This is a genomic window from Methanohalophilus euhalobius, from assembly GCF_900215215.1.
Taxonomy (GTDB): Archaea; Halobacteriota; Methanosarcinia; order Methanosarcinales; family Methanosarcinaceae; genus Methanohalophilus; species Methanohalophilus euhalobius.
In genome coordinates this window covers 1-57,671 of record NZ_OBDR01000011.1, presented here as the reverse complement: position 1 = coordinate 57,671, position 57,671 = coordinate 1, and the positions used below count along the sequence as shown (strand labels likewise).

Below are 57,671 nucleotides of genomic sequence, written 5' to 3'. Positions count from 1 at the left end.
GATAAAACCGTGCAGTTTGCAGACTTCTCCGCTGAAGGCACATGGCAGGATACCTATATCTCAGACAGAAGCGGACAACTGACCTTTGAAGTTGAGGCTGTAACCGATTTAAAACAGATAACCGATCAAGCCAAAACGTCGGTTGATGTCTATGAAAGGGACGTATCCGTTGCCCTGTCCACGGCAAAGGAATATTACAGACCTGATGAGCCGATCAACGCCACAGTCCGTGTCTCAAACAATGCACCAGCCACGTTTGAAAGCGAACTTGTATCTTCTATAGATGAAAATGAGATTGGAAAGCAAAATCTGAATATTGAATCTGGAGTTAGCCACAAATTCGAGATCCCGGTTTCCAATCTACCTGCAGGTAATCACACCCTGAATGTAAGTGTGGGAGATGATGTTGTTAGCAGGGATATCGTGGTGGAAAGTCCGCAAATTGAGGTCAGTATGAATGTACCGGAGGTTGTAAGCAGTAAACCTTTCACCGTGGAACTCTTTGCAAACAATCCGGGCAATGTATCGGCCAAGACGGGTGTCACTGTAACAAATCTCAGTATCGAGGAGGAGTTTGATTTAATCCTGGCGCCGGGTACTTCGAAGTATCTGGCATTGAATACAACGGTTTTGAGCAACACTACCGTTGTGGCCGAATTTACGGGAGATATCAATACCAGATTGACAGAAGACATTGAGTTCGGTGAACGGGCGCATATAGATACCCAATGCCAGGCCATCTACAGACCGGGTACGGTGGAGATACCGGTTAATGTCACCAATACCGGGCAATACAAAACCGATTTCAATGTCTCGTTTTCGGTAAATGATACGACACATCTGCACAAATCCTACATATTGGGTATAAACCAGAGTGTGGACGATGTCCTGGTCTTTGATCTGGCTGCAGGAGATTATAATTTGAGTGCAGATACAACGGGCCAGATCCCGGTTGAATTTGAAAAAGTTGCTTTCCAGGTGTGCCAGACCACAGGATTTGAACTTGGGAAGCCGGAGGTTGTCTCAGGTAATCTCAGTTTCATGGTAAATCTAAGCAATAAACAATCCCTGCTTCCCTTTAACGGGACTGTTGAGATAATTACGGATTTCTATGAATCCGCTGAGCAGGTCAATCTCTCTGCACTGGAAAACACCAGTATCGGGCACAATATATCCCTGCCGGAACTCACGCCCGGCAATTACACATTGCAGGCACAATTGCTTGAGAGCCAGGAAACAATCCAAGTTGTAAATTCGACTTTCACAATACAGGCACCTGAATTTACGGTTGCACCTTCTTTGAATAAACAAAACGTGCAGCCGGGTGAAATACTCAAATACAATTTCACGGTCTCGAATAAAGGATCTATTGGCGCAATGGCGGATATGTATCTGGATGTTCCGGGAATATATGAGGATACATTGACTTCCTGGATTGCCTCAGGGGACAGCCATAACTTCTCGTTTTCTTTCAAGGCACCGGATGATCTTGCAGAAGGTTATTATCCGTTGTACTACGGGCTTGCAGAAGACAACCTGACCGAAAGCAGGTTCTATCTGGAAGGGGCCAATGTGACGGTCAACTCCTGGCTGGATAAGAGAGCCTATCTGCCCGGAGAAAATGCAACCCTTACCATGCAGGTCAAGAATAATGGTAATTATCCCCTGGATCTCTATAGCAGGGTCAAGTATTTTGATCTTGATAATGTGCACGAGTTTACGGTGGATAAGAACAGTACCAATACCTTTACCGTGGATATCCCGATCCCTCAGACCGATAACAAGGTGTTTATCAGTGTCTATCTGGATGCACCTGAAGGTGACGAGGATTCAGGACGCTCGCTGTATATTAATTCGGATTACATCCATGACAGTAGGGATGTGAACGGGCTCAGGATTAGTACAGAGAGACAGGCGTATGAGGCAGGAGAGACTGTGGTGATGAATGTCAATGTGAGCCGTGCCGATAATCTGGCCTTGACAGGTCCAGGGCTGGATTACAATGGATATATTGCAGGCAATACCACGATTGATTTTGAGGTGCCCAATGTACTCTCTGGAGTGTATCGGTATGAGATTATGTATGGAGATGCGACCGGGCAATATCTGTTAGACATACACGGGTTTGACCTGATCGTGAAGGCTGCACAGGTTGGACCGGGACAAGGAGGTGAGTAAATCATGCAGATGATTTTTAACAGAGAAGGGGTTTTTAGAGCGGCGAGGCTGCTTCTATTAACCTCTTTTATTTTGATTTTTCTGACGCCTTCGTTTTCGCTGGCCTCAGATGATACCTATTTCTCGGGAGACAATATCACGGTTGATCTGGAGATTGATGCAAATCAGGAAACACCGGCACAGCTACAGCTGATGATCTATAATCCAGAAAATAAACTCATTGGAAATGCAACCCATGAGTTTGGGCTTGAAAAGGGAGAGAATCTGGTGAATTATACCATGCTGTTTGTTACTGATACGGATGGTTTGCATTATCTCAGGTATGATATTTTTGCAGATCTGGATGGAGGCTGGACCCTGGTTCAAAGCAGTACCCAGTATTTTGACGGACAGATCAATGATCCACCCCTGATTGAGATTATTTCTCCGACGGAAGATGGTGTGTATGCTCTGGATGAGGATATTCTGTTCTCGGCAAACGTGTCTGATCCGGAAAGTCATTCTTTCAGTGTTGCATGGATATCCAATGTCAGCGGAATTATTGGCAATGGTACATCCCTTTATGCCAGTCTTGATGAAGGTATGCATCTGATCAATGTAACAGCCGAGGATGAGAGGGGTGCTGCAAGTGATCGGAGTGTTCTCATACAGGTTGTAGAATCTGCAGATGACCAGGAGGATGGTGTGTCCGCAGGTACGGGAGGCGGAGGTACAGGTTCTGCTACAATAGTTACTGATACTTCGCTTACAGAGGATACTGTATCTGCAGGTGACGGGGATGGCACTGTATCTCCAGGTGATGAGGAGGATATCCCTGAGGATGAAAGCCCGGTTGGTCCTGAGCAGGAGGAAGAGGCAAGTTTTCTGCCCGGTTTTGGAGCCGTTCTTGTGGTGATTGGGCTTTTGTGTGCTGCGAGGTTTAAGGGGAAGTAATGTATGCCGGGAGGGAGAACTTCCGGTATGCTTTTATTTATTGGTGTTGGGTTTGGTGCTTCTGTTTCAAAAAGGATGAATTATATTTGGTGTATATATGTATTTCAGAACGTATCGGATATCAGAATTCGGCTAGCCAAGCAATTTTATACTATTGATGATATGTATGTCATAATAATTATATAGGATGCGTTCTATCCCTCAAATAATATTTCACAAGGTGATATATATTAACATAGTTTCATTTAATACAATAGCGGTGATTTTCTGACCACAGTGGCTGCTATCCTGCCGGCACTTGATGAGGAGATTGCCATTGGAAGTATGGTGCTCCTTGTGGCAGAATGGAGGCACTAATTATGCCAACCATAGCTGCAATGCCCGCTTACAATGAAGCCAAATCCATTCATGATATAGTAGTGGATTGTAAGAAATATGTGGATACTGTCCTTGTAATTGATGATGGAAGCAGTGACAATACAGCCGAAGTGGCAGAATCCGCCGGTGCATATGTTGTCCAGCATCCAAAAAACATGGGGTATGGTGCGGCAATAAAAAGTTGCTTTGAAACGGCACGTAGTCTCAATGCAAAACGAATGGTCATCATCGATTCGGATGGCCAGCATGACCCTGCTGAAATTCCCAAATTGCTCAAACCTCTTGAAAGAGGTGTTGATGTCGTGCTTGGATCCCGTTTCATAGATGGTACTTCAGAAGGGATTCCAGTCTACCGTAAAGTAGGAATGAAAGTTCTTGATCTTGCAACCAATACAGTGGGTGGCATGAATGTCACTGATTCCCAGTGTGGATTCAGGGCCTACGGTAAAAAAGCCATCCAGAACATAAGAATCAACAGCGATTCCATGTCTGCAGGCTCAGAGATCCTCATGGAGATTGCAGACAACAACCTTCGATATGAAGAGGTCCAGGTAAACTGCAGTTATGATGTAGAAGATTCATCGACCCAGAACCCGGTAAGTCACGGAGTTGGGGTTTTAATTGCTATCTTAAAAGACATGGAATTCAGAAGGCCCCTGTATTATTTCACTCTCCCTGGAGCACTTATGGCGGGAACGGGATTATTCATGGGCCTGAAATTCCTGCAGGAGTTCTACCATGGAGAACCTTTAAGTTTTGGGCCTACTTTGCTGATGATGTTACTGACCATCTTGGGGATGTTCATGACGTTTACTGGGATAATATTGCATGCGATTGCACGGATGATGAGAAGATTAGAGGTTGCATAAATTCATATTATATCTATAGGGTGTTAAACATGATAGGAATAATTCTTGGAACGCGGCCTGAAATCATTAAAATGTCCCCGATTATCAGGTATTGTGAAAAAAACAATATTGATCATTTTGTCTTACATACAGGTCAACATTATTCTTATGAGATGGATAAAATCTTTTTTGACATGCTAAATCTCCCACAACCCCTGTATAATCTGGATGTGGGTTCCGGCACCCATGCTGCTCAAACTGGAAAAATTATGGAAGGTATTGAAAATATCCTGTTAGAAGAAAAACCCGAAATGATTATTGTTCAAGGTGACACAAATACTGTTCTTGCAGGGAGTCTAACCGCCTCAAAACTAAACATAAAAGTGGGTCATGTAGAGGCTGGTCTTAGAAGTTTTGATAGAACAATGCCAGAAGAAATTAACCGTGTCGTTTCAGACCATATTGCTGATTATTTATTTGCACCTACTGAAATCTCAAAAAAACAATTGTTAAAGGAAAATATTGATGCAAATAAAGTCTTTGTTACAGGTAACACCATCGTAGATGCAGTGCAGCAAAATCTGAAAATTGCTTCTAAAAAAACAAACGTATTGGACGGATTTGGTTTATCTCCTAAAAATTATGTACTTGTAACAAGCCATCGAGCCGAAAACGTGGACAGCAAAAATCGATTGGCAAATATTCTCAGCGGTTTAAAATTAGTTAAAGAAGAATTTTCAGTTCCAATTGTATTTCCTATACATCCAAGAACTGAAAAGATGATACAGAAATTTGGCTTATCCATGGAAGGCATCAATACAATAAAGCCACAGGGTTTTCTTGAATTTTTACAGCTCGAAGCAAATGCAAAAATTGTACTTACCGACTCGGGTGGAATTCAAGAAGAAACATGTATTTTGGGAGTACCTTGTGTAACATTAAGAGAAAATACAGAGCGTCCAGAAACATTAAATGTGAAGTCTAATGTATTGGCAGGCGTGGATTCGTCTGAAATTCTTAGATGTACTACTGAAATGCTTTCGAGAAACAGTAACTGGGAAAATCCTTATGGTGATGGAAAAGCCGCTGAAAAAATCGTAAGTATATGTACATAATATTAATCAAATTGATTTATGAGGAATTAAAATGGAAACTCAGAATATTCTGGTAACTGGAGGGGCAGGATTCATTGGAACAAACCTTGTCAATGAATTGCAAAGCAGAGGACATAACGTACTTGCTGTTGATCTTTATAATACTAGACGCAATGATTACATTCGAGCAGATGTTCGTAATTATCGGCAACTTGAAAATGTATTTGAGAATAACAATTTTGATTATGTTTATCATTTAGCTGCAGAGTATGGTCGCTGGAACGGAGAAGATTATTATGAAAATCTCTGGCAGACCAATATGATTGGCACCAAGAACATACTCAGATTACAGGAAAAATTGGATTTCCGTATGATCTTCTATTCCAGTGCAGAGGTATATGGTGATTACAATGGAAAAATGTCTGAGGATGTAATGACAAATAATCCTATAAAAGATACCTATCAGATGAACGATTACGCCATCACCAAATGGGCAGGCGAATTAATGTGCATGAACTCTGCCAAGATGTTTGGTACAGAAACTGTGCGTGTCAGACCTGTTAACTGTTATGGACCACACGAGCATTATACACCTTACAGAGGATTTATCCCGAAATTCATTTATCATGCTCTTTTCAACAAGCCCTATACTGTGTATAAAGGTCACAAAAGAATTATCGATTTTGTAGAAGATTCCTGTAACACCTGGGCCAATATTGTTGATAACTTCATTCCTGGAGAGGCTTACAATGTTGCTGGAAGGCCTGAGTGGGAAAAGGATATCAAAACTTATTCAGATATAATCCTTGATGCAGTTGGGATAGATGATTCGATTGTAAATTATGAAGAAGCAGAACAATTTACGACCAAAGTAAAGACAATTGATTGCTCAAAAGCGATCAGAGACCTCAATCATGATCCAAAAGTATCTCCAGAAGAAGGAATTAAGAAAACAGTTGAATGGATGAAAGATTATTACAGGTTGGAGTGAATAGCATGCGTGATTATTCTGCAGATTACAAAGGAAGTACTATACTCGTTACAGGCGGGGCAGGAGCAGTTGGAGGAAATCTTTGCCGAAAACTTTCGGAAATGGGTGCTGAGAAAGTTATTATTCTAGATGATCTCTCATCATCCTATGAATGGAATATCCCAAAAGCAGATAACGTGAATTTTATAGAGGGAGATATTCTTGATGATGAAATGCTGAAAAGGGTATTCAAAGAACAGCCCGATTATGTATTCCACCTGGCAGCTCATTTTGCAAACCAGAATTCTGTTGACAATCCGGAAAAGGATCTCAATGTCAATGGGCTTGGAATCCTGAAAGTTCTCCAGTATGCCCAACTTGTGGATGTAGAAAGGTTTGTATATTCTTCCTCCGGTTGTGGGGTCTATGGACTAGAATCAAAGATGCCTTTTGAAGAGCATGATGTTTCCATAAATCTTCATACACCATATCAGGTCACCAAATTGCTTGGCGAATTATATACAAACTATTTCCAGAATCTGTACGATCTTCCAATTGTCAATGCCCGTTTCTTTAATTCTTATGGACCAGGAGAAGTGCCCGGAAGATACAGAAATGTAATTCCGAATTTCTTCTACTGGGCAATGAATGGAATACCTCTTCCAATTACCGGAGAAGGAGCCGAAACAAGAGACTGGACCTATGTGGGAGATATTGTGAATGGCTTAGTTGCTATGGGAGTAGAAGAAAAAGCAATAGGAGAAGCCTTCAACCTTGGTTCAGGAAAGGACCATCAAGTTATAGAAATGGCAAACATTGTCAATGACCTGACCGGCAATGAAGCCGGCATTATATATAAAGAGCGTAGAAATTGGGATGTTAAAACCAAATTACTTTCCTGTGTAGATAAAGCCAATAATACACTTGATTATGAACCACAGATGAAATTTAAAGATGGTCTTGAACATGTTCACAATTGGTTTGAAAATAACTGGGACAATATTCAAAAGAGTGCTGAATTTTAATGATTCACACTCTCATAAAACCATTAGTAGAAACTAAATATAAGTTATTTATAATTCAAGGTACGATATGATGAAAATTCTTATGGTTGTAGCGAACTTCGTTCCTGAAATTGGAAGCGCTGCTCATGTTTATTATGATCTTGCAAAGGCATTTGTAAAAAGAGGTCATGAAGTGGATGTCCTGACCTCTTATCCAAGAGAATATAATCTACATGAAAAAGATGTGGGTACCAGTTTCCCTATCAATGAATCTCTTGAAGGTATTAATGTTCATCGTTGCAAGCATCCCTCAAATAGAGATAATATAGTTGTAAGGGGTTTTGAGCATTTCTATATCCCATATTATTATTTCAATCACTATAAAAAAATGGAGAAAAAATTTGACGCTTGCCTAATGTACATTCCTCCTTTACCCTTATATTACTTGGCAAAAAAGATAAAAAAATATGATGGTACCCCTTCAGTTCTAAACTTCCAGGATTTTCATCCTCAAGAGCTTACTGATGTAGGAATTTTAAAAAATCCTCTGTTAATTAAAATAATGGAACATATAGAAAGAGCTGCTTATAAAAATGCAGATCATATTACTGTATTGTCAGAGGGAGGAGTTGATTATGTTGTAAACAGAGGGGGAGATCCTGATAAAATAACTCATATTTATAATGGTACTTTAGTTACAGATATTGATAACTATGCTATCAAAAAAGATTTTAAAATAAAGAAAGGAATAAAAGACAAATGTCTGATATCCTATGCAGGAATTTTATCTCCATTTCAAAAAATTGATGACATTCTTGATGTTGCAAAATTATTGGTTGATTATCGTGACATTATATTTTACATTGTAGGTGATGGAATGAGTAAAGAACATCTCAAAAATAGAATTGAAACAGAAAAAATCTACAATGTAGAATTATTACCTTTTCAGGAACGAGAAGAATATTTTAACATAATTAATTCTTCAGATGTATCCTTAATATTACTAGACGAAAGAATGAAAGCACCTTGCTTACCTGGAAAAACTATCAATTTAATGGCCAGTAAAAAGCCAGTAATTGCAATTGTCAATAAGGATACAGAATCTGCTAATATTATCAATGAATCTCAATGTGGCTGTGTTGTGGAACCCAACAATATAGATTATTTTAAAAATATAGTATTGTTTCTTAAGAAAAACAAAAGTATGCAAGAAAAATAGGGGAGAAATGGGAGAATATTTTTTGAAAAGAATATGAATCTTATGAATAATATTTTTTTCTATGAATATATATTAGAGAATCTATGCATCCATAATTAAATGTTTAAACATCCACCGTGTTGCTATGAGTATAAAATTATTAACACCTTTGATCTAAAAATATTTAGTGATAACATGAATATAATCATCGGAAGTTTGCAATATAGTCCAATCTATAAATCACATTGTTGTGCACTTGGCAAACAAAGTGAAAAACGCGGCCATTCAGTCACATACCTATTCAGTGAAGAGTATAAATGGATGCTACCCGAAGAAATAAAGAAAAAAGCCGTATTTGTTGGCAATTCAAAAAATATCATATCTACCATAATAGATGGATTAAATATTAAACATAAACAAAAGTTGAACAAAATCTTCCTAAAGGAAAAACCAGATTTTGTTTACATGCATAATTTCCATCCTTTCCTTAATTATAAAGTTGCGAAATTATCACAAAAGTATAAAGTTACTTTCATACAACACGTCCATGAACCTTATGTTGAAAATAAGCAGGCATACGAGGGTTTTAAGCCATACTGGCTATATTTATTTGAGTATGCTCAAGAAAAAGCACTGGAGAAAACTAATATTGCTGTGATGTCTTCAGTAAAAGCTATGCAACTTTTTAAAAAACGTTACCCAAAATTCCTAGGCGAAAAAAAATATATTCCTCTTATATACGAAGATTTAGGTAATGATTCCAACAGTATAGGCAATCGAAAATATATTACATTTATAGGACCGCCAGTAGCCGCCAAAGGTCCAGAAATATTTTTAAAAATCGCTGAATATTCACGACAACACAATTTAAAGCTAAACTTTATATTAATTTCACGTTTACAAATAACTGATTCTCGGTATTACAAATGGAAAAATTTGAAAGTATATCATAAAGAAAAGATTAGTGATGAAGAAATTGCCAATTATCTCCGACAAAGTATCATGACAATCACACCTTACAAGATTGCAACACAAAGTTCAGTAGTGCTAACTTCTTATATGTATGGCACACCTGTCCTATCAAGCAATATTGAAGGACTGTCAGAAACAGTTTCTCATCTAAAAACAGGATATCTTGTAGATAATAATTCAGATATAAAAGAGTGGATCAAAGGTGCCCTTTTCATAAAAGATAATTTAGACATGATGTCTAAAAATTGTAGAATTTATTTCAATAATGAATTTTCAGAAATAAATTGGCCAAAATATTTTAAGGAACTGTTGGGTTGAAGATATGAGTCAAAAATTAAGAATTTGTGAAATCGGTCCTGGAGACGAGAAAAAGATGAAGGATTCTATTGGAATCGATATCAGAAAAACAAAAGAAACCAACATTATTGGTGATGCCCATGACATGCCTTTCAAAAATGATTGTTTTGATTATGTTTGTAGCAGTCATGTAATTGAACATTTTTCACACTGTGAAGTTGATAACGTACTGAGCGAATGGACGAGAATACTAAAACCAGAAGGTACTTTAGAAATTCTCTGTCCAGACCTCCGGGCAAGGTCATTACTTTTTGCTTTAAAACCATCATGGGGAAATATACAAAATATCTATGGAGGACAAGACTACTCTGCAAATTATCATAAATCTGGGTTTTCATATAAATTACTAAAGAATCTTCTCGAAAAACAAGGAATTACACAAATAAAACGAATCAGAGATGGCTATAAAGGAATTCCATTTATTCCAAACTGCCTTCATGTAAAAGGTATAAAAAGAAACAATTATAGCTATAAATAATAAACCTATACAAGCAGGGGGAGTTATATGAAAATATTACAGATCGTTTCCACACCACCTTTCGCGTGGGCAACAGGAGGGTGTGCCAGAGTTGTATATGAATTATCAAAACAATTGGTAAAGCATGGCCATGAAGTTACTATGCTAACTACAGACTTATATGAACCTAACAATCGATATGTCGCAGGCAATAATCCTGAATATGTAGAAGGGATTCGGATTTTTAGATTTAAATATATTAGTGATAATTTAGCTTGGAAAAAAGGAATCTACATATCTCCAAAAATATCAACATATTTAAAAGAAAACTTAAATGAATACGACATTGTTCATTTGCAAGACCTCATTTCATTCCAAGCTGTTATGACAGCTAAATATTGCAAATATCATAAAATGCCATACATTCTTACAACACATGGGTCTGTTCCAAAGGTTTGCCAAAAAAAAGGCTTGATTGGAGCATATAATTTCTTTTTTAGCCATAAAATATTAAGGAATGCACAAAAAATTATTGCTCTTTCAGACGCAGAAATGTGCCAATATCAACACAGTCAAATCAATAAAAGTCAAATTATAAAAATCCCTAATGGTATTAATACTGAGATGTTTGAAACTTTGCCAGTAAAGGGAAAATTTCGATACAAATATAATATAAATAAGAAGTATATGATACTGTTTTTGGGCCGTATCCATAAAAGAAAAGGCATCGATTATTTGATACAATCGTTCTTTGAATTTGAAAAAGAAACAAATAATGCGGTTTTAGTAATAATAGGTAATGATGATGGATACATGACAGAAATGAAAATATTGGTAAATATGTTGGGTTTGAATAATAAAGTCGAAATAATTGGATATGTAAATGATGACGATAAAATATCAGCATATGTTGATGCAGATGTAGTAGTATACCCCGCTACATTAGAAATATTTGGTTTGGTGCCATTTGAAGCGATTTTGAGTGGAACACCAGTAATTGTGGCAGATGATTGTGGGTGTGGAGAATTAATAAGGGATGCTAATTGTGGATATTTAGTAAAATATGGAAATGTGAGAGAATTAAAAGAAAATATGAAAAATGCTATTGAAAACCCTGAAGAAGCACTAAAAATGGTTGAAAGAGGTAAAGCTTACATCGAAGATAACTTGACATGGAAGCAAATTGCGTCAAAAGTAGAAAAAGTTTATGAAAACAATAATTTCAATCAATTAAAGGTGTAAAAATGAAAATTCTTTTTTTGGCTCCAGGGCTTCTATATTCCCAAAAACGTCCATTTGAAAAATTTAAACAACTTGGAACAGAATCAGAAATATATGGAATTTCAAAAGAACTTGCAAAAATTGGACATGATGTTTATGTGATAGGACGTTTCAGAGAATTAAGCAAAACTGGACATGAAATAATTGAAGGAGTGAAGTTTATCGATATTAAAATGCCGCATCTCAAAGATGAAATCATATATGAAACTGGTTCATTATTATTATATTCAAAGCTAGCAATGAAAACTATTAAAAATATAAATCCAGATATCATTAATTTGAATGACCGCTTTTCTGCCTATTTCGTTTCTAAATTAAATATTCCAATGACCTTTGTAACACATAACCCTGATGCAATGGAATTTTACAAAGATTTCTCTCTAGAAAATAATTTTTTAAACAAATATTTCTTTCCATTTAAGAAGAAAATAGAGGAAGAAGTTCTTTCTAGATCAAACATGATTATTGCACTTAATAGTGATATTCAAAATTATTTGTATAAAAAAGGTTTCACAAATATATCATTAATCCCAAATGGAATAGATGCAAACAAATATAGAAATGAAGGAGATGATAACTATATTTTATTTGCTGGAAGATATAATAAAGTTAAAGGAATTGAATATTTACTTCAGTCTTTTTTGCGTATTCACCAAAATTTTAGTACCACCCTGTTACTTGTCGGATCTGGTACCGAAGAAGAAAGTATAAAAAAATTTACGACAACAAACAATATGGAGCATAAGGTTAAATTTGTATCTACATTAGACAAAATAGAATTAAGAGAATGTTTATCAAAATGTTCACTCTTTGTTTTACCATCATTATTCGAATGCATGCCTGTAACTTTATTAGAAGCAATGGCCTCTGGAAAAACAGTGATTGCAAGTGACATAGCTGGTCCAAATGATATTATAAAACATGGACATAATGGATTCTTATTTGAAAAACAAAATACAAATGAACTAAAAAAATTACTTGAACTTTGTCTATCAGATAAAAAATTAAGAGAAAAAATTGGTACAAATGCAAGGACAACAATAGAAGAAAAATATACATTTAAGCAAGTTGCACAACAATATATTGATAATTATGAACATATTTTTAAAATGAATGGAAACATTGCCCCTTAATATTAACGGTGATATTATGAAAATATTAATGCTTTGCCACAATGTTCCAAGTCCTTATAGAGGGGATACTCTCAGGCCATTTAATTTAATAAAATTCTTATCTAAAAAATATAATTATAAAATCACATTATTGTGTTTTAAAAAAAAAGGATCCCAGACTCGAGAATGTGAACATACGTTAAAGAAATATTGCCATGTAATTCCACCAGTTGAAATCAAAAATAGAAATGGTTTTATTAGCACAATAATGCATACAATAAAAAATACACTATGTTTACAGAATATTTTATCCGGCAATATTAGTTTTTTGAATTACTATTACTCAGCTAAAATTCAAGATGAAATAAATAAACTGTTAAAAACTGAGAATTTTGATGCTATATATACAGATGGCGGAATGGCTCATTATGTATATAATAATAAATTACCAAAAATTGTAGAACCATTAGACGCCATATCTGAAAATACTTATGAATTATTTTTGAATGAAAATAACAGATTGAAAAAGATGATGCATTGGATGCAATATATTAAAGCCAAAAATCGTGAAAGGCAATACCAACAAAAATTTAATTATTGTAATGTAGTTACCCAAAAAGATAAGAGAATATTGCAACCTCAATTTCAAATTTCAAATGTTGAAGTTGTCCCAAATGGAGTTGATCTTTCATATTTTAAACCTCTTGATATTCAAGAAGATTTTCCTTCTTTGATATTTATAGGAGTTATGAATACTTCAAAAAACATAAATTCAATGCATTATTTTTACAACAATGTTTATCCGCGGATACTAAAAATAAATCCTAATGTTAAATTGTATATTGTAGGTGCAAATCCTTCTAAAGAAATCTTACAACTATCTTCTAATAATATAATTGTGACAGGATATGTTGACGATATAAGAAAATATCTAGCAAAATCAACGATTGTAATAGTTCCTATGAAAGAAGGAACAGGTATCAAAAACAAAGTATTAGAAGCAATGGCAATGCGAAAACCAGTTGTCACAACATCTATTGGTGCAATGGGAATAGAAATTATCCCTAATGAAAACATAGTTATTGCAGATGAACCAGATAAATTCGCTACAAATATTATAGAACTTCTTGCAGATGAAAGATTAAGAAAAAATATAGCAAATAATGGTAGAAAACTTGTTGAAAGCAGATATTCATGGGAAATAGTGGCAGATGAAATAAATGCACAATATGAAAGGATAGTGCATTAAGATGAAAATTAAAAATTTTTTTCAGATAAATAACTGGGGGGTTCAGAAATTTTGTGGGGTAATTTTAGCAATTCAACTTGCTTTATTGGGTTCCATAGCATTAGATGAAATTGGTTTAAAGTTTCCAATCTTAAGGCAAATCATAGGTTTCATCTATCTAGCATTTATACCTGGCATTGTCGGTATGAGAATTTTCAAATTACACAAAATTGACATTGTTGAAATGTTTTCATACACTATTGGATTGAGTATTGCAATTCTGTTATTTACGGGATTGTTTATGAATACATTCTATCCTCTAATAGGAATTTCCGAACCAATTTCATTGATGCCTTTGATAATTACTATAAGCGGAATAGTATTGATATTATGTGCAACGATTTATCTGAGAGATAAAGACCATTCTGAATCACCTCTAATAGAATCAAAGGATGTGCCTGTAGTACCCGTATTGTTTTTAACTTTAGTCCCTTTTTTGTCCATATTTGGAACATATTTGATGAATTATTACAATAATAATATTATTTTAATATTGTTAATTTTTTTAGTTTCAGTGATCGTGGTATTAATAGGATTCAATCAGTTTATTCCAAATAGACTATACCCATTAACTGTTTTTGTGATATCTATCTCTCTTTTATACCATACTTCGTTGATTTCAATGTATATATCGGGATGGGACATCCAGTTAGAATATTATTTAGCTAATAATGTAATAAAAAGCATGTCATGGGATCCAACAATTTATTCTACAGTCAATGGTATGCTTTCCATAGTACTGCTTGCACCAATTTATTCAAATGTGTGCGATATAAGTCTAAAATGGGTATTCAAAATAGTTTATCCGTTTCTATTTTCTTTTGTTCCTCTTACTTTATATAGAATATTTCAAAAACAAACTAGCAATAAAATCGCTTTTCTATCCATATTTTTTTTCATGTCATTCTTTGCCTTTTATTTAGCACTTATTGAATTGGCAAGACAGCAAATAGCAGAAATATTTTTTGTTTTAATAGTACTATTAATAATTGACAAAAATATGTATCAAATAAAAAAATCAATTTTGTTCATAATTTTTTCTTTTTCACTTATCATTTCTCATTATGGTTTATCTTATATATTCATGATATCACTCGTGATAGTGTGGGTTTTATTATATCTTGTGCAATACAAAAATAAAAATACAATTAAAAATATATCACTAACTTTTATTTTACTATATGTTGTATTTGCTATATCATGGTACATGTATGTCACAAAATCTTCTGCATTCAATGTTGTTGTGTTATTAGGAAAACAAATTTTAAGTTCATTTATTACCGATTTTTTGAAACCAGAAACATCACAAGGAATGAACTATGTAATTATGAAAACCGTATCTCCACTACATGAAATAAATAAATATCTTCATTTATCAGCTCAACTCTCCATTGTAGTCGGCATATTTGCATCATGGTTTAAACTTATAAAAATAAAATTTAAAAAAGAATATATTTTCTTCTCTTTAGTTAACCTTATGATATTATTTGCGGCTATAGCAGTCCCATTTTTTTCAAGCTCATTAAATACTATAAGACTTTACCATATCGCACTTATTATCTTATCTCCGTATTGTATTGTTGGTGCTATCATTATTTACAATATTCCTAGAAATATTTTTCATCAATCATGGAATATACAATACAATCGAAATGTACTACCAGCTATATCCATTTTTCTTGCTATATTTTTATTATTTAACAGCGGACTTGTTTTTGAAGTTGCAAAAGATAACCCTGGATCTTTTTCACTAAATAGCTCTCTAGATGGGCCGCACTTCAATGAGCAAGAATTTTCAGGTGCTAAATGGTTATATGAAGTAAAAAATAATAATGTAATATATGCCGATTTATACAGAACTCTACTGTTGGATAGTTTTGATTGGAAATCATGTGAAAATATCCAAATGGATATAAGTGAAATTCCCGATGAATCTTACATATATTTTGGATCTTTAAATACCGTAGAAAATAAAATCACGATTTTAAAGAAAGAAGGTTCAAGTAGTATGTTGGAATACATTAGTTCAGAAGCCGTAATTAATAATCAAAATAAGATTTATGCAAATGGCAATTCAGAAGTACATAAATGACAATCGACATCCTTAAGTGGCATATTTTACACATAAATTAGAGAATTTTTTTGTCAATCTATTACGCATAAACATATAAAAAATACAATTATTAACCCAAGTTTGACAGTATCCACTCCTTGCTGAAGAAACCGTCTCCTCCTCCAACCTAAAAATTTCGCTTTTTTGTCAGGAGAACCCATTTGACAGTATCAAATAATTCACGTCAATTTCTACTATTTCATCCCTTTTTGTCTTAAAATCAGTGTATTTATGGCATCAAAGTTAGCGTAAATATACCTTTTTACCTTATTTTTCATGTAATCCACGGTAACTGTCAAATTCAATAGGCTATTTTTCATGAATTTTGTAGACTTAGACTTGAGTTCATCGAACTCATATCGCATCAGTGATATGAACAATTGTGCAATGAAACCAATAATCACCGCCCCATAAATACTAGCATCCGTCCACACCCGCAATGGTTTGATCTCGATCTCATTCTTAAGAGAATTAATGATTTTTCAACCGAATCCTTTTTTCTGTATGTAGAAAGAGCCTGTTTTAGTGTCAAATCCCTGCTTGATTTCAAACAGAAAAATCCTTCTCTGCCTGTAATCACCTTCTCTTCCAGCAGTTTGATACACTCCTTTTCATCCATCTCCATCAGTTTTGTCTGCAAGGAATAAGTCACATCAACAAGTGCATTATTGATCCTGAATCTCTTGGGCAGTTTCTTGTTCTTATCAATGGATTTCTGTATATCCTTTGCCTGTTGTATCTGTCTCATGACCTTCCTTGCTCTGGAATCAAGTTGTTCCTTCTGCAATTTCTTTGAAAAATAGAAGTAGTTGACACTACTTGGTTTCACTATCTTGAGCCCGTATATTCCATCCTTTGCATTGATCAGTTTAGGAAAAGATTCCCAGAACGTAGCTATTTTCTTATCATCACTTTTGTTCAGTTTCCTTGCAGTCAGATAATGCATCTCATCTTCTCTTATCAAGGAAGTGTTGTCTACACTATGAGCTCCTTTATCAAAAACTACAAGAGAACCTCTGTTCAGTCTTCTGTTAACTTGCTGATACGTTTTCTTGAAATGTTTCTGATCATTCAGGTTTCCTTTTTCAACTGTAATGCCCACAGGAACATTGATTGGTTTAGCAAGTTCACTTATACCCAGTGTGACCTGCTTCTTATCTGGCCTGTGGTCACGAATGTATCCGTATTGTTGCAGATTAGAAATCTGCAACTCCTGTTAAATCTTTGATTTAACACGATTACCCAGTGGTGATTTATCACCATGTAATACGATACTGGTCCAATCCATGTTGATATTGGTATGTTCAAAATCGTATCTTGCAAACAGTCTGTCCTGGATATCGGAAATAATCGTTTCACGATTATTTCCCATGGTTTCAAGAACCCTGTACAGAGTTCGTTCACTGAATTCAGGAAGAGTAAAAGTGTCAAGGACTTCCTCACGATTGATCCATTCATGAGCTTTACTTATGCTGAAATTATCCGTCAGTTTGTAACTTACAAGGGCTTTGAGCAGGTTGTTGATGTCAATACCATTCTTCTTGTGTTTACCAAAAACTAAAAGGCAGATCGAGGATTTCGTAAAGTTGGTTTACGGCAAGGACAGTTCCGATAGGAAAGCATATATTCTTGTTAGGAATAATCTCATATGTTCTTAGTTTTTGTTGCATTTTTACCGAATACAACAAGGCTAAGAACACTATTATTACTTTTGACTGTCAAAGTCGGGATTAATATCCTATGTATCTATATATCCACCTCACAAAATTATTTATATGAAGAATGGAGATGCTATATTTTATTTTTTATAGATTGCAGCATTAATATATCATTATTATCAAGAGATTGTGAAAACAAGATTAAAAATACATAAAAAAGCATAAACATACTAACAAACATAATCAGTACAAAAAAACTTGATGAAAACAAAAACTTACTTAAATAAAAACCAAGAACAAGCAAAATAGATATCATGGTAATTTTTAAATAATTTCTTGAATATGGATGTATTTTCAAAAATTTATACAAACTTATCGTCATGTATATCTCTATCAATATAAAAGATGATGCTGATGCTATAGCGGCACCGTTCATGCTCAGCATAGGAATCAAAATTAAATTTAAAATTATATTTAAAATAGCACTAATAAAAGAACATTTCATTAAAAAATTGGATTTACCGGTAGATAACAAAGTATAATAATTAAAACCAAAATATGAATTAGAAATAAAACCTATAGACAATATTTGTAAAGTTGTGCTAGCTTCAGTATACTGTGGACCAAAAAGTAAATTTAATACAAAATCAGGGAAAATGAAGACTATAAAGAAAAATGGAAGAGTTAACATGAACCCCCATTTAGTCAAAGTTGCGTTAATTATCCCAAGTTCTTTAACTTGGTTTTTACTATATAATTGAGATATAATTGGTACATAGAGAAAACTTAAAGAACTTATAATAATAGAAAGAAGGCTGGATATAGGATATGCTGCATTATAAGCACCAACAATATCTGGGTTTTTGAAGTAACCAAGCATTAGCGTATCAGTCCATGACATTATCGTTAATAATATACCAGCCACAAAAAGAGGAATTGAATATGAGACCAGGTCTTTTGTTATGTTATTAGCACTTATTTCATTCCATTTAATCATAAAAGGTGGTTTTTTAAGAAAATATATCGTTAATGTTAAACCAGTGATTACAATGGATATGACATAAGCACAAACCATCGCAACATAAGATCTGCCCAACAAAATAATTACAGTCAAAAAAAGAAGATACACAATTGGCCTCAAAAAATCACTAAAAAAAACTTTTGTTTTTGTTATATTAAAACTTCTATATATTGCTATAATAATACTTATTAAAACAGAAAAAGGAATTGACACTGATAAGATTTTTAATATCAGAGACGCGTCTGATGCATTAAATATATCTGTTGCTATAAAATTTGATGCCATAAAAAATATTACAGTGATAAAAATACTTGTAGTCAAACTAATTATTATAGATGAAAATATTGTAGCTTTAATGTTTTCGGGATCATTCTTACCTCTAAAGTGGGCAATATATTTTACAGATCCTTCTTGCAAACCTAGAGTAGATATAGTGGTTAGAATTAATACAACTGTAACTCCTAAAGTAAAAATTCCATATTCATATTGAGCTGTGTATCTTGCAAAAATAATTTTGCCCAAAAATCCCAAAAATAAACTAAAAAACGTACCAACCAATACAATACTAGAGCTTTTTGTTATTTTATTGAGTGACTTATTTATTAAATCAGACATAGAATCACAATAATTTCCTATTAGGTATCTACTTCAAAGAAATTATGCCATGCCAACATTTTTCCAACATTTCAACTACGACCATACACATCATCGAACCTGACAATATCATCCTCTGCCACATATTCTCCCAGCTGCACTTCAATGATCCCCAGGGGAATCTTGCTAGGATTACCCAGCCTGTGCCGCTCACCTGCACGGATAAAGGTACTTTCCCCGGGCCTGACAAAATAATCGTCGCCATTGACATGTACTTCAGCCATGCCTGTCACAACCACCCAGTGCTCACTTCTGTGATAATGCAACTGGAGACTGAGTTTTTGCTCCGGCATGACCACTATTTTCTTAATCACGTGATTGTTGGATGCTTCAAGGACTGTATAGGAGCCCCAGGGTCGATACACCGTCTGGCCGATTTTGGCACGGGAGTCATTCTTTTCCTTGAGCTGGTTTACAATCTGCTTGACCTTCTGGCTGCTCTCTTTAGGACTTATGAGCAGGGCATCCGGAGTATCCACGACAATCATGTCATTCACATCGATCAGGGAGATGAGTTTCCCGTTTCTGGAATGCACCAGATTCTGTTGGGAATCAAGGGGCAGGAGTTCACAGTCATATACCACGTTGTCGTCCGAATCCTTATCCAGTTCATCATAGAGAGCAGCAAAGTTGCCCAGGTCACTCCACTTGTATTGCAGGGGAACTACGGCCACTTTCTGCGATTTTTCCATGACACCGTAGTCCACGGATATGGAAGGCACCTCTGCATAAACCTGGTTTATATCTTCATTATGTTCAAATGACTCATAAATTTCAGGCGCACACTGTGCCAGTTCACTGAAAAAAGTTTCTGTATTGAAAAGGAACATGCCACTGTTCCAGAGACAGCCTTCCTCAATATACCGGCGAGCGGTTTCTTCATCAGGTTTTTCCCTGAATTCGGAGACTTTTTGTCCGATACCCAGATTCTCAGCAGGCTTAATGTAGCCATAACCTGTATTTGGAGAGGTCGGTTTGATGCCAAAAGTTAAAAGATAACCCCCCCGGGATGCCAGGGATTTTGCCTCTGAAATGGTTTGCATGGCCCGGGAATCCAGCACATGATCAGAAGAGAAAATGCCTGCATTGGATTCCCCGAACCTCTCCCGGATTTCTTTCATCCCGAAACAGATCGCAGGCAGGGTATTTTTGCCTTCAGGTTCAATCAACACATTCTCTTTAGGATAATCATAACCCAATTCCTGTATCTGGCCTATAACGTAGAATTTCTGGTCCTCATTGGTAACCACGAATATTTCCGATACATCAGATACCTCACTGCAGCGCAGGAAAGTCTGCTGGAAGAGGGAATATTCTCCAATTTTTAAGAACTGTTTCGGATAATGCTCTCTGCTGAGCGGCCAGAGACGGGTGCCGGAACCTCCTGCAAGAATGATGGACTTCATGTTGTTTCACCAAAATTATTGAGTGGGAATTAGGGAAATAGTTCCCTATATTTTGTTATATAATAAGAATCATTTGCAAATGTTATACACATAAATATTGGAATTATGTATCGGAACTAAGCATTCAAAGTAATTCTCGCACAGTTTGCCTGACACTTTCCCCAGAATTTATTTCGGGCTTCCAGCCCAGATTTTTAAGTTTCTCCACAGCAAGGCACATTTTCGGTACATCGCCTTTCCAGCCGCGGGAGCCTCCGGTATAATTGAATGTAACATCTGCCAGGCCCATTTCTTTTACCACGGCCTCACCTATCTCAGTGGCACTGATGGTATCCTCTGAACCAATATTGAAGATGTTCACGTTTTCAGAATCTACACCTTTTGCATTTTTCACCACGAAAAGAATGGCTTCTACACATTGCGTAACATGGAGATAGGATTTGGATTGTTGGCCATCTCCAAGGATCTCCAGTGTTTCAGGATTGGCTTTTAGTTTTCTGATAAAATCAAAGATTATACCGTGATTACTACGGCTTCCAATGATATTGGCAAAACGAAATAGCCAGCAGTTCATATCAAACGTATGGCAGTATGATGTGATCAGCGCCTCACTTGCAAGTTTGGATGCTCCGTAAAGGGAAATTGGGACAAGTGGCCCATAATCTTCGGGCGTGGGAATAACTTTTGCCTCCCCGTACACCGTGGATGTAGAGGTGAAAACAATATTCTCTACATTATTCTTACGCATAGCCTCCAGCAGATTATAGGTAGTAAGAATATTCTGGTCGAAGTGTACCTTTGTATTTTCCGCACCCAGCCGGACATCGGGATTGGCTGCCACGTGATAGACCAGATCAATATTGTTGCAGGCTTCATTGATAGCAGGTTCGTCAAGCAGATCGGCTTCCAGAAATGTGAAATTTGGTTTGTCGAGATGAGATTCTATGTATTCCTTGTTCCCTGAACTTAAATTGTCAATCACTGTGACTTCATAGCCTTCAGAGACTAGACTGTCTACCAGATGGCTGCCGATAAACCCCGCACCGCCTGTTATCAGTATCTTTTGTATCTGTTTCTCCGCCACTATTTGAGCCTCACAACAATGATGAATGCTGCTTATAATATTTTTTTATAGTATAAGATGTATTCGGAAGAGGTGTTATTGGACATAAAACGTTTGAATTAAAATATGCATCCTTAGTATATTATAATGCTTTTGTGGACTGCGGAGAAAAAATAGTGTTTCCGGTACATCCCAGGACGGCCAAATACATGAAGCAGTACGGCCTGTGGGAAAAAGCCAGTGCAAATCTGGTACTCACAACACCGGTGGGCTATCTGGACATGCTCAAACTCACGGGTAATGCAAAGAAGGTGCTGACCGACTCCGGTGGGTTGCAGAAGGAGGCCTGCATGCTGGGTCTGCCCTGCATTACCCTGCGGGAGAATACCGAGTGGGTGGAGACCGTGGAGGCCGGCTGGAATGTGCTGGTGGGTGCGGAGTATGGGGAGATTTTCAAGCAGATCAGGGAATTTGAAGGCGCCGCTGTGAAGACGGATGCATTTGGATGTGGAGATGCTTGTGAGAAGATTGTTAAAATTATCCCGATTATCCAATTATTTTCTATGGGAAGGAGAGATGATACTTGACATTAACAACAACGAATGAATGTCTTCTTAAATATCAAAAATTCATTGAAACCACGGAGTTCAACCCGAAGATCATACGATGTCTCTTTGTGAACGCCTATAATCAGTTCCTCGCAGGAACCATATTGGCTGAGAAGGGGCTGAACACCCCGTCATTTAACTGTCTGAGGATGGGACTGGAAAGCGAGTGGATTGGAATTATCCTCACAAGAAACCGTGAGATGGGGCTCTTCTGGGCTTTTGGTGTAGGAAACGATGCCACACAAAAACAACTGATCCAGCTGGAACGACCATTCGAGATCAGAAAGAACCTCGGGAATACGGAGAGAATCACCATCAAAGACCGAAACGAGATCTATGCGGCTCTCTCTGATAAAAGCCATACAAAGATGGGGAGTGTGACACGGTTTCTGATCCCACGAGATGCCCATCCCTCTGATGGATATGTAGACTGTATCCCGCCTGGTGGTATGCGGGAAGAAAAGGCTGTTGAGAATATCCTTCAGGGAGTCCGGGTGGTACTCTCGTTCGCTCTGGCGGAGATTGAGGACAGTCTCGGGTGTCACCTTCTGGAGAACAGGTGGACATGGAACCGTAATGAATTGAGATATATCTCTGGCGGGGGATATGCAGATTCCCATGGGGAATTTGAACCCCATATTACATCAAAAGGGCATCCTGGTAGAGACTCGATGCAGCTCATGTCCCTCCTGAGTGCAATCCGCCATGGAAAAATCTGATTTCGGACAAATTGCAATAAAAACCAATTTATTTATAGCCTAACGACATATTTGAGTATACCAAAGCAATGAGGAAATTACATGTCAAACACAAGCAAACTACCAACTGTTCATTCTATCTTTGATGGACAAATCGGTGCACCAACATGTAAAGACTTCGCGGATTTGCCACGGGATGAACAATCTAAACGCCTTGAAGAAATGGCACGGAAGGCAACAACCCGTGCAGCAAAGGATGCTCTCGAAAATGGCAGGTCTATTACATTCCAACAGGGTAATGCTATTGTCAGGAAACATCCGGATGGTAGGATTGAAGTACTAAAAACACTTGAAAATGCATTTGTAACCCCTAAAAAACGTGTTTATAAGATATGAAACGGATTCGAATAATCGCGGGTCCAAATGGATCAGGCAAATCTACCCTGGTCAAACAATTTACTGAAGGTAAGCCCTGGTTACTAAATAAACAATTGCATGTTGATCCTGACAAACTTAATATCACAGACACTATTGATTTTGGAAAATTTGGGATACAAACAAATATATCCGAATTCAAAGACCATCTTTTAAAATCAACCCTATTCCCAAAAAGTAATATTGATATTGAAGATATCAAATTTGGAAACAATTGTCTTATCAATGATCTAAACAATCCATATGTTGGTTCACTGGTAGCAGATTTCATTAGAGATCAGCTAGTTGAGTCAGATATCAATTTATTTTCATTTGAAACAGTATTTTCACATGAATCTAAACTTGAATTCATGGAACGAGCTAAGCAAAAAGGTTGGAGCCTATACCTTTATTTTGTAAGTACATCAGATATTACAATTAATCAAGATCGAGTGAAAGAACGTGCTGAGAAAGGAGAGCATAGTGTTCCTGATCAGAAAATAATAGATCGATATATAAAATCAAATAATTTTTTATATGACGCATCAAAGCTATGCAGAAGAGCATATGTATTCGACAATTCAACTGAAGGTTCAGCTGTCTTAATTGCAGAAAAAGATGTTGATGGAACAATTTTGATAAAAACTGAAAATCAGTTACCACGCTGGGTTGTTACATATCTTTTTTCGAAACTTGAATCTTAATTTATCCTGTTTCATAAAATTGATACTGATGATATGAAAATATCATTTTGAATTATTTTTTGGTCAGCGATGTGAATTATCGGTCAAATCGAATTTTCGGACAAAATAGTAGTTCAGCCCTGATCTTCACCAGGATGCACTGTTCGGGATAGCCGGAGGTTGTGTTTTCAAGAATAATGGAACCAGAACCTACATCTGAAGAGTCGTATATTTTGGAGGAGAGATGGATTGTTCTTTTTGTAGTCGTTGTTTGCCCAGGTCTTGTTAAACAAAACCCTGATATAATATATTAATTGTGCAAATAGAATACAGATGTCTAATGCTCTTGTCTGACATAACTCCATAACTAAACAGGCTGTCCGACAAAACTCATACCCTCGTCCCTCCCCTATCCGCAAGTTTCTCAATAACCCTCTCCGCAACCTCATCGATCCGACCTTTCCGTTTACGTCTCTCATACTCTCCAACAATATGATCAACCGCCGCACTTTTCTTGCACTTCCTCTCCTTCATCACCCTGTGGATTACCAAAAGAGTATTCCTGTCCACGGTGGCATGGATAATCGCCCTCAGAAAGCCACCTCCTGCAAAAAGATCAGTCCTTGTCCTCCTCGTATAGTTCATTCAGTTCTCTGGACAATTCGTTGGCCTTCTCCAGCACCTCCGGTGAATTGGCAATCTTGGCAAGATTTACCTGCGTGCGGGAAACGTTCTGGTTCACATTGACCTCCACATTCCCTTTTCGCTAAGTTCCGGACAACTGCGCTCAAGCCACCAGGCAGCCGCCCGCCAGTTTTTAGCCGCGGCCCTTTAGATAATGGCAACATTGCACGCTATGGCCTCGGCGCGAGCCTTTTTAACCTCGAAATAAAAATAAAATCTGATTTGTGGCTCAGATATGATAGCCACAATTTGAGGTGTTGATAACACTAAATTAATCAAAATATTTCATGCCCGTTCTTATCTCCTCTGCCAATCCCCTTATACACAAACCCTGCATCAATGAAAGCATCCGGCTCCCCCACATTCCTGCCATCCACGATAACAGAATGAGTCTGTCCGGACAACTCCTGCAACTGCCCGGGATACAGAGAATAATACGGCCTGTGGCCTGCAAAGATCACGCTATGTCCACACACATTACGGAAGGAAACTCCTGCTCTAAAAGTTGAATATATACATACAGTACTTAGCTAATTTTGAGCACCTGAACTTAACAACACCTCCCGATAGCTTTATATGTGGCGAGAACGCCGCCATATGTCATTTCCACCATCCAATTCAAGGACATGTGAGAAGGTTGAATTAAGACCAAAACAGTGTATTGATGCTTTGCATAAGATCGAATTCTAAATTTTTCTGAAATAAAGCCTGGTTAAACTTGCCACAACCTGAAAACTATCTGGATATATCACAGGTAAATTACACATAATCATAGTATCAGAGTATTACTATTTTCAAAATCCTGTTCTGCTGGTCATGTGGCTGCAAAGGCCCTGTATATCCATCATTCATGGAATATACTGGCTGCAGGTTTTGGCATCCTGTATTTAATTGTACCATCGGCAACAAGGTGTTTTTCCATAGCATCAGAATAATCACTTCTTACAAATGCCAGAATGGATTCAAGATGTTGCCTGTTTGTATCTTCAGTAAATGATCTGACTTCTCTGTAGATATCATCAAGTTTTTCCCTTATATCTCCGAGTTCGGATTCGCAATTATTGTTCATAATATAGAATTTACACACATTGCATATAAGGGTTCCTAGTAAAACCTTAAAGGTTATAGGAGTTACTCCACTATACAAGAGTTATTGTAATGCCGATTAAGTATATATGAGTAACTATCGATTATCTATTGTGGTTCAAATGTTCCAAAGAACATGAAGCCACATAAAAAACCATAAAGGAGAAAACAAAATGAGCGTAAAAGAAGAAATCCATTCCCAGATTGTTGGAGCACTGGCAGATGCATCATTCCCTATAAACTCACCTGAAGAGCTTCTTGCAGCAATGCCTGCTGGTGCAGACACTAAATGTAAAGCAGGAGATGTAGAGATTACCGCAGGAGAAGCAGGTGCACTTCTTACACCAGAAGATTTCCCAATTGAGAGTGCAAAGCAGGTCGCTGACACCCTCGTTGAAAGGGCTGGGTTGTAATAACCACACCCTTTTGCACACAACACTTAAGATGTTTACAAACTGATTGTCAATAGGAGGGAATAATAATGAAAATTCTTGGTGTATCAGGTTCCCCTATCAAAGACAGTAATGCGGATCGTGCTCTAAAAGCAGCCCTTGAAGCAACAGACATGGAATACGAATTTGTCAAGATTATTGATTATACTGTTGCTCCCTGTAAGGCTTGCCTGGGCTGTGTAAAAACGAATGTCTGTGTAATTAAAGACGACGGCATTGCTTTGGCAGAAAAAGCTAAAGAAGCAGATGCTCTTATTATTGCAGGTTTTACACCATATTCCACCCTTGATTCGCGCACAAAAGCATTTATTGAACGACTTTATTCACTCCGCCATCAATATGGATTCATGCAAGGAAAACCAGGGGGAGCAATAATCACATCTGCAATCCCGAAGGATTTTGAGATGATGCCACCCGCCTCTGATAACGGTATCAATGCAATTACATATTACATGATGGAAGAAGGGATGGAGGCTGTAGGCTCTGTTAGGATCCTTGGCAATAATCCATGTGTTCGATGCAGATTTGGAGACGAATGTGACATGAGCGGTATCAAGATGATGTTTGGTCCAGATGCAACAAAAGAGTCTGTAGGAATAAACAAATTTGAGGACCAACCTGAAGCTGTCAATGCCGCAAAAGAACTGGGCAAGAATATTGCAGAATACCTGAAGTCAAAAGAATAAACCAGGAATGCTTACAGTATATTTTTTAAACGCTGTGTACAATGTTTTACTGTGGTATTTTTGAATAGTATCATAAATAGTTCTTGTCAAAAGGAGATAAAAATGACAGAAAACAATATTACAGAAGATTTGAGAAACATGGCCTCTGAGTTAGGTGTAGATTTTATCAGTATAACCAATAAATCCTGCTTTGAAGATTCAGATTATACTGGAAACAAACCTCAGGATGTAATGGAAAATTTACAATCAGTAATAATCCTGGGGGTTTCTGTACCACGAGGAGCTTTTGAAACCTTACCAAAGGGCAGAGGCGAATATACAAATACACTTATGGCAGCTACAACTACATTGAGGGTCATTGCATTCAAGTTAGCCAAACTTATTGAAAAAGAAGGTTATATGGCAACGATTGCTCCAAGTGAAGGAAGTGAGTACGGTTACTGGTATGCCAATCGTGAAACACTTAAAGCAGATTTATCTTTCAAATATGCTGCTTATCGTGCAGGCGTGGGAAACTTTGGCATGAATCATCTTCTGATAACAAAGGACTTTGGACCTAAAGTACGTATGGCTGCTATACTGACGGATGCACCATTGGATACAGAAGAAAAAACCGATTTGCCATTTATAAATGATGCATGCAGTGAATGCATGAAGTGTATCGAAGTGTGTCCGGTTGATGCTCTTACATCAGAAGGGGTCATTCATAGAGAAAAATGCGCTGAGTATATGTTTAATGTTCTTGGCGGACTTCGATGCGGACTATGCATTAAAGTGTGCCCTTTGAACAATTTCTAATTGATTCAAGTATGGGAAAATAAAAGATTAAATGAACTCAAACTGAGTTGTGATTAATCTTTGTTAATAGCACTTGAACCCCCGATGAATTGCAGGAAATCAGAAATATCCAGTCACTGAACCTTTGCCTGAATTTCTTTTGCGAATTCCCTTGCCTTCTGTACACGAGATTCGTCAGGCTGACCCTTTGTGGAAGAACCCATCTCAGCAAACTCTCTCATTTGTGGATCATCGGATTCCAGCAACCTGTCGATTAGAGGTTGTGCCAACTCACCCTGACAATCAAATGTACCAAGATAATTTCCAGTGGCTGCGATATCCTTGCAGGAGCCGGTCCATGAATGAATGGCTTCGGTTCCTTCGGGAACAGCATGGGTCATGAAAAATGCTATATTCTTACCAGCTACATTCTCTTTTACAACTTCAGAGACATTTTCTGGAATGTTGAATTGCTGGACCGGAAAACCCACAAACACGAGATCATAACCTTCGAAGTTGCTTACATCTTTGATGTCTTTGATATCCTTCTCACCGGTAATTTCCTCATATATTGCTTCAGCTATTTTCTTTGTATTTCCTGTCTGTGACATATATGTTACTAATGTTTTCATATAATCCCTCCTATAATTACTTAAAAATTACTTGTTCCTATCTTATATAAATATGGGTTAGTGAAATGCCTTTTTTCGTTTTCGGTACAGTATGGCAACTCAAGTATAGATGAGAATGTAGATTTATGAAATCAGGTACAATTAGAGGCCTTATGGGGATTGAGACAAGATAACTGGCTCAATACCTTGTTGGTAAAAAGAAAACCGTTGATTTTGTGTCACAAGGATATGAAATTGAAAGACAGGACAATATGGAAATAAGGAAGTTGATTCTTGATATATCCTATGTTGAGTGGAAAAATCTAGGTTTTTCAAAAGGAACATTGCATTACATGAAACAAAATGCAAAAGCAGACAAGCCTTTTAAACTTAATGCTCATGTAAGAGAACGTTTAGAACAATGGGAAAAACTTGTTGCAAATGCTTGAATTTGGTGTCGCTTAGCTGTCCTTTTTGTCTCTTTGAGTGGGAATTCAGGAGACAAATGTAGGCGACAGACAAGAGACAGAACAGACGGACACAAAAGACAAACTAAGCGAAACTATAGCTTGAAAGATGTTTCATATAAAAAAATGAGGAGGGATTTCATATGAATTCATGTGAACTATTATTTTTATTACAAAAAGAAGCTTCCAATTTATCTTCAGGGTATCTAGCAAGGGTTAATAAAAAAGAAACAGGGGATATTCAGGGTCCTCGTGGGAGTCTTCAGTATAATATTGAATATCTTGCAAAATATAACCGTAAGAAATTTTATGAATTAAAAGAAAGAAATTGCACAGATTTGTCCGAGGAGATTGATACTGGAAAGCTTGAAGATTTTAGTTTCAGGATTAACAAGTATATGGATGAGTATGCTCCCGATCAAAGGTATTTGAAGGAATATACCCGTATTATTTCCACATATCTGACTTTTATAGTGAAAGAACCACTTCATCCGCCAGGAATGTACATGGATGAAAATCAGACGGTTTTTGAAAACGATGGCATTTAATTACTGTCCTGCAAAGAGTGAGCATATATTAGAGGAAATGTCCCTGTGCAAATACTGTGTTTGCAGAGCAACATAACTATTGCCTGTCTATAGGTAGCTATTTAGTACATACTTAATCAGCACTATACTTAATTCACTTGGGTAACTCCAACTATGTTAAAAACAATATCAATCTGAGTCTTTACATACCGCAAGTTTCGCATTCATATAGGAGTCAATTGCTATTTTCATAGTGCCGTTAATATTGATGATATCCATGTCAAAGGTTTTTGCGAACTCCGATGCGTTTATGGAAAAGTCAGCATTGTCAGAATCCAGTCTGTTTATCTTGAAGAGATGGCTGTAATTTGGATCATTCAGATAGTTGTAATCATTGGATGGTCTATCCGGCTTTATCCTCTCTTTCATGTAAGTAATCCACATCGGGGTTGCATAGAAGACACCTTTTCCTAGTTGATCGGTTTTCGTGTACGCATCGTTGCCACCAAGTGCGGTACTGATGCAATCTTCCACAACCTCACTGTTATTGTCTTTCAGGAAATAAACAGGACAATCAAGTGACTTTAACTTGGTCTTGGATTCATAACTGTAAGCGCATTTCCCGTAGAAAAGCAGGATTCCATCCGAAAACTTTGCCATATCTCTGGCATTGCGGTATACTTCAGAATGCAGACGATCCGTATCAGCATGCAGGTCTTTTGGAAGGAGATTCACTACAATAATGAGATGATCACATTTTCCTGCTTTAAGAGCATAGTGTATCTTCTTGAAAATAGAAAACTTTGGAAAACGCAAAATGCCTTCAGAGAACAGATTTCTACTATTTTCCATAACAATAGCAGATAACCTATCAAAAGGAAATATGAAAGGTCGCATGCCTCTGGACTTCAGTTTCCTCGTCAATCTGAAACTGTTCGTATCTTCAACTAAATACAATTGTCTGATGTCATGATCAATTGAGAGGACATGTACAAGTTCATCTTCAAGCATTTCACATGCAACTATACTCAGAACAGGCATGATTAGATCAGTTTTATTAATTGCTGCTACTTATTTCATTCTTCAGGATCTAGACAAGTTCATCCTAGAGTATTTTACAGGCCAATACACTTAATGCAGACATATTTTTCTCCGAATTTATTTATGCAATTCTCTGTTACTTTTATGAAATTCCACACTATCAATAAGTTATTGGAGTTTTTGACCGACACGCTCTAAGATATCCATAGCTGGAAACACAAAATGGTATTACAAAGTTCATCCCGACTTTGAACCATGTAAAAGTAGTTGCCGCTCCACTTGCAATGACATCACCTTGATTAATGGCTGACAATAGTAAGCCAACAACAAGTACTACCGGGATGCAGAAGCGCAGAGCTTCTCCATTAAAAAATAGTCGAAATGCTTCGATCCATGCTTTCCATTCGGTACCTTTCAAAAAATCCTCCAATAGAACTTGCTAACTTCAATCGCATAATTTAAATAGTTTTTCAGAAGAGAGGGGAAAAAGGAAAAGGTTTCAGAACCTTGTCCTTTCAGCAATTACAGCCACAGCATTTTTCTGTTTACATAAGTGATGCAATCTCTCCACCAAGTTTTGCAATGGGGCAATCATCGCTATGTGTCTCACATGCAAAGCATGCACCTTTCACACTTTCTAATGACTTTTCAAGCTCTTCCTTAGTAACTGTTTTATCTGTATATTTCCACGTTGGCATATATTTTACCTCAATATGCTATATGCAAGTTATTCATATATACTTAATCGGCACTGCACTATACATAGTATATTCAGGTAACTTGAATAACTCTTAAAGTTTCACTGAAAACTCTTATTAACGATGCGCCTAAATCACTATTATGAGCAAAAGATCAGAGTCCGAATTAAATGACATCAAGGAAAAACTCGATGAGATACAGAATGATATGAAGGCATTCATTGAAGATTCCAACAGGGAACACCTCGAAACCATTCTGGCTTTTGTCCGAAATGACTATTCCAATGCCCTGGAAAAACACCTCTCTAACGATATAAAAGAAGGCCTTGCAAAGAATATGGTCGAAAAATGTGAAAGGCTCGAAGTATGCAGACCGTACTTTACAGGTATGTTGCAAAAGAATGCAGCTCTTATCAAACAGGATTCGGTTGACAGTGAAACTATTGATAGCAACCGTGCGGAAATTAAACACATGAGAGAAATCCTGCCTTACAAGAAATGTGACATCTGTCTCGCCGAGACAGGCGACCTTTTTGAAAAACAGGTCAATCTCATGAAGTCCATGAGAATCTATGAAGTAAACAAGGATAAGAAGCAGTATATATCACAGCTTCCAACAGAAGATGTAGTCGATGACATGCTGGAATCTTTATGTCATGCAAAACGTTTCGAGATCTTAAAAGCTATTTCTGGTCAAACGATGAGTTTCTCTGCTCTTTCCAAACTTACAGACCTTCGTGGAGGGAACCTTTTGTTCCATCTTCAGAAACTTACTGATAGCGGCATGATCCTCCAACAGCATGAAAGGGGTGATTATATGATCACCAGTAAAGGATTCAAGGTGATGGAAGGTATCGGTGACATTTATTCTTCTCTCGCTCCAGGAGAAAACTGATTTCCAATTTTCCATAGTATAACTTTTAAGGTCACTATATTATACTAACTACTTAACAGTGCCCCGAATCTTTTTTAATGTTCAAGTTAATTATCATATAGTTAATTCGATGCGTTGTTGCATTTTATTCATCGGTAAAATAATTCATAGATAAGGAGTTTAAAAGATGAAAATACTCGGAATATCAGGAAGCCCAAGGGCAGAATCACGCTCAGGCTCTATTAAAGTTGTAAAGAAGATCGTGGAGAATACAGGATGTGAATATGAACTTATTTCACTGCACGGTAAAAACATAGGTGGATGCATCGCATGTATGGCATGCGTTGAGGACAACGTATGTAAAGTACATGATGACATGGAAACCCTGCGTGATAAAATTGTTGAAGCCGACGCATATGTTTTGGGTGGTGTCAACTATTTTGACACATTGAACGCAGCGATGCTTTCTTTCATGGAAAGATGGTATCAGTTCAGGCACCGTGAAGCTGATATCCTTTGGGGAAAACTTGCAGTTACTATGAGTCTTGGTGGCCATAATCCTGCACCAGCTACTGATGTTCTAAATAAAATCTGTTTCGCTAACGTGATTAAAGTCGTAGACAATGTTCAGGGAATAGGTGCTGCTGGCTGCCACTATTGCGGATACGGTGAAACCTGCAAGGTTGGCATACCCTACCTTCTACAAGGACCTGATGTTGCCCCTATCACCCTGGAAACAACTCCCGATGTTACAAAAGATGAAGAATTAATGCAGGCAGCCGAAGATGCAGGGAAGAAACTTGGCGATATGCTCCGTTCACCTGATTACAGCCGTGGGAAAACCGTACAGGAACTAATGCAAATGATGGAAGCCATGAAAGCAGAACGCTCCAATATTCTGTGAAAAGCTCTGCCCCATCTGCAAAGGTGCACGTGCTGGCAACAGTCTATGTAAAACACTACAGAACATTGAACTGAAGATAACAGGTCCAAATGGTTGTCCATGGGGTAAGGCTAGAACTAATTACTATGGTGTCACGCCTGACCAGCCAATTCCAAAATAAGTACTAAAAAGTAAAAGGTCATAGAAACCTTTTATCGCATCTTTTTCAAATAACAAATTATACCCTTATTAAAACAAATCATTATTTTTATTTTCTGATGTATTGGTTATAATAATTTTCTAATTGTTAGATTTGCAAAAAAATAATTATTTTAGAATGTCTCCTAACAATCTTGAAGGAACTTAAATTTGAACTACTAACTTTCTAAAATTCTGAGTATCTATTTTTCAGGATACCTGTAACCCAAAAAAAACAGATGCGGGGAGTGGGATTCGAACCCACGAACTTCTACAAGACAGGGTCCTAAGCCCTGCGCCTTTGGCCTGGCTGGGCAACCCCCGCAAAAAGATTGAAAAGTATTGCACATATTTCCATATCTACAACCTGTACTTATCGTCCGGCTGTGTGGAAAGTGGTCTTACATGGGCACACATAGATATTAATGTTGCGCAAAAATATCATTCAATCCTTGTGGCAATCTCATGACGTTTCAGGAAATCCGGCAACCCAGGGCGGGTCATAGCTCAGCCTGTCTTTGCGGATGTCATCATGAGAATCCAGGAATTGCTCCAGATAACTGCGTTTATGGAAATGATGGCATCGGAAATGCTGCCCCTGAACTTAACCACTGCAATCCTGCGAGGGGACAGTGTTTGCAGGACCACATCCTCTGAGAGAGGGGCAGTTCATGATCATTTCCGATCTCCTTTGCAATGCTGCGCAGAATTGGTATCGAAACTCCCAATGCTTCAGATGATGTGATACCATACTTTTTCATACCACCCACAGCAGTGGGATTGGCATTCTCATGCAACTTTTTAAGAACAATATCTGTTGTGGTCATGAAAAGACATCAAATACTTACTAATAAATATCTTTGTCCAAAACAGGATTGTAAGAAAAAGTGCGTCGACCGGGATTCGAACCCGGGTTTAGGGCTTGGAAGGCCCCAGTCATAGCCACTAGACCATCAACGCTCACTGCAACCTCTTGATAGTATTTTTTAGATATAACCCTTTCGGCCATGCCACAACACATGGTTTTGCCAGCAACAGAATACAATTACAGGGAATAGGTTTCCCTCATTTCCCTGATAGCATCCCTCAGCCGGGCTGCTTCCTCGAATTCCAGGTTGCGGGCAGCCTCATGCATCTCCGCCTCCATATCAATAAGCATGCTATTGGCCTCCATTTTGGAAAGACCCATGTCAACTCCGGTAGCAGGAGTGGATACCTCTTCAGCCTCCACAATTTCACGCTGAATTTCCTTCATGATACTGGTCGGTGTGATGTTATGCTTGCGATTGAATTCCAGTTGCAGATTACGCCTCCTTTCCATCTCACTCATTGCACGGGACATTGAACCGGTAATCCTGTCCGCATACATAATAGCATAAGCATCCACATTCCGAGAAGCCCGGCCAATCGTCTGGATAAGAGAGCGTTCCGACCTGAGAAAACCTTCCTTATCTGCATCAAGTATTGCCACAAGAGCGACCTCGGGAATGTCCAATCCTTCACGTAACAGGTTAATCCCCACAAGCACATCAAAGGTGCCCTTACGCAATTCCCGCACGATCTCGGCCCGCTCCAGGGTATCGATGTCCGAATGCATATAGCGCACCCTGATACCCATCTCCAACAGGTAGTCAGTCAGATCCTCAGCCATTTTCTTTGTCAGAGTTGTCACAAGAGTCCTGTAACCGCTTTCCGATACCTTCCGGACTTCTTCCATCAGGTCATCGATTTGATTTGCCACAGGCCTGACCTAGACCGGTGGGTCAACCAGCCCTGTCGGACGAATGATCTGCTCCACTACCTGATCACTCAATCCCAGCTCATAATCCGCAGGTGTGGCGGAAACATAAACAACCTGATTGATTCTCTCCTCGAATTCCCTGTAATTCAGAGGGCGGTTGTCATAGGCAGAAGGCAAACGGAACCCATATTCAATGAGAGATTTTTTGCGTGCCCGATCCCCATTATGCATCCCCCCTATCTGCGGGATAGTCACATGGGATTCATCGATGATGAGCAAATAATCATCCGGAAAGAAATCCAGCAGTGAAGAAGGAGCCTCACCTGGTTTGCGGCCATCAAAATGACGGGAATAATTTTCAATACCACTGCAATACCCAAGCTCTTCTATCATTTCGATATCAAACCTTGTGCGTTGCATGATACGCTGGGCTTCCAGTAATTGACCCTGTTTTTCAAATTCGGCAACTGTATCCTTCAATTCCTCTTCAATAGATACGAGAGCACGATCAATCTGTGACTGGGGCATAACAAAATGCTTGGCAGGATATATCACAACCTGCATATAGTCTTCCACTTCACGTACAACCTTGCCGGTAAGTGGTTCAAAATAGGATATCCTGTCAATCTCATCCCCGAACATCTCTACCCGCACTGCTACATTATCCTGCGCCGGGAAAATCTCAACAGTGTCCCCACGGGCACGAAAAGTACCCTGGGTGAATTCCACATCATTCCTTTCATACTGGATATCTACAAGTTTACTGAATATCCAGCTCCTGTCAACCTCATCCCCCGGTTTCATAAAAAGGGACATTTCCTGCCATTCCCTGGGAGAACCCAGATTGTAGATGCATGACACACTGGACACAACAATCACATCCCTGCGCTCCATAAGCGACTTGGTGGCAGACAGCCTCAACCTGTCTATCTCTTCATTGATGGAAGAATCTTTTTCAATGTAGGTATCAGTTGTGGGAAGATAGGCCTCAGGCTGGTAATAATCGTAATAACTGACAAAATATTCCACCGCGTTGTCCGGGAAAAAGTCGCGGAATTCTGAAAACAACTGGGCTGCAAGGGTTTTGTTATGAGCAATTACAAGGGTAGGCCTCTGCACATTTTGAATGACATTTGCCATTGTGAAGGTTTTACCTGAACCGGTCACACCCAGCAGTGTCTGGTGTGTGAAACCACCGTTTATACCATTCGAGAGGTTTTCGATCGCCTGTGGCTGGTCACCACGCGGACTGTAGTTTGATACAAGTTCAAACTCCGGCATACTACATCCTATCTGTTGTGAAAACGTATATAATTATACCAATACTACCACCAAAAGGTAAATCAGCATCAGAATGATGGCAAGCACCATCGCCTTTTTAGAAGTATTGCTGTCTGAGCCAAAAATTATCGGCAGGGGGCCGATCATGATCACTCCTCCACTTTTGACATCAGAGCGAAAAGAGTCCCTCTTGTCATCTTTTTGAACTCCATTCACAGTACCATGTGCCTGTGATAACGACTGTTTTTTGTGAAATACATTTTGTTCACTGATACCCCGTATTATCAGGAAAATGCCAAACCCAATAAGAACCATACCTCCGTAAACAAGTATATTCCCGATCAACGGTTAGTCCTCCATAACAAAATGTAAATCCCAAATATTAAAAGTCCTAATAGAAGCATTGAATAGGAAACACCTTCAGAAGACCCTATCACAATGGGGATAGGACCTATAAGCACAAGCCCGCCAAATTCTGCGTGACCTGCATTTTCATAAATCGCTTTTATAATAAGACCTAAGGACAATAGAAAAAAGCCGATTGCAACCAGCACGAAACCCTTTATTATAGAATTTTCTGCTGAGTTCATGAGAAAAGATTAGGTTTCAGATATTAAATATCATTCCTCTGGATGTAACCCGGAGAAAAAGACTGATGAACTGAAGATTGCTCTTCCATATCGCCCACATAAAGATACTCCCGATTGGTGCGATTGCCCCGTCTCTGGAGGAGACCTTTACGATACATCCGGGAAAGGTATGTGGACACAGTGCTCAGTTTGATTGGGCCATACACTTGCTCATACTGATGCTGTATTTCCTGAGAAGTACCCCACATACGTGGAAACTCGTATTTCAGGAACAATTCAAGTCTTTCACTTATTGTCAACGAGGGATCTGATTTTGATTTATTCACCTGTTGAGAAGGAAAGGACCGGTTTACACTACCACCTTGCTGTCCCTGCTGGACATGAGGTGGCTGGGACATCGATGGTGCCTGGGTGGTGGGTTGCATGGGAGGTGGTGATTGTGGCATCATCGACGGGTAGTAAACCGGTGGGTAATACATTGGATTATAGTAATGTTGTGCAGGCATAGGCGGATAATTTGGGGGAACCATCTGTGGCGGAACCTGCTGCTGCTGCTGTGGTGGATATTGAACACCGGAATGTGAAGGTGTGTTTACTTCATGACTGTTTTGTGATTGTGAAGAAAGGTTAAAAGATGAAGATTCTTCCGATGGAGGTTGCGCCTCACCAAACATGTTGATAAACTGGATCGAGCGATTTTGCCAAGTATCCCCTTCAAATTGGACTCTGGCAACCTCGTTGTCATCATCATCGAATAACTCGAGTCGAATCTTCATCTTTTAGCCTCTGCATAAGTCCATCCATCCCCTCAGATGCAATGGAGTGCAAAGCCATTCATCCCCTCAGATTTATGGTTTGCATTGTTTAGATTGACTTGTGAAGCGTAATTACAGTTTCACACATCCATTATATGCAATATTTGCTATGATAAGATCATATATAAGTCTTTTGTTATATATTTGTTTTAAACTGTTTTTTACTTGTGAAAAACAATAAAATAAAAGTAAACAATTTAAAAGTCCATATTTCTCATTATTCACAGCCAATAAAGAGAACAAAGTGATATAAATATTACCATAACTCACCTATTTCTCCAATAGAAACGGAGGGGTTGTTTTTATCTGTATAGAAGTGTGAAATAAGGCATATAACAGGATAATCTCCGCACAAACACAGATGAAAAACATAAAAACAGAGGTAAAAACTACACATAATAGCCCAGATAATACCTGAAATCAGGAGTGGATTTATATTCGATGATATGCATAGGGACGCATTATGTCCGATGCAACTGCAAATACTCCTATTGAAAATACCAATAACACTGTTGATACTGCAGAGGAGATGGACTCTGAGATCGAATCACTCAAAAAGGAAAATGAGGAACTACGGGTCCAGAGTGAATCAATGAGGGCAAAGCTTCTTGAAGCCAATATGCTGGCAAACAACTACCTCGAGGAAATGGAAAAACTCAAGGAACAACTCGAGCGTATTACATCACCCCCCCTTTTCATTGCAACTGTCGTGGAAACAGAAGATGATATGGCGCTTATCCGTCAGCATGGCAACAACCAGGAAGTCGTTACACAGATCCCCGCAGAATTCAAGGATGAAATCGAACCAGGTGTGCGAGTATCCATCAATGCTGCATTTTCCATTGTATCAGTAATGCGCAAAGCAACCGACATGCGCGCCCAGATAATGGAAGTTATCAGTTCCCCTGATGTAGATTATGATATGATAGGCGGGCTGGATGACGTCCTCAACGAGGTTATCGAATCCGTAGAGATGCCCCTTACCGAACCCGAACTATTTGATAAGATCGGTATCGAACCTCCATCCGGTGTCCTTATGTATGGTGATCCCGGCACAGGAAAAACACTGATTGCCAAAGCAGTGGCATCTCGCGCCCATGCAAGTTTCATACGTATGTCCGGTTCGGACCTGGTCCAGAAATTCATCGGAGAAGGAGCAAGGCTTGTAAAAGATGTATTCCAGATGGCCCGGGACAAATCCCCGTGCATACTGTTTATTGATGAAATCGATGCCGTGGGCGGAATGCGTACCCATGACGGCACCACAGGTTCTGCAGAAGTAAATCGTACAATGCTGCAACTGTTGTCCGAGATGGATGGATTCGAGCCACGCGGCCAAGTTAAGATCATAGCGGCCACAAATCGTATAGACCTGCTTGACCCGGCACTTCTTCGCCCGGGAAGGTTTGACAGGGTGATCGAGGTACCAATACCCGATGAGAAAGCGCGCGAGGATATCCTCAGGATCCACACCCGCCACATGAATCTTGCAGATGATGTGGACATGACCAAACTTGCTAAGATGGCCAACGGCCTGAGTGGAGCAGACCTCAAGATCATTGTCAAAGAGGCAGGGATGTTTGTCCTGCGTCGCAGGGGCGAACAGATCACCATGAAGGATCTGACTGAAGCCTTCAACAAGGTCACAACTGAAGAAGAACAGAGCACAGCAAGCGGGATGTTTGCCTAACCCCGCTTCCTGTTTTTACAAAAGCTTAATATAACATAAATTGCTTTAGAATTGTGCCCTCATGGCAATGCGCTCCGATAGTGTAGCACGGCCAATCATACAGGACTCTCACTCCTGTGACTCGGGTTCGAATCCCGATCGGAGCACTCAAAATTTATAGATAGTCCTATTACTAACTACAATTTTTGATTGTTTACTTTGAATAGTTAATCCTTTTTTCATACATCAAGTTGATGCTAGCAATGGAAGACTATGCGCATATGAAAATCTGCAAAAAATCAACTTTTCACATAATCCTTTATAAAAAGAAAACCATCTTTTATATACACCAGGGAAGTAAAACCGACAACAATAGATGACAACATCGTTCAGATTTCTTTTCAAATCTTCCCTGGTATACCTCAACAATCATTTCTCGGCTCTGTAGAAATCCTCATTTGAATAATTACTGAAATAGAAGTTGCCCTGTCTATATTATGGATTAATAATTTGAACTTGACCTCTTTTGCCTGATTTCTGTATTTTGTTGCCTTCAGTTCTTCCCCATATTTCCTTTTCAAAACAGAAAACATCGTCTCTACCAGGTTTCTGTAATGATAGATGTCCTCATCAAACTCATCTCTCATTTTACGACGGTATTTTCCTTTGATCTTCTTCCTTTTTCGACATCTTACAGGTATGATGGCTTCTGCTCTATAGTCATTACCTGTATACTCTTTAATCAATACCAATGTCAGTAACTGATGTTGAGTATATTTTCGTTTGGAATATTTACAACTATAGATTGGAAGACGGGATCTTCCAGCTACAGACATAGCTGTATCGATAAAGTTTAAGTAATCGCTTGACATGCCATTAAATCACAGATTTAATGGGAGTTCCAGATTTCCAATCTGGAACAAAACACATTCATCCCCTTTGTGTTTTTGTGGTTAAAATCACATTGGGGACCTCTTCTTATAAAAATAATAATGTATTAGTGGAAGTTAGAGGAAAGGGTTTCTACAGAGCCGAATTTCTACTTATTTTTAGATAGCTTCCGCTCTCAGGCCATCACCCCTTTTCTTTTTAACGTCCTCATTTGATGCAAATTGAAACAAAACGCCGTCACCATCATTTTTAGATTTACTCGTTTCACTGTCGTAACCATCACTTTTCCCGCTTTGAATACGCCTTTTGTCACCGCATACACCCTTTCACAGGGCATCCTCTGTACACTAATCCTGTCATAATCTGCTTGATATTCAATGGTTTTCCTCTTACAGCTCTTTGCATCGTTGCTGCAAATCCCTTTGCCGCCACTCCGAAATATCCCTTATCCCTATACTCCACTTCTCCCTCTTCGGACAGATCCACCTGTGAATCATGTACTGATGCCACAGTCGTTTCAAACCTTCGAATCAACTCATTCTCCTTATCAATAATCGTATGCAGTTTGTACCCAAAATATGATTTGCCACCTTTTTTTGACCAATTCCCATCCCTGCTTCTTCTTGTTTTTGCCTCATCACCTCTCATTTTCTCCTGATTGGCATGTCCTGGTTCTGCAACAATAAAGGTTGCATCCTGAATCATTCCCTTTTTAATTTCCAATCCTCTACAATCAATCTGTCTTTGTAGTTCTCCCCATATTTGTTCTTCCAGTTCCAATTTTGCAATCCTCTCCCTGAATGACCATACAGTTGTGTCATCAGGTATTCGTTTTGGAAAATGTTGCAGATTGAAAATCTGCAACTCCTGTTAAATCTCTGATTCAACATGACCCAGGAACTTTCTGAATGAAATACGATCAATGCATTGTCGTTCAAGTTCTGGATCAAAAAAGACCATGTCATTGTTGTAACACAAGCATTTTGAACATCATTACAACATCATTTTCAGGTCGACCACCTTTGTCTGTCCTGTTGATATACATAGATTCCAGTATGGTACGAAATGGTTTCCAGTTGATCAACTTGTCTATTTCGGATAGTTTGTCACCAGCAGCTATCAAACGGTCATATTCCTGTTTCAGGGTGAAATTACTAAAGGTACTCATATAACTAAATTTATCTTAATTAAATATAAATATTGTTATTTAGTTTGACTGAGAAGAGGGGTTAATCGGAAATCTCTGTACTATAATTTTGTGCTTGCTATTTTTCAAAAAATATATTCAAAAACATTCGATATACTCATGTATTTGTTTCATCAATTTATCCTACCTAATTTTGTTGTATATACACGTAATTAACTAATCTAAATGAAATTCTTTTTATGAGTAAAGCTTAGACTACTTTAAAAGGACAATAAATAAATAATTTGATAGATAATAGAATAAATATGAGCGAGAATTCCAATGTACCTAATACTGACGAATTAAAAAGACAAATAAAAAAATTAGATGATGAATCTCTTTCTAAAATGGCTAAAGATGTCGGCGTAAAAAACGAAATTAAAAATTTGTCAAAAAAAGAGATAGTTGACGAAATTATTAATTCAAATACTACAGATGATTTAAACAAGCTCTTTCTTTTAACAAAATATTTCCAAATATATCCTATTTTAAGTTCCCTCTCAAAAGACAAGATTTTAAAAAGTGTTCCCATAGACAAACGAAGACGATTCGAATCAAAAGAAAAAAAAGAAGGGATCATAGAGACAATAAAGGTATGGATACTAAAAAACACATTGGATTCTGAAATAATATACAATAAAGCTTGTATGTGGTCGATGTATGCAAAAATAAATTCATTAAAAAAGAAGGATGATTTGATAATAATTGCAAAAGAATTAGGAATTGACATAGAGGAAAATGATGATATAAAAACGATAAAAAATAAAATAGAACAGTTAATTGGGAATGAGAAAATATCTAAAGATAATTTAAAGAAAGCAATTGATACCACATTGCCAAATAAGAAAAGTAATGCTAAATCAAAAAATACAGCACAATTAGCTAGTGAAGTAAAATCGCTAAAATCAGAAATAATATTGATGAAGCAGGAAATTAATCAGCAACAGCATATAATATCTGAATTAGCATCTTTACTAAGCAATTTAGATAAAAAAATGGATGAACAAAAAGTCTTCCAACAGAATATCCTAAATAAAACAGAAGGAAAATTAGACGAATATTGTAATGTTAAGAATACAGGAAAGTTACTAAAAGAAATAAATAAAAATAGATTAGATCAAAGTGGAATTCTCAGATCTGATACGTTTTATCAATTAAAGTCACAACTTAATTCACAAGGGTTTAATGATATCGATATCCTAAGAGATGGACTAAATATAGTTACTCTTGATTACTTGCTCAATATTACAAAAAGAATAGAATGGGACATAGATATCAATTCATTTTATTCTGTCTTACATGCAGAAGCTATGAATTTAAACAACAATTTACAGTATTCAATTAAAATACCTCCATTAAAAGAGGCAGTATGCAAAAAAATGAACATATCAGCAGATAAATTTGATTCCTTCGTTTTACAATGTTTTGAACAGAATTTTGTTGATTTAGAAGTTGGAACTCCAATTGGTGAAACAGATGCTGGATGGATTGATACAGGGAAAAACAGATATTACTATATAAAATTCCTTAAGAGTTGATTTTTTGAAAACTTCATCATTCGTGGAAGCTCTACAGCAGGACCCACCATTTTCGTTCCATAATTCAAATCCATATAACAAGTCATTATTAGTTGGCACAAAGGCTACAGAGTTAAAATCCCTGATGGACAAAGTTTTTGAAACATGTTTAGTTGACTCTTTGATGACAGCGATTGTTGGAAATCCAGGAACAGGTAAAACACATTTTTTGTGGAATTTAGAATATAGGACAAATATTGAAAAATCAAAAAATGGGATAGTAGTCATATTTAATTTAAAGGATAAAATCCCCACAACAGAACAAATACTTCAAAGTATATACACAAACACTCATTTTGTAGATCTGGCTGAAAAATATAACGTCGTACTTAAGGGGGAAAATTATGACGACAAAAAACAGGAAATTAATTATTTACTTTCTAGAGCAAAAGAAGATTGGAAAGATTTTGGATTATTTATCGGTGTTGATACTGTCGATGAATGTATAAGAAAAATAGTTGATTTAAAAAATGTAGAAAGCGATAAAGCTGTAGTAGATTTACTAGGAACATATAGATTAATTTTAGATACCTTTGATAATACTGCTGTAATCTTTGCCTTGACGAAAGATGTGTATCATATTTTTCGTGATGTTATAAGCGGGGATCAGACCTTACGTCGTAGAATCTTGGTACCAAATGGAATTGATGACAAACCTATAGAATTTGGATCATTAAAAGAAAAGGAAGCATATGAGCTTGTAACTGTTTCAATGAAAGAATGGGCTAAAAGGAACAATTTGGAAGAGATTGATTTCGGAAATTATCCTTTTTCAAAAGAAGCAATCTATTTAGCTTGGCGAGTTGCCTCGACTCCTGGGAGTTTAACAAAAATTTGTAGCCAATGTTTAAATAAAAAAGTTTATGAATATAATGATACCACAACAAAAGAAAAATCATTAAAAATATCTGAATATGAAATGGCTACAATTCTTTTGAAAAACAAGTCAGATCCAACTTTAGATTACAGAGAAAAATTATGGAATAATATAGATTACATCACTAAAAAAGACGAATATGAAAGTTTATTGAAAGATTTTATTGGAAATCAGAATTGGCAATTTAAAGATAAAGGTATATTATATGAATCATTCAAAGATTACTTTTTATCATTAGAATTTTCAATTAATAGTGGTGAAAGGGGTTTGTTTGTAGGATATACTATTGACGGCAACAAAAAAGAGGTGGAACTAAAATTTGTAGATGGGACTAAAATTCCGAAAATAGATTTCAAATCTGTGGCAAATAATTTGCTCAAAGGAATTTCAAATGCCTGTTTATTTATATATATTACAGATGAAGAGTATGATGAATATAAAGATAAAGATTTTTTAATATATGAAAATGAATTTATAGAAATTAGTAGATATTTTAGAAATAAAAATATAGACTATACACCCACCCTTGGATCAAAAAGATTGACATCAAATGATATTGAACAAATAATTGGAGTGAAAAAGATGAATAACATAAAGGAAAGAAAGAAATTATTTAACTACATTGACAATAAATTAAAAATGGCAAGATATCTTAAAAGCTTGATGGTTACTAAACCCTCAAAAATATGAGAATAAGGAAATTGGGTACATGTGCAAATATTGTAATCTTTTAAGAAGTGACAGGCCTTTTAAAATTCATCGTACAAATTCAAATACAGGAAAGATATTGATAGGCAAATTAGCTGAGAATTACTTATCCGATTTTGAAAATCGAATTTACAATATGGCAATGATAAATTCGATAATGACATGTGTAATTGGTCATCCAGGTGTAGGCAAAACACAAATGTTGCATTATATAGATTACGTTTCAAAAAAGAAAAATAATAGATTGTCAATGATATTAGATTTAAAAGATAAAACAATATCTGATGATGATTTAACAAATTATATACTCAAAAATGAAAGTGTAAATTCTTTTTTTAAAAAATATAATTATGATTTAGTCGATTATAATAATTCAGAAAGAAATTTAAAACAAATGCAAGAATTGATGACCAAAATTAGAGTTGATAATAGAAATAACAAAATTGGGTTTTGCCTATTGATAGATTCTGTAGATGAGTATGTAAGGAAAATGGAATCAAGTGGAAAAGGAAATAAGCGGGTAATAATAAGAAATTTGTTAGGAACTATAATGTCACTTTTTAACGATTTGAGTAATACATGTGTTGTTTTTGCTATAACACGTGATTTATATACAGATTTAAAAGAAAGTTTAAAGGATACATCACAAGGAAGAAGATTTTCTTTTGTAACAGATAAAAATGGAGAGCCTATTATTTTAGATAGGTTTGATTTTGAGGATTCAAAAAAAATGGTTCATAAATTTATGGAACTCTGGTCGAAAAGAAATGGAAATATTCAACTTCCTTGTATAGACTCTTGTAATGCTAATGGAGTCAATACTTTTCCATTCACTGAAGAAGCAATCGAATTATTTTGGGAATTGGGGAGTGTACCAGGTGATATCTCAATGGCTTGTTCATTAGCATTGAATGAGAAAATATTTAGTTGTAAATCAAATGACATAAATAACCTTATTGTGAATAAACACGATGCAGCCGAAGTTGTCAGACGTTTTTCTACTTATTTTGTTAACTACGGTAAAAATCAAGAATTACAAAATAAATTAGATAATCTCTTGGATGCAAAAGTGAAAACAGCAGAAATAGAGGGCATAAGGTATAATGCAAAAAAATATACAAATATTAGCTCTGAATTATTGATAGATTCATTCAGTAATTATCTTAAGTTATTAAACTCTAATTTTGGGATAAATGAAAGCGACAAACATGTGTTCATAAAAAACCGTAATCACTATGATTTGAAATTTGAAAATATAGATTTGTTGGTTCATTATAAAGCACATACTATTGGATTTCAATTTCTTTTAGATAATAAGTCCAATCATGATAAAATAAGGGCTATATTTGCTGCATTAACAAACAACCAAATAAATGAAGCTATATTTATTGTACTTAGTAACAATTTAATCGAAGGTATAGAAAAAAGAATAAATAATAATGTTAAAAAATTAATTCATAGTAAAAGCAAAGATTATTCTTATGTTGTAGAATTAAAACAATTAGATATGGAGGAATGTTGGGAAATAATAGGTTTGCATGATTTAGAAAATAGAGATAAAAAAGAAAAACTAACAACATTTATTGATAACAAAAAACTAAAATTCGATAAAACAATTTTTGGGTTAATAAATAAAAAACCCTTAGAAATGAAAATAAATAAAAATGTAATTGATTTAACTCCTGGTTCGCTAGATACGGGTAACTAATGTAGTTTCTTATATAAAATATTTCATTCATGAAATCCCAATCCTCCAAACTTATCATTAATTTGACCAATTATACCTTCCAATTCCTGCCCTTTAGCATTATTAGCTCGATTAGCAGATTCCATTTTTCTTTTTGCTTTATTTTTACAATGAATTACCCGAGATACATCAGGTTTTAATTCCAAAGATTGTTTAAATGCTTCATGTGCTGCTGTATAATTACCTGACATATAATTTATAACACCTTTATAATACCATGATTTTGAATTTGTTTTCTTTTTGGATATCGCCTCTGTTATAGCATCCTTGGCTCTATCATATTCTCCAAGACAAGCAATTACATAAGCCCTTTTTGTCAATGCCTTGATATTATCAGGTTCAATCTCCAGGCTTTTCTCGATATAGTCCAAAGCTTCTGAATAATGATTTTGCTTCTGCAATGCGTAGCCTTTCGCAAAAAGAATAGCAGCATTTTTAGGTTGATGATTTTCAAGTACATCATCTATAATTTTCATTGCTTCAACGATCTTATTCATTCTAATTAACAAACCTGCTTTCCAAGCACGTATGGTCCAGTTGTTTTCATCGAGTAAAAGTGCCCAATTATAACTCTTCTCTGCTTCTATATTATTGTCTAAAAACTGCATGGCAAGAGCACGATGTGACCAAGCAGGCACATAATCAGGACGTAACTTAAGAGTAGCATCAAAATCTTTCAATGCCATTTCAAACTGCTCATCTCTCAAGTAGGCCAACCCACGGGCAAAAATTGCATGATAGTAATACTTATTTTTCTCAATTGCAGTATTAAAATGTTCAATTGCATCATCATAGTTCAAATTATGCAGGTATGAAATACCCTTATTATACCATGAACTTGATTTATTTGGATTACCAGATATATGTGTGAAAGCATGAATTGCCTCTGCAAACATCTTTCTATCAATCATACAATTTCCATAATCTTCCCACTCCTTTTCAGTATTTGGATTCAGCTTTATTTTATCATATGGAGTTGAATGTTTATTGTAGAGATTCGTCCATCGTTTCTTTTTATCCTGAGCTTCATTATTATCTGGATCATATTGCAAAATCGTTTCAATTTCCAGTAATGCACTACGATAATCTTTTTCATGTGCAAAATGGGTGGCTAAATCCCATAGATTGTCCAGCATATCTATAGAGATTACTACCGACGCTGTATAATCAACAGAAGCTTCTATTTCCTTTGAAAGAATTGATTTATACAACACTGGAATATTCTCTGAGAGAGTGTTTAAATGAATATTTCCGATAATTGAATCATTTCTGAAATGAACTTCCTTCTTTGATTGACTATCCTCCATAAATCCATATCCGATGTTTCCGTTATGTGCAACTGGGATAAAGCGGTATATTATACCCTTCTTTAATCCAAATGTGAATTTTGGATATAGATAGTTATGTTCAAAATCTGTTTTATCATCATCAACATTTTCATTATCGTTTTGTTGTTCTTCATTTATTGGGAGTTGCTCATCTTGCTGATCAGTCACTTCAGATTTATCAGTGGTCAGCCATCTATTGAATTCCTCGTTTTGATTTCCAGCCTCCGAATTTTTCAATTCGTCATTAATATCGTTGATAATATCTATGTACGACTCAATTTCAATATTTTCTACAGCAGATTTGGCCAATGTGTTTAGATCGGAAACGTAATCGTTAGGTATATTGGTATCCTGGAGCGTATATATCGTCGATCCTACAAGCAATGAAAGTTGTTCACGGAATTCTTCATCAGAATCTATTTCATTAAGGATACTCTGGATAATTTCTAAGAATAATGCATATTCATGCTGATTTCGGCTTAATATAACAAACTCAAAAAACAGTTTATCATGAGATATTGTTTTTCCTTCGTAGAAATACTTTGCAATATCAACTAGTGCTTTCTCTTCATCACCTGCAACAAGATGACAAAAAATAGCGTTGTATAGGGAATCTTTGCTATTATCAATTTCAAATGTTCTATCGAAATATTTTCCTGCATCAGGGTAGTTATGTGCTTTTAATTTAAGGCAACCAGTACTATAGGCAATGGTAGCACATTCTGGATATTGGTCACTTAGTTTTTCTAGTTCTATTGAGAGAGACTCTATTTTTTCCCTATCATCTTGCTTTATTGCATTCTGGTATTTTGAAAAAATACTATCCCATATTGATTTCTCATCATCCTCTGAAACTTTTAATATATCTGGCACCTGAGTAATTGGTTGATCTTTGGGATGAAGATAAGTGATAATAGAGTCATTTTTTGCAAAGGCATCTATCTTTTTCACAATCTCATTTTCATAAAATGAGTTATTTTCATTTTCAACATCTTCAGAATCATTGCTTGTAGAAGTATCTTGTTCAACAATTTCTTCATTACAACAGCTGTTTGGAAACAATTGCCATAATATTATAGCATCATATTTTATTCCCGCTATATTGTCTTCATTAGTTAAAATGAGAGAATCAGAAGTAATAGTATCGATATATCCTTCTATTTCATTCCCTGTATTCAAAATCAATTTTGTATAATATCCTGTTTGTGCACTTGATTGCAGATTCTCAATTAATGTCATTCTTCATCCCCACTTACCATATATTTTAACAAACATATTTCTTTACTGATAGATAAATTTATGTGAATTGATGGAAGGTGGGGTAGGTATGCAATATAAGATATAAACCGCAAAGGTTTGTAGTCGGATTATTTATTATTCTGATATCACAGATTTAAATCGTTACATTTATATGTAAATTAATCAAACTGTAGGTACATACAACTAAAATTTAAACTCTAAATGGAAAAGTGCTTGATATGATTGAAAATTGTTCTAAAATAGCAGAATGTGAAAAGATATTGCATAATAGAACACAAAATATAACCTTGATAGGCGAAAATGTTCTTACTCCTCAAGAGGTAGAACATATAGGCAATTTGATAAAACAGCACTTATCTATTAGAGGGATAAAGTACTTAAAGCAATATGCAAAGGCTTCTGTATCTCATTTTTTAGTATGGAAAGGGATATATGAATATAATTCAGAAAATGGTGATTTTTGGTCTAGTGTAGAAGAAAGTATCGGAAAGTTGGATGCTATTCAAAAAACAAATATTGGAAAATTGTTTTTTTCATATTTACATGAAAATAATTTGCCAAAATTCAGTATTCCAAGTGCATTCAGATATGTTTCAAACATATTAATCCATGGAATGATCCCAAATTCAAATTTGGAAGAGTATTTTGACCAAGTCCTAATTAAAAGGAAAGACGAATTGCCCAGTACGGATTATGAAGGGATTAAGTTTTATCTAAATAAACAAAGGGCTTATAACAATCAAAGATTAAGGATAAATGAAAAGGGTTCGTCTAGACTCATAAATAAAAAGAAACTATCAATCTCAGACCAAGAAAATCTAAATTCAATCCCACAAGCTTTTCCGTATATTAGTGAATCAATAAGGAGATTTTTGTTATATGGAAATGAAATAGCAGATTGCTTTTTTTATAACTCCTATTTGATGCTAGAATTTGGCCAAAAAGGAACACTTTCACAAAAAAAAGACAATATTGAATTATCAGAACGAATTATAGATGCATTTATAGTTTGGTGGAATAATCCTCAAAATATTACAAAAACCAGTAGCAATAGTACAACTTCAATAAACAAACACGGAAGGTTTAGACAACCAATTATTAAATTTGATTATAAAGATGATTTAGTTTTAGTGTTGCCACAGCAAACTATCTTTGATGAATACATAAATAAGGTTATATTAGAAATCAGTGATGAACAGAATAACATCTATAAAGAAAAAATTTCTGCTTATCGCAACGGTAGCTACATTGAAACTGAAGAGAAAAAGATAAAACTAAAATTCCCTGCAACTAGGTATTTTTTCAGGTTACTAAATGGAAGTAAAAGACTCCAAAGTTGGGACTTTGAAAGTAGTTTTCATACAGATAGCCTTCTATTTGCTTTTGAATATGACAGTAAAAAAATAATACAAAAAGAAACATTACCACAAGATACAATAATAGTCGTTGCAGAAAAACAATATGATTTAAAGCCAGAATCTTTGATCTTTGAGAAAGGAGACCTATTTGGGAGTTGGTTTGGATATAGATATTTTGCAGTAAATATTCAAGATACAGAAAAACCCCTTTTTATAGAAGATAAAGAGCTGAATCGTCTTCATCTACCAGTGTCAGAAAAGAGGAATTTAAAGCCTAAACTTGTTAATGGGAATTTATTGAATTCTGTCACTTCTAATGGCAATCCAGTTTACTCTGGCGAACTTCCATCTATAAAAATACAAACTGAAAATTCTCTTGATAGTGCTGATTGGAATCTATATATTACATATCGTGGAGAAACCACACTTCAAAAACCCATCTATTCCAAACTTAATGATTATGAAAATATTTTAGAATATCCAGATGATTCAACCTGTGTAATTCCACTATCTGATGAGTCATTACTTGGAAATAATGCTGTAGGCAACTTCGATATAAGAATAACAAATGATATAGAAGGTATAGATTACGAATTTAACGTAGTTTTCATTCCTCCTATTAGTTTTGAATTTGATAGAGGAATATATATACCACAAACTGATGGTCCATATGAAATAAATTTGTATTTGAAAACTTCTGAAATTGTACCTATTGGCTCAAAAAATATAGTCAAACAAATAAATAACACCGATTATCACTTGCAAACAACTTCATCAGAAGATTATCTAAAAGAAAATTTTAGAATATTTGTCGATGTTAAAAGTCCTATACAAATACCTGTTGAATTTCATATGCCAAAATTGAAATGGAGTATTGAAGGTCTAAATAATCGAAAATACGAATCAGAATTCAGTGATTATGTTGAAGTTGAAGAAGAAGTGCTATTTGATTCAGATTCCAACCCCATATTAATTGTAAATTTATTCCCTGAAATAAATGGAAAATGTAAGTTGGAATTAGGACCTACAAAACAATATGAGGAAACGATATTAAGAAAAGGAATCTGTAAATTTGATTTATCGAAGTTTTCTGATACAATAAGATCCAATGAAAAAAGTATCATGAATTTTAGTTTTGATGTTTATGGAAACGATAATATAGAAGATGTCGATTTATTTGGCGTTCAGAAATGGAAAATAAGCAACATTAGACATTATATAGACAAAAAAGAGGACAAACGTATTTTTAAAATTGAATGGTCTGAAGAAGGAACCACTAAGGATAAAACATTAGCTTTCTGGAAACTAGGGTCAGGCCATGAAAAACTGTTACATCAAGAAAATATCGATAATAAAAGAAGTCCTATTACTTTTGAAATGACTGAAAGTGATATTCAAATTGGTAGATACTTGCTTCATTTTACAAAATCAGATGGATGGACTCCATTGGTATTTCCAGGGGAAAATATTCCGAATAGTAAAGAAATTCTTATTGATATCGATAATGAAAAACCTCTTGAAGAATTTAATAAATACTACGATGAAGCCAGATATATCGATGGTATAAGTCTCTTAAAAGATGCATATCGTAAAAATGACCATCTCAAAAGTTTATGGTTACACAAATTAAACATATTGGCTGACAAAGAAATTGAAGAAGCAATAAATGTATTTGATGATTTATTTTTCACAAAAACTGATTTACTAAATAGTGAATGTTTTACAATTATCAATCATTTATTGTTAAAAGCAAAACAACAAAGATTTGATTTATTTTCTAATAAAGTTTTTTTAAAAATATTAACGTATATGTTTATTGAAAATTATCAAAATAAAAAGATGTACTTTGCTTCTTTGATGAGATTAAATAAAGAAAATATTGATTTCAATCAGATAATAAAACATTTGAATAAGATTAATGAATTTAATGATATTGCTAGAGAACTGGGATCATTAATACAACACAAAACATTTCAAAATGATCCGACATTGAAATCTATTCAACAGAAAATTAAAAACATAAAGTTATGAGGAATTATGGATGTCACTTGATCCTATTAAGACTACAAAATACATTACTGATAAATATACTTCTTATCTTGCAAATATTTTTCAACTTAGTGACTCTGATTTGCAAAATCAATTCGTATCAAAATTGCAACCACAAGATTTTGTAAAAGGGCCTATTTTAGAAACAACTCCTTCGTTTAAAAAAGAAGATACATTAAATGTTCTAGTAAAGAAAGGAATACTATCGGATGAGTTCATTAATCTAAATTCCAACTCATTGCCAATTGATAGACCATTGTATTCACATCAGCAGAACGCAATTCAAAAAATTGTTAAGCACCAAAGGAATGTTGTAGTTGCAACAGGAACAGGAAGTGGAAAAACCGAAACGTTTACCATACCTATACTAAACTACTTGTTTGAACAAAAGAAACATGGAACACTTAATCCTGGAGTGCGTGCTCTTCTTCTCTACCCAATGAATGCACTTGCAAATGATCAACTAAAACGTTTTCGTAAATTGCTGGCAAATTATCCAGAAATAACATTTGGACGTTATACGGGAGAAACAGAGGAAAAAAGAAAAAGTGCTGAAGAACTATTCCAAAAGATGTATAAAGAAAAACCCTTGAAAAATGAATTGATATCAAGGGAAGAAATGAAAGCAAATCCACCACATATTTTGCTTACCAACTATGCAATGTTGGAATATCTACTTCTAAGACCTCAAGACAATGTCTTTTTTGATGGTGAGTTCTCAAATAACTGGAAATTCATAGTTGTTGATGAAGCCCATACCTACAGTGGTGCAAAGGGTATTGAGACTGCAATGTTACTTCGGCGATTAAAGGAACGCATTTCTACAAGAGCAAATGACCTAACATGTATTGCTACAAGTGCTACATTAGGCAATGAGAATGAAACACCCGATGACATTGCTAAATTTGCATCGGGTCTTTTCAGTGAACCATTTGAAACTGAAGATATAGTAAAAGCAATTGATGAAGATAGGATTGTTGGGAAATGTTGGGGTGTACCGAATGAAAAATTATATTCTGAATGGCAGGAAATACTTTCCAATGTTTCAGATAATAAATTAGAGCAACTTGCGAATTCAGCAGTGATGCATAAAGTGCCTTCACAGATTATTGAAAAGGCAAAAGCAGATTCAGATGGAGATTATAAGAAATTTCTTTATTTTATTTTAAAAGGTGATCGAAATTTAATCTCCTTACAAGAAACAATTGAAGAAAAAAATAGTGAAGTTCTTTCAAAAACAGCAAAACAAATATTTTCAAAAAATAGTAATTCTGAAGAAACTTTGGTTTCATTAGTTGACATTGCTAACCAAGCACGAAATAATCCAAATGATCAACCTCTTTTACCAGCTAGATACCATTTATTCATAAAATCGATGGAAGGGGCTTTTGTAGGGTTTTATCCAAAAAAACAATTGTTTTTGCAAAGAATGGAATGTGTAACAGAAAATGGAATAAATTATCCAGTATTTGAAATTGGTAATTGTCATAATTGTGGATCAGTCTACATTGTAGGTAAAAAGTCAAATGATGATGGAAAAAATGTCCTCAAACAGCCGAGTAAATCATATTATGAAAATGAAAGTTCTCTTGAGTATTATTTACTCATGAATAATGAATTTGAATTAGTTCCTATTAATGAAGATGAAGAGGAGATAGAGAATAGAGCAAGTGATAAATATTATCTATGTCCAAAATGTGGAGCAATCGACAAGATAAATCTCGTTAATTCACTTTGCGAATGTAATGAAGCAGATTATATTCCTTTGACAAAAGTTGTCTCTAGAAATGGAATGGTGCATAAATGTCCTGCTTGTTCAAAAACAAATACTAAGAGTTCTGTTGTAACTCGCTTTTTGCAAAGCAGAGATGCAATCGCAAGTGTATTGTCTACTTCTTTATATCAACAAATACCTGATAAAGAATCAACAGTTGATATCTTGGAAAAAGATTCTCAGGATGATGAAAATGAATGGATAACAATAAAAGATGAGCCTGAAAAATCTATAATGGAAAAAGATTCAAGGCAATTACTTATTTTTTCAGATAATAGACAGGATGCAGCTTTTTTTGCTCCCTTCTTAAACAGAACATACTCTAAAATATTGCGAAGGCATCTCATATTACAAACTATTGAAGAAAACAAGCAAAAAATAATTGATAATCAGTGGCAAATTGAAGATATTATAATTCCCCTTAAGAAAAAAATACGTGAACTAAGCTTATTCCCATCAATAAGTCTACAACAGTTGGAAGATGAAGCTTGGAAATGGTTGTTGTATGAATTAATGAATGTTGATGGAAAGAATGGTTTAGAACATATGGGATTTCTGGGTTTTGAATTAGTAAAGCCAAGTCAGTGGTGTGCACCACCTCCATTAAAAAAAGACCCATGGAATTTAACTGACGATGAAATATGGACATTATACCAAATATTATTAAATGACTTCAGGGATTACGGTGCTATTACTTTTCCTGATTCTATCGACCCTTACGATTCCTTTTTTGAACCCAAAAATCAAAAACGATATTTCAGGCATACGGGTTCATCAAAAGATAGAAACATAAAAGGCTGGACTCCCTCAGGTGGACTAAATAGTAGATTAGATTTTCTTCAAAGATTATACTATAAAATCAATTCAACAAATTGTGAAGAGAATTGTACTGAATTGCTATCAAATATGTGGAAAAAAGGATTGAATAAACTAATATGGGACAAACATTTGATAGAAACCGCACTTAACTCAGAAGGAACTGGTTTCCAAATCAATCATAAATTGTGGCAAATTAAAGATGGAGACCAATTGCAATGGTACTACTGCAATAAATGTAAAACTCTGACTCATTTGAATTTGAAAAATATTTGTCCAAACTATCGTTGCAATGGAATGCTCGAAAAATGTAATCCTTCTGAAATGTATGAAGATGACCACTACAAAAATTTGTATTCCGAATTGAAACCATTGAGGATGAAAGCTGAAGAACATACTGCTCAGCTAAGTAGTGAAACTGCTGCAGATTATCAGTCTAGGTTTATCAATGGAGATATCAATGTCCTTAGTTGTTCTACTACTTTTGAACTTGGAGTTGATGTCGGAGATTTAGAATCTGTTTTCCTGTTAAACGTTCCTCCCTCAGCATCAAACTATGTACAGAGGGCAGGAAGAGCTGGGAGACGTACTGATTCTACAGCTTTTGTATTGACATTTTGCAGACGGCGTTCGCATGATATGACATATTTTGCAGATCCAATAAAGATGGTCTCAGGTATGGTGAGTACACCTCATTTTGAAATAGAGAATGAAATCATTGTTCAAAGACATGTTTATGCAACAGCACTTGCTAAATTCTGGATGATGAATTCAGATATGTTCAAAAAGACAGAAGACTTCTTTTTTAATCCAAATAAAAACGGGCCCGAAAAATTAAGGGAATACCTGGAATCAGAACCAAAGGATCTGTTAGAATCAATTAAAAAAATCGTTCCTCAAAACTTACATTCAAAATTAAATCTCGATAGTTGGGGATGGGTTTCAGGTCTTTATGATGAAAATAATGGTGTATTATTAAAAGCAAAAGAAGAAGTCGAATCTGATATAGGTATATTGTCAACATCTAGAAATAAAAAAATTAGTGAAGGAAAAAAATCCGACTATCTTCTAAGAATGATTAATACTATTAAAAAACGCCCTTTGATAAACTATCTTTCAGCACATAACGTAATTCCCAGGTATGGGTTCCCCATAGATGTTGTAGAGCTTCAGTTGATAAGTCATTCTGATGCAGGAAATAAATTGGAATTAAGTAGAGATCTTAGAATGGCTTTATCAGAATATGCTCCTGGAAGCGAAATCGTTGCAGGTGGACAACTTTGGCAAAGTAGATATTTAAAGAAAATACCTCATAGAGAATGGCCAAAATATCAATATGCAATTTGTGAAAAATGTCATAGGTATCAACGGGTGCTAGCAACTTCAAATGATGGATTAACTGTATGTGATTCATGTGGTTATCCACTAGATACTGGTATAAGAGGTACATTCGTTGTACCAGAATTTGGCTTCATAAGCAGCAGGAAACCACCAAAGAAACCTGGCAATAAAAAACCTAAAAAAACCTACACAACACGCACATATTATTCGGGTGAAGTGAATAAAGAAAAAGAGTTATCAGTTAGTCTAGGTCATTTAAATATAAATGCCATGGTAGGTAATCATGGTAAATTAGCGATTGTTAATAATGCAGGTGGGCAAGGATTTAAAGTTTGTCCATTATGTGGATACACTATTTTAGGAAACGACAAAGCACCGACATCACATGAAAATACTTGGGGTGGAGAATGTGAAGGTACTTTGATGAGGTACCATTTAGGCCATGAATACAAAACGGATGTACTACAATTAAGCTTTGAAGATTACGATAATTGGGACATGGGATTTTGGTATTCTGTTCTTTATGGTTTATTGGAAGGTGCAAGCATTTATTTCGATATTGAAAGACAAGATCTGGATGGCTGTTTATATCCCTATATTGGAGAACCAGATTCATTAGCCCTTCTAATATTTGATAATGTGCCTGGTGGTGCAGGGCATGTAAAAAGAATTGCGAAAGATCAGGATTCAATAATCAATCTCTTTAAAACTACATACACGAAAATGAGAGAATGTACGTGTGGAGGAAAAGAGGGCAATTCTAGTTGTTATGGATGTTTAAGAAATTATGGAAATCAATTTTGCCATGAAGAATTAAACAGAGGGAAAGTTATGGAGTTTCTAGAGAAATTTTGGTTGAAAGTAGAAGCAAATAAAAATGCTACTGTATAAAAATAGTAATATTTCCCCAGATGTAATGGCAGTTACCTATAGACTGATTATGTATTTAGGAGGATTGCCATCATTTGTTGGGTTAGGATAATCTAATTGATACAATAAGATATTATTTTGGATTTAATGCTAGTGATAATAGATGAAATCAAAAAAACCAATACTGATAACTGGAGGAGACGGTTTCATTGGGAAAAGTTTGGTAACTAGATTTTTGAAACTGAAAATACCTGTAATCGTCATTGACAACAATATAACTAGTTATCCTCAAAATATTCAAGATAAATCATTTAAAAGAATAACAGAATGGCTCTGTAGAAATCCTCATTTGAATAATTACTGAAATAGAAGTTGCCCTGTCTATATTATGGATTAATAATTTGAACTTGACCTCTTTTGC

The 57,671-nt window shown here is 35.9% G+C and carries 47 protein-coding genes, 3 tRNA genes and 5 pseudogenes (1 of these 55 running past the window's edge); 32 read left to right on the top strand and 23 right to left on the bottom strand.

The annotated features are described in order from the left end of the window. The 13 genes from CP947_RS08795 to CP947_RS08730 all read left to right on the top strand — a co-directional run. Nucleotides 1-2,178 carry the 3' portion of a hypothetical protein gene (locus CP947_RS08795; RefSeq protein WP_132130901.1) on the top strand. It extends 1,833 nt beyond the left edge of the window, so only the last 2,178 of its 4,011 coding nucleotides appear in the window; its start codon lies off the left edge, out of view; the stop codon is at nt 2,176-2,178. A 3-nt stretch (nt 2,179-2,181) separates the two neighbouring features. Then, nucleotides 2,182-3,111: a hypothetical protein gene (locus CP947_RS08790; RefSeq protein WP_096712830.1), complete on the top strand. Its 930-nt coding sequence runs from the start codon at nt 2,182-2,184 to the stop codon at nt 3,109-3,111. A 359-nt stretch (nt 3,112-3,470) separates the two neighbouring features. Further along, nucleotides 3,471-4,358 carry a glycosyltransferase family 2 protein gene (locus CP947_RS08780; protein WP_341539137.1) on the top strand — a complete coding sequence of 296 codons (888 nt, stop codon included), beginning with the start codon at nt 3,471-3,473 and terminating at the stop codon, nt 4,356-4,358. A 29-nt stretch (nt 4,359-4,387) separates the two neighbouring features. After that, on the top strand, nt 4,388-5,452 hold the full coding sequence (wecB, locus tag CP947_RS08775; protein ID WP_096712828.1) for a non-hydrolyzing UDP-N-acetylglucosamine 2-epimerase: 1,065 nt from the start codon (nt 4,388-4,390) through the stop codon (nt 5,450-5,452). A gap of 31 nt (nt 5,453-5,483) precedes the next feature. Further along, nucleotides 5,484-6,422, top strand: coding sequence for an NAD-dependent epimerase/dehydratase family protein (locus CP947_RS08770; protein WP_096712827.1), 939 nt, complete (start codon nt 5,484-5,486; stop codon nt 6,420-6,422). Between the two features lie 5 nt (nt 6,423-6,427). Then, complete coding sequence (locus CP947_RS08765) at nt 6,428-7,426, top strand: NAD-dependent epimerase/dehydratase family protein (protein WP_096712826.1); 999 nt, start codon at nt 6,428-6,430, stop codon at nt 7,424-7,426. 67 nt (nt 7,427-7,493) lie between these two features. Further along, a complete protein-coding gene (locus tag CP947_RS08760) occupies nt 7,494-8,624 on the top strand; it encodes a glycosyltransferase family 4 protein (protein WP_096712825.1) in 1,131 nt (376 codons plus the stop codon). A 174-nt stretch (nt 8,625-8,798) separates the two neighbouring features. Next, a complete protein-coding gene (locus tag CP947_RS08755) occupies nt 8,799-9,893 on the top strand; it encodes a glycosyltransferase (protein ID WP_165868966.1) in 1,095 nt (364 codons plus the stop codon). Nucleotides 9,894-9,897: 4 nt separating this feature from the next. Then, nucleotides 9,898-10,410, top strand: a complete 513-nt coding sequence (locus tag CP947_RS08750; protein WP_096712823.1) for a class I SAM-dependent methyltransferase — start codon at nt 9,898-9,900, stop codon at nt 10,408-10,410. Between the two features lie 27 nt (nt 10,411-10,437). Then, a complete protein-coding gene (locus CP947_RS08745; RefSeq protein WP_096712822.1) occupies nt 10,438-11,631 on the top strand; it encodes a glycosyltransferase in 1,194 nt (397 codons plus the stop codon). Between the two features lie 2 nt (nt 11,632-11,633). Continuing rightward, complete coding sequence (locus tag CP947_RS08740) at nt 11,634-12,803, top strand: glycosyltransferase family 4 protein (RefSeq protein ID WP_096712821.1); 1,170 nt, start codon at nt 11,634-11,636, stop codon at nt 12,801-12,803. After that, nucleotides 12,784-14,031: a glycosyltransferase family 4 protein gene (locus CP947_RS08735; protein WP_096712820.1), complete on the top strand. Its 1,248-nt coding sequence runs from the start codon at nt 12,784-12,786 to the stop codon at nt 14,029-14,031. The genes CP947_RS08740 and CP947_RS08735 overlap by 20 nt, the downstream gene beginning before the upstream one ends. A 1-nt stretch (nt 14,032) precedes the next feature. Then, on the top strand, nt 14,033-16,162 hold the full coding sequence (locus CP947_RS08730; RefSeq protein WP_096712819.1) for a DUF2206 domain-containing protein: 2,130 nt from the start codon (nt 14,033-14,035) through the stop codon (nt 16,160-16,162). A gap of 215 nt (nt 16,163-16,377) precedes the next feature. Here CP947_RS08730 and CP947_RS08725 read toward each other — a convergent pair. The 4 genes and pseudogenes from CP947_RS08725 to CP947_RS08710 form a co-directional block, all read right to left on the bottom strand. Beyond that, nucleotides 16,378-17,853, bottom strand: a pseudogene (locus CP947_RS08725) (IS1634 family transposase). A gap of 121 nt (nt 17,854-17,974) precedes the next feature. After that, nucleotides 17,975-19,477, bottom strand: coding sequence for a flippase (locus tag CP947_RS08720; RefSeq protein WP_096712818.1), 1,503 nt, complete (start codon nt 19,475-19,477; stop codon nt 17,975-17,977). 71 nt (nt 19,478-19,548) lie between these two features. Further along, nucleotides 19,549-20,922, bottom strand: coding sequence for a mannose-1-phosphate guanylyltransferase/mannose-6-phosphate isomerase (locus tag CP947_RS08715; protein ID WP_096712817.1), 1,374 nt, complete (start codon nt 20,920-20,922; stop codon nt 19,549-19,551). 124 nt (nt 20,923-21,046) lie between these two features. After that, on the bottom strand, nt 21,047-22,006 hold the full coding sequence (locus CP947_RS08710) for an NAD-dependent epimerase/dehydratase family protein (RefSeq protein ID WP_096712816.1): 960 nt from the start codon (nt 22,004-22,006) through the stop codon (nt 21,047-21,049). A gap of 155 nt (nt 22,007-22,161) precedes the next feature. Between CP947_RS08710 and CP947_RS08705 the strand changes: the two genes are divergently transcribed. The 4 genes from CP947_RS08705 (at nt 22,162) to CP947_RS08690 (ending at nt 24,409) form a co-directional block, all read left to right on the top strand. Beyond that, nucleotides 22,162-22,572, top strand: a complete 411-nt coding sequence (locus CP947_RS08705; RefSeq protein ID WP_243641486.1) for a UDP-N-acetylglucosamine 2-epimerase — start codon at nt 22,162-22,164, stop codon at nt 22,570-22,572. Continuing rightward, nucleotides 22,569-23,312, top strand: a complete 744-nt coding sequence (locus tag CP947_RS08700; RefSeq protein WP_132130902.1) for a hypothetical protein — start codon at nt 22,569-22,571, stop codon at nt 23,310-23,312. The genes CP947_RS08705 and CP947_RS08700 overlap by 4 nt, the downstream gene beginning before the upstream one ends. 81 nt (nt 23,313-23,393) lie before the next feature. Further along, nucleotides 23,394-23,687, top strand: a complete 294-nt coding sequence (locus tag CP947_RS08695; RefSeq protein WP_096712814.1) for a hypothetical protein — start codon at nt 23,394-23,396, stop codon at nt 23,685-23,687. Beyond that, the gene (locus CP947_RS08690; RefSeq protein WP_096712813.1) at nt 23,684-24,409 is read left to right on the top strand and encodes a hypothetical protein; all 726 of its coding nucleotides are present in this window, start codon (nt 23,684-23,686) and stop codon (nt 24,407-24,409) included. Before CP947_RS08695 ends, CP947_RS08690 begins: the two co-directional genes overlap by 4 nt. A 369-nt stretch (nt 24,410-24,778) precedes the next feature. On the opposite strand, the gene CP947_RS08685 is transcribed toward CP947_RS08690, so the two are convergent. From CP947_RS08685 to CP947_RS08675, 4 genes are all read right to left on the bottom strand, one after another. Beyond that, nucleotides 24,779-25,033, bottom strand: a complete 255-nt coding sequence (locus tag CP947_RS08685; protein WP_132130903.1) for a hypothetical protein — start codon at nt 25,031-25,033, stop codon at nt 24,779-24,781. Next, nucleotides 25,005-25,130 carry a hypothetical protein gene (locus tag CP947_RS10955; RefSeq protein ID WP_258082633.1) on the bottom strand — a complete coding sequence of 42 codons (126 nt, stop codon included), beginning with the start codon at nt 25,128-25,130 and terminating at the stop codon, nt 25,005-25,007. Before CP947_RS10955 ends, CP947_RS08685 begins: the two co-directional genes overlap by 29 nt. A 217-nt stretch (nt 25,131-25,347) precedes the next feature. Continuing rightward, nucleotides 25,348-25,548: a hypothetical protein gene (locus CP947_RS08680; RefSeq protein ID WP_172425466.1), complete on the bottom strand. Its 201-nt coding sequence runs from the start codon at nt 25,546-25,548 to the stop codon at nt 25,348-25,350. A gap of 368 nt (nt 25,549-25,916) precedes the next feature. Continuing rightward, entirely contained in the window at nt 25,917-26,141 is a 225-nt protein-coding gene (locus CP947_RS08675; protein ID WP_096712810.1) for a hypothetical protein, read from the bottom strand. A gap of 190 nt (nt 26,142-26,331) precedes the next feature. Between CP947_RS08675 and CP947_RS08670 the strand changes: the two genes are divergently transcribed. The 3 genes from CP947_RS08670 (at nt 26,332) to CP947_RS08660 (ending at nt 28,094) form a co-directional block, all read left to right on the top strand. Further along, on the top strand, nt 26,332-26,571 hold the full coding sequence (locus CP947_RS08670; protein WP_096712809.1) for an MTH865 family protein: 240 nt from the start codon (nt 26,332-26,334) through the stop codon (nt 26,569-26,571). A 68-nt stretch (nt 26,572-26,639) separates the two neighbouring features. Then, nucleotides 26,640-27,296: a flavodoxin family protein gene (locus CP947_RS08665; protein WP_096712808.1), complete on the top strand. Its 657-nt coding sequence runs from the start codon at nt 26,640-26,642 to the stop codon at nt 27,294-27,296. A gap of 102 nt (nt 27,297-27,398) precedes the next feature. Beyond that, on the top strand, nt 27,399-28,094 hold the full coding sequence (locus CP947_RS08660; protein WP_096712807.1) for a 4Fe-4S binding protein: 696 nt from the start codon (nt 27,399-27,401) through the stop codon (nt 28,092-28,094). A 113-nt stretch (nt 28,095-28,207) separates the two neighbouring features. On the opposite strand, the gene CP947_RS08655 is transcribed toward CP947_RS08660, so the two are convergent. Continuing rightward, on the bottom strand, nt 28,208-28,705 hold the full coding sequence (locus tag CP947_RS08655) for a flavodoxin family protein (protein ID WP_096712806.1): 498 nt from the start codon (nt 28,703-28,705) through the stop codon (nt 28,208-28,210). 251 nt (nt 28,706-28,956) lie between these two features. On the opposite strand from CP947_RS08655, the gene CP947_RS10815 reads away from it, so the two are divergent. Together CP947_RS10815 and CP947_RS08645 are read left to right on the top strand one after the other, a co-directional pair. Next, a complete protein-coding gene (locus CP947_RS10815) occupies nt 28,957-29,133 on the top strand; it encodes a hypothetical protein (RefSeq protein ID WP_253247334.1) in 177 nt (58 codons plus the stop codon). A 161-nt stretch (nt 29,134-29,294) separates the two neighbouring features. Further along, nucleotides 29,295-29,699: a DUF2115 family protein gene (locus CP947_RS08645; RefSeq protein ID WP_096712805.1), complete on the top strand. Its 405-nt coding sequence runs from the start codon at nt 29,295-29,297 to the stop codon at nt 29,697-29,699. Nucleotides 29,700-29,867: 168 nt separating this feature from the next. Here CP947_RS08645 and CP947_RS08640 read toward each other — a convergent pair whose 3' ends face one another. The 3 genes from CP947_RS08640 to CP947_RS10590 form a co-directional block, all read right to left on the bottom strand. Next, complete coding sequence (locus tag CP947_RS08640) at nt 29,868-30,719, bottom strand: DUF1638 domain-containing protein (RefSeq protein ID WP_096712804.1); 852 nt, start codon at nt 30,717-30,719, stop codon at nt 29,868-29,870. Nucleotides 30,720-30,879: 160 nt separating this feature from the next. Next, complete coding sequence (gene nrtS, locus CP947_RS08635) at nt 30,880-31,137, bottom strand: nitrate/nitrite transporter NrtS (RefSeq protein WP_206631050.1); 258 nt, start codon at nt 31,135-31,137, stop codon at nt 30,880-30,882. Nucleotides 31,138-31,264: 127 nt separating this feature from the next. Further along, the gene (locus tag CP947_RS10590) at nt 31,265-31,417 is read right to left on the bottom strand and encodes a hypothetical protein (protein WP_164909049.1); all 153 of its coding nucleotides are present in this window, start codon (nt 31,415-31,417) and stop codon (nt 31,265-31,267) included. Between the two features lie 142 nt (nt 31,418-31,559). Between CP947_RS10590 and CP947_RS08630 the strand changes: the two genes are divergently transcribed. Both CP947_RS08630 and CP947_RS08625 read left to right on the top strand, forming a co-directional pair. Then, nucleotides 31,560-32,312, top strand: coding sequence for a winged helix-turn-helix domain-containing protein (locus CP947_RS08630; RefSeq protein WP_096712802.1), 753 nt, complete (start codon nt 31,560-31,562; stop codon nt 32,310-32,312). A gap of 166 nt (nt 32,313-32,478) precedes the next feature. After that, nucleotides 32,479-33,195, top strand: a complete 717-nt coding sequence (locus CP947_RS08625; protein ID WP_096712801.1) for a flavodoxin family protein — start codon at nt 32,479-32,481, stop codon at nt 33,193-33,195. A gap of 417 nt (nt 33,196-33,612) precedes the next feature. On the opposite strand, the gene CP947_RS08620 is transcribed toward CP947_RS08625, so the two are convergent. The 7 genes and pseudogenes from CP947_RS08620 to CP947_RS08590 all read right to left on the bottom strand — a co-directional run bounded on the left by CP947_RS08620 (nt 33,613) and on the right by CP947_RS08590 (nt 37,760). After that, nucleotides 33,613-33,697: transfer RNA gene (locus CP947_RS08620), tRNA-Leu, on the bottom strand. 241 nt (nt 33,698-33,938) lie between these two features. Beyond that, complete coding sequence (locus tag CP947_RS08615) at nt 33,939-34,199, bottom strand: DNA alkylation repair protein (protein WP_128754505.1); 261 nt, start codon at nt 34,197-34,199, stop codon at nt 33,939-33,941. Between the two features lie 61 nt (nt 34,200-34,260). After that, nucleotides 34,261-34,332 (bottom strand) — tRNA-Gly (locus tag CP947_RS08610). A gap of 85 nt (nt 34,333-34,417) precedes the next feature. Continuing rightward, nucleotides 34,418-36,394: pseudogene (uvrB, locus tag CP947_RS11065) on the bottom strand (excinuclease ABC subunit UvrB). Between the two features lie 33 nt (nt 36,395-36,427). After that, nucleotides 36,428-36,739 carry a TIGR00304 family membrane protein gene (locus CP947_RS08600; RefSeq protein ID WP_207891987.1) on the bottom strand — a complete coding sequence of 104 codons (312 nt, stop codon included), beginning with the start codon at nt 36,737-36,739 and terminating at the stop codon, nt 36,428-36,430. Next, nucleotides 36,736-36,984 carry a TIGR00304 family membrane protein gene (locus CP947_RS08595; RefSeq protein WP_096712800.1) on the bottom strand — a complete coding sequence of 83 codons (249 nt, stop codon included), beginning with the start codon at nt 36,982-36,984 and terminating at the stop codon, nt 36,736-36,738. The genes CP947_RS08600 and CP947_RS08595 overlap by 4 nt, the downstream gene beginning before the upstream one ends. Before the next feature lie 23 nt (nt 36,985-37,007). Next, nucleotides 37,008-37,760, bottom strand: a complete 753-nt coding sequence (locus CP947_RS08590) for a hypothetical protein (RefSeq protein ID WP_096712799.1) — start codon at nt 37,758-37,760, stop codon at nt 37,008-37,010. A gap of 502 nt (nt 37,761-38,262) precedes the next feature. Here CP947_RS08590 and CP947_RS08585 point away from each other — a divergent pair. Both CP947_RS08585 and CP947_RS08580 read left to right on the top strand, forming a co-directional pair. After that, nucleotides 38,263-39,489 (top strand): proteasome-activating nucleotidase, encoded by a 1,227-nt coding sequence (locus CP947_RS08585; protein ID WP_096712798.1) that lies wholly within the window; start codon nt 38,263-38,265, stop codon nt 39,487-39,489. Between the two features lie 71 nt (nt 39,490-39,560). Continuing rightward, nucleotides 39,561-39,635, top strand: a tRNA-Glu gene (locus CP947_RS08580). Between the two features lie 255 nt (nt 39,636-39,890). On the opposite strand, the gene CP947_RS08575 is transcribed toward CP947_RS08580, so the two are convergent. Next, nucleotides 39,891-40,340 (bottom strand): transposase, encoded by a 450-nt coding sequence (locus tag CP947_RS08575; protein ID WP_096712797.1) that lies wholly within the window; start codon nt 40,338-40,340, stop codon nt 39,891-39,893. 194 nt (nt 40,341-40,534) lie between these two features. Continuing rightward, a pseudogene (locus tag CP947_RS08570) lies at nt 40,535-41,527 on the bottom strand (IS5 family transposase). A 284-nt stretch (nt 41,528-41,811) separates the two neighbouring features. Between CP947_RS08570 and CP947_RS08565 the strand changes: the two are divergent. The 3 genes from CP947_RS08565 (at nt 41,812) to CP947_RS08555 (ending at nt 46,415) form a co-directional block, all read left to right on the top strand. Further along, nucleotides 41,812-43,083, top strand: a complete 1,272-nt coding sequence (locus CP947_RS08565) for a hypothetical protein (protein WP_105460934.1) — start codon at nt 41,812-41,814, stop codon at nt 43,081-43,083. Nucleotides 43,084-43,087: 4 nt separating this feature from the next. Then, nucleotides 43,088-44,689 (top strand): hypothetical protein, encoded by a 1,602-nt coding sequence (locus CP947_RS08560; RefSeq protein WP_132130904.1) that lies wholly within the window; start codon nt 43,088-43,090, stop codon nt 44,687-44,689. 154 nt (nt 44,690-44,843) lie between these two features. Beyond that, nucleotides 44,844-46,415, top strand: coding sequence for an AAA family ATPase (locus CP947_RS08555; RefSeq protein WP_165868967.1), 1,572 nt, complete (start codon nt 44,844-44,846; stop codon nt 46,413-46,415). A gap of 23 nt (nt 46,416-46,438) precedes the next feature. Here the strand turns inward: CP947_RS08555 and CP947_RS08550 are convergent, their stop codons facing one another. Beyond that, nucleotides 46,439-49,021: a tetratricopeptide repeat protein gene (locus CP947_RS08550; protein ID WP_096712793.1), complete on the bottom strand. Its 2,583-nt coding sequence runs from the start codon at nt 49,019-49,021 to the stop codon at nt 46,439-46,441. A gap of 239 nt (nt 49,022-49,260) precedes the next feature. Here CP947_RS08550 and CP947_RS08545 point away from each other — a divergent pair, with 239 nt between their 5' ends. From CP947_RS08545 to CP947_RS11060, 3 genes and pseudogenes are all read left to right on the top strand, one after another. After that, a complete protein-coding gene (locus tag CP947_RS08545; RefSeq protein ID WP_096712792.1) occupies nt 49,261-52,431 on the top strand; it encodes a hypothetical protein in 3,171 nt (1,056 codons plus the stop codon). 10 nt (nt 52,432-52,441) lie between these two features. Then, nucleotides 52,442-57,271: a DEAD/DEAH box helicase gene (locus CP947_RS08540; RefSeq protein ID WP_096712791.1), complete on the top strand. Its 4,830-nt coding sequence runs from the start codon at nt 52,442-52,444 to the stop codon at nt 57,269-57,271. 142 nt (nt 57,272-57,413) lie between these two features. Further along, a pseudogene (locus tag CP947_RS11060) lies at nt 57,414-57,548 on the top strand (NAD-dependent epimerase/dehydratase family protein); the annotation flags it as partial. Between the two features lie 9 nt (nt 57,549-57,557). Here CP947_RS11060 and CP947_RS10295 read toward each other — a convergent pair. Next, a pseudogene (locus CP947_RS10295) lies at nt 57,558-57,671 on the bottom strand (IS5 family transposase); the annotation flags it as partial.

Coding starts and splice junctions, on each gene's coding strand:
- CP947_RS08790 (WP_096712830.1), top strand. CDS start 2,182: ATGCAGATGATTTTTAACAGAGAAGGGGTTTTTAGAGCGGCGAGGCTG.
- CP947_RS08780 (WP_341539137.1), top strand. CDS start 3,471: ATGCCAACCATAGCTGCAATGCCCGCTTACAATGAAGCCAAATCCATT.
- wecB (WP_096712828.1), top strand. CDS start 4,388: ATGATAGGAATAATTCTTGGAACGCGGCCTGAAATCATTAAAATGTCC.
- CP947_RS08770 (WP_096712827.1), top strand. CDS start 5,484: ATGGAAACTCAGAATATTCTGGTAACTGGAGGGGCAGGATTCATTGGA.
- CP947_RS08765 (WP_096712826.1), top strand. CDS start 6,428: ATGCGTGATTATTCTGCAGATTACAAAGGAAGTACTATACTCGTTACA.
- CP947_RS08760 (WP_096712825.1), top strand. CDS start 7,494: ATGATGAAAATTCTTATGGTTGTAGCGAACTTCGTTCCTGAAATTGGA.
- CP947_RS08755 (WP_165868966.1), top strand. CDS start 8,799: ATGAATATAATCATCGGAAGTTTGCAATATAGTCCAATCTATAAATCA.
- CP947_RS08750 (WP_096712823.1), top strand. CDS start 9,898: ATGAGTCAAAAATTAAGAATTTGTGAAATCGGTCCTGGAGACGAGAAA.
- CP947_RS08745 (WP_096712822.1), top strand. CDS start 10,438: ATGAAAATATTACAGATCGTTTCCACACCACCTTTCGCGTGGGCAACA.
- CP947_RS08740 (WP_096712821.1), top strand. CDS start 11,634: ATGAAAATTCTTTTTTTGGCTCCAGGGCTTCTATATTCCCAAAAACGT.
- CP947_RS08735 (WP_096712820.1), top strand. CDS start 12,784: ATGGAAACATTGCCCCTTAATATTAACGGTGATATTATGAAAATATTA.
- CP947_RS08730 (WP_096712819.1), top strand. CDS start 14,033: ATGAAAATTAAAAATTTTTTTCAGATAAATAACTGGGGGGTTCAGAAA.
- CP947_RS08720 (WP_096712818.1), bottom strand. CDS start 19,477: ATGTCTGATTTAATAAATAAGTCACTCAATAAAATAACAAAAAGCTCT.
- CP947_RS08715 (WP_096712817.1), bottom strand. CDS start 20,922: ATGAAGTCCATCATTCTTGCAGGAGGTTCCGGCACCCGTCTCTGGCCG.
- CP947_RS08695 (WP_096712814.1), top strand. CDS start 23,394: ATGTCAAACACAAGCAAACTACCAACTGTTCATTCTATCTTTGATGGA.
- CP947_RS08690 (WP_096712813.1), top strand. CDS start 23,684: ATGAAACGGATTCGAATAATCGCGGGTCCAAATGGATCAGGCAAATCT.
- CP947_RS08685 (WP_132130903.1), bottom strand. CDS start 25,033: ATGAACTATACGAGGAGGACAAGGACTGATCTTTTTGCAGGAGGTGGC.
- CP947_RS08675 (WP_096712810.1), bottom strand. CDS start 26,141: ATGAACAATAATTGCGAATCCGAACTCGGAGATATAAGGGAAAAACTT.
- CP947_RS08670 (WP_096712809.1), top strand. CDS start 26,332: ATGAGCGTAAAAGAAGAAATCCATTCCCAGATTGTTGGAGCACTGGCA.
- CP947_RS08665 (WP_096712808.1), top strand. CDS start 26,640: ATGAAAATTCTTGGTGTATCAGGTTCCCCTATCAAAGACAGTAATGCG.
- CP947_RS08660 (WP_096712807.1), top strand. CDS start 27,399: ATGACAGAAAACAATATTACAGAAGATTTGAGAAACATGGCCTCTGAG.
- CP947_RS08655 (WP_096712806.1), bottom strand. CDS start 28,705: ATGAAAACATTAGTAACATATATGTCACAGACAGGAAATACAAAGAAA.
- CP947_RS10815 (WP_253247334.1), top strand. CDS start 28,957: ATGGAAATAAGGAAGTTGATTCTTGATATATCCTATGTTGAGTGGAAA.
- CP947_RS08645 (WP_096712805.1), top strand. CDS start 29,295: ATGAATTCATGTGAACTATTATTTTTATTACAAAAAGAAGCTTCCAAT.
- CP947_RS08640 (WP_096712804.1), bottom strand. CDS start 30,719: ATGCCTGTTCTGAGTATAGTTGCATGTGAAATGCTTGAAGATGAACTT.
- CP947_RS10590 (WP_164909049.1), bottom strand. CDS start 31,417: ATGCCAACGTGGAAATATACAGATAAAACAGTTACTAAGGAAGAGCTT.
- CP947_RS08630 (WP_096712802.1), top strand. CDS start 31,560: ATGAGCAAAAGATCAGAGTCCGAATTAAATGACATCAAGGAAAAACTC.
- CP947_RS08625 (WP_096712801.1), top strand. CDS start 32,479: ATGAAAATACTCGGAATATCAGGAAGCCCAAGGGCAGAATCACGCTCA.
- CP947_RS08615 (WP_128754505.1), bottom strand. CDS start 34,199: ATGACCACAACAGATATTGTTCTTAAAAAGTTGCATGAGAATGCCAAT.
- CP947_RS08595 (WP_096712800.1), bottom strand. CDS start 36,984: ATGAACTCAGCAGAAAATTCTATAATAAAGGGTTTCGTGCTGGTTGCA.
- CP947_RS08590 (WP_096712799.1), bottom strand. CDS start 37,760: ATGAAGATTCGACTCGAGTTATTCGATGATGATGACAACGAGGTTGCC.
- CP947_RS08585 (WP_096712798.1), top strand. CDS start 38,263: ATGTCCGATGCAACTGCAAATACTCCTATTGAAAATACCAATAACACT.
- CP947_RS08575 (WP_096712797.1), bottom strand. CDS start 40,340: ATGTCAAGCGATTACTTAAACTTTATCGATACAGCTATGTCTGTAGCT.
- CP947_RS08565 (WP_105460934.1), top strand. CDS start 41,812: ATGAGCGAGAATTCCAATGTACCTAATACTGACGAATTAAAAAGACAA.
- CP947_RS08555 (WP_165868967.1), top strand. CDS start 44,844: ATGGCAATGATAAATTCGATAATGACATGTGTAATTGGTCATCCAGGT.
- CP947_RS08550 (WP_096712793.1), bottom strand. CDS start 49,021: ATGACATTAATTGAGAATCTGCAATCAAGTGCACAAACAGGATATTAT.
- CP947_RS08545 (WP_096712792.1), top strand. CDS start 49,261: ATGATTGAAAATTGTTCTAAAATAGCAGAATGTGAAAAGATATTGCAT.
- CP947_RS08540 (WP_096712791.1), top strand. CDS start 52,442: ATGTCACTTGATCCTATTAAGACTACAAAATACATTACTGATAAATAT.